Raw genomic sequence first — 56,315 nt, 5'->3', positions numbered from 1 at the left:
TCAATCGCGCCGACACCCTGGCCAAGGCCCGTGGTGCCGCGGCAAAAATCCAGGCCCCGGGCCTGAACGTTGTCTGGGCCAATGCCAAGGGAGATATCGGCTGGTGGGCGGCGGCGCAATTGCCTAAACGCCCGGCGGGTGTACGCCCGTGGTTCATCCTCGACGGCAGCACCGCCGAGGCGGACAAGGATGGCTTCTACCCGTTCAGCGCCAACCCTCAGGAAGAAAACCCGGCCCGGGGCTACATCGTCTCGGCCAACTTCCAGCCGGTGTCGCCAACCGGCATGGAGATTCCCGGCTACTACAACCTTGCCGATCGCGGCCAGCAACTCAATCGCCAGCTCAGCGACAAAGCGATCAAATGGGACCTGGAAAACAGCCAGAAACTGCAACTGGGCACCACTACCGCCTACGGCCCGCGTCTGTTGGCACCGCTGTTGCCGGTGTTGCGCGAAGTGGTGAGCGATCCCGCCGAACTCAAACTGGTGGAGCAACTGGCCCAGTGGAAAGGCGATTACCCGCTCGACTCGACCAACGCCACGCTGTTCAACCAGTTCCTGTTCAACCTGACTGACGCGACGATGCGCGATGAACTGGGTAACGACTTCTTCGAAACGCTGCTCTCGACCCGGGTGATCGACGCCGCGCTCCCCCGCCTGGCTGCCAGCGCCGATTCGCCGTGGTGGGACAACCGCAGCACCCTCGGCAAGGAAACCCGTGCCGACACGGTGAAGGCCGCCTGGCAAGCCAGCCTCGCGCACCTCAAGAGCACCCTCGGCGCAGACGCCTCGCAATGGCAGTGGGGCAGCGCGCACACATTGACCCATGGCCATCCGCTCGGGCAGCAAAAACCGCTGGACCTGTTCTTCAATGTCGGCCCCTTCGCCGCACCTGGCAGTCATGAAGTGCCGAACAACCTCTCGGCGAAGATCGGCCCAGCTCCGTGGCCTGTCACCTACGGCCCTTCGACCCGGCGCCTGATCGACTTCGCCGACCCGGCCCACAGCCTGACCATCAACCCGGTCGGCCAGAGCGGAGTCCTGTTCGACAGCCACTATGATGATCAGGCCGAGGCCTACGTCGAGGGGATGTACTTCCAGGCGCATCTCAATGAAGAAGAGGTCACGGCCAATACCCGCAGTACGTTGAAGCTGTTGCCGGCGCGGGCTGTACCATAGATTTTTGCTGGCCGGGCTGGCCTCATCGCGAGCAAGCTCGCTCCCACAAGGATCTGTGTCGAACACAAATTATGTGAACACCAGAGAAACCTGTGGGAGCGAGCTTGCTCGCGATGGGACCCTGATAGACGCCTACAAATTCAGCTCAAACCATCGCCGCAAAGTTCAGCCGGAACTGCTGCGGCGTCACCCCCAACCTGCGATTGAACACACTGCGCATGTGCTGGGCATCGCGAAAACCGCATTGATAGGCCACGGTCTTGAGCGGCGCACGGGTGCTTTCCAGTAGCGTGCGCGCCGCATCGACCCTCGCTCGCTCGACGAACTCGGCCGGGGTGATTTTCGCTTCCCTGGCAAACACCCGGGAGAAGTTGCGCGCACTCATGTTGGCGGCATTGGCCAGGTCGGCGATGGCCAGGTCGCCCGTCAGGTTGGCCAGCACGTAATGCTGCACCATCGCTACCGCCGAATCCGCTTCGGCGTGGGGTGTGAGGAACGGGCTGAATTGCGACTGCCCGCCCGAACGCTGGGTGAACACCACCAGCCGCTTGGCGACGCTCAGTGCAACTTCCGGCCCGTGATCCCGGCCCAATAGATACAACGACAGATCGATCCCCGCTGTGACCCCGGCCGAGGTGAACAGCTCGCCGTCCTCAACATACAGTCGATCCGCTTCCACCCGGGACGAGGGGCACAGCGCCGCCAGATCCGATGCGTCCTGCCAATGCGTAGTGACCGTGCGCCCCTCCAGCAATCCGGCCCGGGCGAGCATGAACGCGCCGTTGCAGATCGAGCCGAAGCGCTTGGCCCGCACGCAAGCATCGCGCAACCAGCCGTCGAATGCCATGCCGAAATCCATGAACGGCAACTGCGGCCCGCCCGCCACCAGCAACAGGTCATACGGCTCCAGCGCTTCGCTGAAATGCCGATGGGCATTGAGGGCCAAACCGTTGGAGCACGCCATCATCCCGCGCTCGACGCCGATCACCTCCAGCCGATAGTGATCCTGCGGGGCAAGGAAGCGATTGGCCTCGGAAAACACATCCATGGGGCCGGTGACATCCAGCGACTGAACGCCGGCGAATACCACGATGGCTACGGTTTTACTCATGACGTGAATCGCCTCCCTTGGATCTGATTGCACCGTCCCTTTGTAGGAGCGAGCTTGCTCGCGATGCACGTGAGGGCACCGCGTTCATCCAGGCAGCCGGCGTCATCGTTGACCTCCATCGCGAGCAGGCTCGCTCCTACAGGGTCTGCATGCACCCTAGCCAATCCACGCCCAACAAGCGAGGTTGGCGCGATATGCACGCTCATTGGCCGGGATCGCAGCCATGGATCGATTGTCCGGTTTCCGGGGCCGTAACAGACTGAAACCCTCAGCGCCGCCAAGGCGTTCACGACGAGGAAAACTCCATGAGCACCACCATCGCCGGCATCAAGATCCCCGACAGCGCACTGGCAAAGGCCACCACCGAATACATCCGCGACATCGAGTCCGACCTGCTCTACCACCACTCGCGTCGGGTCTTCCTGTTTGGTGCTCTGAGCGGCGAGCGCAAGCAACTGGCCTACAACCCGGAGTTGCTGTACGTCGGCGCGATGTTCCATGACCTGGGACTGGTGCAAGGTCATCGCAGCGACAACGAGCGCTTCGAAGTCGACGGTGCCAACGCGGCAGCGGCGTTCCTCAAGCCTTACGGATTGAGCGATGACGACATCGAACAGGTCTGGCTATCGATTGCCCTGCACACCACGCCGGGCGTGCCTCAGCATTTACGGCCCACCGTGGCACTGGTCACGGCTGGCGTCGAGATGGACGTGCTGGGCATGGACTACGCGGCGTTTTCCAGCGTGCAGCGCGAAGCGGTGGTGCATGCGCATCCACGGGGCGAGGGATTCAAGGAGTGCATCATCTGCGCGTTTGCCGACGGCTTGCGCCATCGTCCGCAGACAACGTTCGGCAATGTGAAGACTGATGTGCTGGTGGATCAGGAGCCGGGGTTCAAGCCGATGAACTTCGTCGAGGTCATTCGCAAATCTCCCTGGGTCGCATAAGCAAATGTGGGAGCGGGCTTGCTCGCGAAGGGGTCGTGTCAGTCTACATCCACATTGACTGACACAACGCTTTCGCGAGCAAGCCCGCTCCCACATTTTGAATCGGGGCGACCACAAAACCGTGGTCAACCCGACGTCAGGCTCAAGCCGCTTCCGGCGCCTGCGCGCGACGCACGTCCGGTTGCTTCCACGAGTCGGCTGCCGCTTCTTCGATCGCCTGCTGGATCGCACGACGACGGCTTTCTTCGGCGCGACGGCTGAAGAACCAGACCAGGAAGGTCACGATGGACACCGCCAGCAGGATCAGGCTGGCCACGGCGTTGATCTCGGGCTTGACCCCCAGACGGACCGCCGAGAACACTTCCATCGGCAGGGTCGTGGAGCCCGGGCCGGACACGAAGCTCGCAAGCACCAGGTCATCCAGCGACAGGGCGAACGACATCATGCCGCCCGCTGCCAGCGATGGCGCGATCATCGGGATGGTGATCAGGAAGAACACCTTCCACGGCCGTGCACCGAGGTCCATGGCCGCTTCTTCGATGGACAGGTCCAGCTCACGCAAGCGTGCCGAGACCACCACCGCCACATAGGCCGCACAGAACGTGGTGTGGGCGATCCAGATGGTGACGATGCCGCGTTCCTGCGGCCAGCCGATCATCTGCGCCATGGCCACGAACAGCAGCAACAGCGACAGACCGGTGATCACCTCAGGCATGACCAGCGGCGCGGTGACCAGGCCACCGAACAGGGTACGGCCCTTGAAGCGCGTAATGCGCGTCAGGACGAACGCCGCCAATGTACCCAGTGCCACCGCCGCGATGGCGGTGTAGCAGGCGATTTCCAGCGAGCGCACCACCGAGCCCATCAGTTGGCTGTTGTCGAGCAGGCCGACGTACCACTTGATCGACCAGCCGCCCCACACCGTTACCAGTTTGGAGGCGTTGAACGAGTAGATGACCAGGATCAGCATCGGCAGGTAGATGAACAACAGACCCAGTACCAGCATCAGGCTGGAGAAACGGAAGCGCTTCATTCTTTACCCTCCATTTCCTTGGCCTGACTGCGGTTGAACAGGATGATCGGCACAATCAGGATCGCCAGCATCACTACCGCCAGGGCAGACGCCACCGGCCAGTCACGGTTGTTGAAGAACTCTTGCCAGAGCACTTTACCGATCATCAGGGTTTCCGGACCACCGAGCAGTTCCGGGATCACGAACTCACCCACCACCGGGATGAACACCAGCATGCAGCCGGCGATGATGCCGTTTTTCGACAGCGGCACGGTGATTTTCCAGAAGCTGTTGAACGTGCTCGAACCCAGGTCCGACGCAGCTTCCAGCAGGCTCTGGTCGTGCTTCACCAGGTTGGCGTACAGCGGCAGGATCATGAACGGCAGATAGGAATAAACCACGCCGATGTAGACCGCCAGGTTGGTGTTGAGGATCTGCAGCGGCTCGTCGATCCAGCCCATGCTCATCAGGAACCCGTTGAGCAGGCCGTTATTGCTGAGGATGCCCATCCACGCGTAAACGCGGATCAGGATCGCGGTCCAGGTCGGCATCATGATCAGCAGCACCAGCACCGTTTGCACTTCCTTGCGGGCAACGGAGATGCCGTAGGCCATCGGGTAGCCGATCAGCAGGCAGAGGATGGTGCTGAAAAGCGCCATCTTCAACGAGCCGAGGTAAGCGGCGATGTACAGCTCGTCACCGGCCAGCATCGCGTAGTTGCCCAGGTTAAGCAGCAACTGCAGCTTCTGCTCGGCGTAGCTGTAGATCTCGGTGTATGGCGGAATGGCCACGTCCGCTTCGGCGAAGCTGATCTTCAGTACGATGAAGAACGGCAGCATGAAGAACAGGAACAGCCAGATGAAGGGAACCCCGATGACCATCTGACGGCCACCGGGAATTATTCGATTGAGTCGACGCTTGAATTTGCGCATGTTCATGAGCGCAGTACCACGCCGCTGTCGTCTTCCCAGTACACGTAGACCTGATCACCCCAGGTCGGACGCTGCCCGCGACGCTCGGCGTTGGCCACGAACGACTGCACCAGCTTGCCGCTTGGCAATTCGACGTAGAACACCGAGTGCCCACCCAGGTAGGCGATGTCGTGCACCTTGCCGCTGGACCAGTTGTACTGGCAGGTCGGCATGTCGGCGGTGACCAGCAGTTTTTCCGGACGGATCGCGTAGGTGACCGACTTGTCCTGCACCGAAGTGCTGATGCCGTGGCCGACGTAGATCTGACGATCCAGGTCTTTGCAGGTAATGATCGCGTGACCTTCGGCGTCGTCGATCACTTCGCCTTCGAAGATGTTCACGTTACCGATGAATTCGCAGACCAGGCGACTGGTCGGGGTTTCGTAGATGTCGATCGGGCTGCCGATCTGGGCGATCCAGCCCAGGTGCATGATCGCGATACGCTCGGCCATGGTCATGGCCTCTTCCTGATCGTGGGTCACCATGACGCAGGTTACGCCGACGCGCTCGATAATCTCCACCAGCTCCAGCTGCATTTGCGAACGCAGCTTCTTGTCCAGTGCGCCCATCGGTTCGTCGAGCAACAGCAGCTTCGGACGCTTGGCCAGGGAACGAGCCAGTGCCACGCGCTGACGCTGGCCGCCGGACAGTTGGTGTGGCTTGCGCTTGGCATACTGGCTCATCTGTACCAGCTTGAGCATTTCGGCCACGCGGGCGTCAACTTCAGCAGCCGGGATCTTGTCCTGCTTGAGGCCGAAGGCGATGTTCTGCGCCACGGTCATGTGCGGGAACAAGGCGTAGGACTGGAACATCATGTTGATCGGCCGCTCGTATGGCGGCATATCAGTGATGTCTACGCCATCGAGGAAAATGCGCCCCTCCGTGGGCCGTTCGAAACCTGCGAGCATGCGCAGCAAAGTGGATTTGCCCGATCCCGAACCGCCGAGCAGGGCGAAAATCTCGCCTTTCTTGATTTCCAGGGACACATCGTCCACGGCAATCGTCTCGTCGAACTTCTTCGTGACCCGGTCGATTTTGACCAGCACCTGTTTAGGTGACTGGTCGCCCTCGAGGGCTTTCTTATAGGCGCCGGAGGCAACTGCCATTTACGAAACTCCCGAAAAAAAGAGTGCAGTTCGCTCAAGGTGAGCCAACCTTGGATAGTTTGAGCCTTGAAACTATTTACCCGACTTGACCTTGGTCCAGCTGCGGGTCATCAAACGTTGAATATTCGGCGGTAACTCGACCGACACGTAGGTCTTGTCGAGCACCTCTTGCGGTGGATAAACCGCTTCGTCGGTGCGAATGGACTGCTCCATCAGTTTGTCCGACCCCGGGTTAGGGTTGGCATAGCCGACGTAATCGCTGACCTGGGCAATCACCTCAGGCTTGAGCAAATAGTTGATGAAGGCGTGGGCCTGCTTGACGTTGGCCGAGTCCTTCGGAATCGCCAGCATGTCGAACCAGAGCGCACCGCCCTCTTTCGGAATCGAGTAGGCGATGTTCACGCCTTTCTTGGCTTCTTCGGCGCGGTTCTTGGCCTGGAAGATGTCGCCGGAGAAACCGATCGCCACGCAGATATCGCCGTTGGCCAGATCCGCGATGTACTTGGAGGAATGGAAGTAGGTCACGTAAGGCCGCACTGCAAGCAACTTGGCGGTGGCCTTTTCGTAGTCCTTGGGGTCAGTGCTGTTAGCGTTCAGGCCCATGTAATTGAGCACTGTCGGCATCATTTCATCGGCGGAGTCGAGGAACGCGACGCCACAGCTTTGCAGCTTCTTGATGTTCTGCGGCTCGAACAGCACGCCCCACGAATCAATCGTATCGACGCCCAGCACAGCCTTGACCTTGTCGACGTTGTAACCGATGCCGTTGGTGCCCCACAGGTACGGCACGGCGTACAGGTTGCCCGGATCGTTCTGTTCCAGGCGCTTGAGCAGCACTGGATCGAGGTTCGAATAGTTCGGCAACTGCGACTTGTCGAGCTTCTGGAATGCCCCGGCCTTGATCTGCTTGCCGAGGAAGTGGTTCGATGGCACGACCACGTCGTAGCCGGTACGCCCGGCCAGCAATTTACCTTCCAGGGTTTCGTTGGAATCGAAGACGTCATAAACCGGCTTGATACCGGTCTCTTTCTGGAAATCGGCCAGGGTGGTCTCGCCGATGTAGTCGGACCAGTTATAAATATGCACGGTACCGGCGGCCTGGACACTGACAGCAACTGTCAGCCCGGCACTCACCAGCATGGCATTGCGCAACATAGAAAAAATAGGCAAGTGGAGGTCCTCTGAAATTAGTTGGGCCCAAGTTGCCCCGCGCTACATGACAACCGTGGTTGCCCGGCAACAAAACCGGCGCGCAACTTACCCTCGAAAAACCGTTCCAGCAAAACTTTCTGTCATTTAATTACACCTGCTGCCGCCACCGCGCGGGCGGCGACAACAGGTTGTTGCATCAAACCGGCTTATTTACCGGATTTGATCTTGGTCCAGCTGCGGGTCATGATCCGCTGGGTCGCGGCCGGCAAGTCGGCAATCGCGTACAGCTTGGCCAGCACGTCCGCCGGCGGGTAAACGCCCGGGTCGCTGGTGATGTCTTTATCGACCAACGCAGTTGCAGCCGCGTTACCGTTCGGGAAACGCACGGCGTTGGTGATTTCAGCCATGATTTCCGGCTTCTGCAGGAAGGTCATGAACTTGTAGGCGCCTTCGACGTTTTCGGCATCTTTAGGGATGGCGACCATGTCGTAGAAGCTGCCTGCACCTTCTTTGGGAATGTTGTAGCTGACTTTCACCTTGCCACCGGCTTCTTCCGCGCGGGACTTGGCCTGGTAAATGTCACCCGAGTAACCCACGGCCACGCAGATGTTGCCGTTGGCCAGGTCGGAGATGTACTTGGACGAGTGGAAGTAACCTACCGAAGGACGAATTTTCAGGAACAGCGCTTCGGCTTCGGCCAGTTGTTTCTTGTCCTGGCTGTCGGTTGGATAGCCCAGGTAGTGCAATGCCACCGGAATCATCTCGGTTGGCGAATCGAGGAAACTGATACCGCACGCCTTCAACTTCGCGGCGTTTTCAGGTTTGAACAGCAGGTCCCAGGAGTTGGTCGGCGCGTCGGCACCCAGTACAGCCTTGACCTTCTCGGGGTTGAAGCCGATACCGATCGAACCCCACATGTACGGGAAGGCATGCTCGTTACCCGGGTCGCTCACGGAAACGGCCTTGAGCAGGTCGGTGTTCAGGTTCTTCCAGTTAGGCAGCTTGGACTTGTCCAGCTTCTGGTAGACGCCAGCCTTGATCTGCTTGGCCAGGAAGTTGTTCGACGGTACAACGATGTCGTAACCGGACTTGCCTGCCAGCAACTTGGCTTCAAGGGTTTCGTTGCTGTCGAAGACGTCATAGACAACCTTGATACCCGACTCGTCTTCAAACTTCTTGACGGTGTCCGGTGCGATGTAGTCGGACCAGTTGTACACGTGCAGTACTTTGTCATCGGCCTGAACCGCGCCGGCCATCAAACCCATTACGGACATGGCAAGTAGAGTCTTGCCAGCGAGCTTTTTACCTAGTGCCTTCATGCGTAATGCTCCAAATTTTTCTTTTTTGAACCACTTGTTCAGCGACCGAACCCTGGCAACTGGAACCGCGGCTAGTCTGGCAAGATCCACATCGGTCTTTCAAGGAAACGGCCACGCTTTCTGACAGTTCTGAGCGAAAGTTCCTACTTCATATGTAGAACTTTGAACCTCCGCTCAGAGCCTAGCACTTAGCCCTGCAATGCACTCAGGGTCAGGTCAAGACACTTGCGAGCCTTGGTCACCAGTTCATCGATTTCCGCCGGTGTAATCACCAGTGGCGGAGCGATGATCATGGTGTCGCCGACGGCGCGCATGATCAGGCCGTTATCGAAGCAGAACTGACGGCAGATCATGCCGACGCCCTTGCCTTCGAAACGCTTGCGTGTGGCCTTGTCCTGGACCAGTTCGATGGCCCCCAACAGACCCACCCCACGAACTTCACCCACCAGCGGGTGATCGTTCAGTTCCCGCAGACGCTTTTGCAAATACGGTGCCGTTTCGGACTTCACGCGCTCGACAATTTTTTCGTCGCGCAGGATGCGGATGTTTTCCAGCCCCACAGCCGCCGCCACCGGGTGCCCGGAGTAGGTGAAACCGTGGTTGAAGTCGCCGCCCTCATTGAGCACGTCCACCACTTCGTCACGCACGATCAGACCGCCCATCGGGATGTAGCCCGAGGTCAAACCCTTGGCGATGGTCATCATGTCTGGCTTGAGGTCGTAGAAATCGCTGCCGAACCACTCGCCGGTACGACCGAAACCGCAAATCACTTCGTCAGCCACGAACAGAATGTCGTACTTGGCGAGGATTTCCTTGATGCGCGGCCAGTAAGTCTCTGGCGGAATGATCACGCCACCGGCACCCTGGATCGGCTCGGCAATAAAGGCACCGACGTTGTCGACGCCGACTTCCAGAATTTTTTCTTCCAGCTGATTGGCCGCCCACACGCCGAACTCTTCCGGGGTCATTTCGCCGCCTTCGGCGAACCAGTACGGCTGGGCAATGTGGACGATGCCCGGGATCGGCAAGTCGCCCTGTTCGTGCATGTACGTCATACCGCCCAGGCTCGCGCCGGCCACGGTGGAACCGTGATAGCCGTTCTTGCGGCTGATGATGACTTTCTTGTTCGGCTGGCCCTTGATCGCCCAGTAGTGACGAACCATACGCAGCATGGTGTCGTTGCCTTCGGAGCCGGAACCGGTGAAGAACACGTGGTTCATGCCTTCAGGCGCGATGTCGGCGATAGCCTTGGCCAGTTCCAGTACCGGCGGATGCGCAGTCTGGAAGAACAGGTTGTAGTAAGGCAGTTCGCGCATCTGTTTGCTGGCGGCATCGGCCAGTTCATCGCGACCATAACCAATTGCGACACACCACAGGCCGGCCATGCCATCGAGGATCTTGTTGCCTTCGCTGTCCCAGAGGTAAACGCCCTTGGCGTTGGTGATGATCCGCGGGCCTTTCTCTTTCAGCTGCTTGAAATCGCTGAACGGAGCCAGGTGGTGATCATTGCTCAGGGTTTGCCATTCACGGGTTTGCGGATTGTTGCTGGTCATACGAATCTCCTAAAAAAATCACGTGAAGGCGCCGCCAGGCAGCGGCGGCGCCCGGCGTATCAGACGGCAAAGAGCAGGAATTCCCTTTCCCACGAACTGATCACGCGCTTGAAGTTTTCATGCTCGGCCCGCTTGACCGCAACGTAGCCAGTGATGAAATTTTTGCCCAGGTAACGCTCGATGGTCGCGCTGTTTTCCATGCGTTCCAGCGCGTCTTCGATGGTCAGCGGCAGGCGCAGGTTGCGGCGTTCATAGCCACGCCCCACTACCGGCGCACTCGGGTTCAGGCCTTCGACCATGCCGATGTAACCGCAGAGCAGGCTCGCGGCAATCGCCAGGTACGGGTTGGCATCGGCGCCCGGCAGGCGGTTTTCCACCCGACGGTTTTGCGGCCCCGCATCCGGCACCCGCAGGCCCACGGTGCGGTTCTCTTCGCCCCACTCCACGTTCACCGGCGCCGAGGTATCCGGCAGGAAGCGGCGGAACGAGTTGACGTTGGGTGCGAACAGCGGCAACAGCTCGGGAATGAGTTTCTGCAAGCCACCGATGTGGTGCAGGAACAACTGGCTCATGGTCCCGTCGTCATTGGAGAAGATGTTCTTGCCGGTCTCGATGTCGATGACGCTCTGGTGCAAGTGCATGGCACTGCCCGGCTCGCCGGTCATCGGCTTGGCCATGAAGGTCGCGGCGACGTTGTGCTTGAGCGCGGCCTCGCGCATGGTGCGCTTGAACACCAGGATCTGGTCGGCCAGGGACAGGGCATCGCCGTGACGGAAGTTGATTTCCATCTGCGCGGTGCCGTCCTCGTGGATCAGCGTATCGAGGTCCAGGTCCTGCAATTCGCACCAGTCGTAGACGTCTTCGAACAACGGATCGAATTCGTTCGCCGCTTCAATGGAGAACGACTGGCGACCGATTTCCGGGCGACCGGAGCGGCCGACCGGCGGCTGCAACGGATAGTCCGGGTCGTCACTGCGTTTGGTCAGGTAAAACTCCATTTCCGGCGCCACGATCGGCTGCCAGCCTTTGTCGGTATAGAGTTTCAGGACTTTCTTGAGCACGTTGCGCGGCGACAGCTCGATCGGGTTGCCTTGCTTGTCGTAGGTATCGTGGATGACGATGGCGGTCGGCTCGATGGCCCACGGCACCAGGTACACCGCGCTCTGGTCGGGGCGGCAGATCATGTCGATGTCGGCCGGGTCGAGCAGTTCGTAATAGATGTCGTCTTCGACGTAGTCGCCGGTCACTGTCTGCAACAGAACGCTTTCTGGCAGGCGCATGCCTTTTTCGGCGATGAATTTGTTGGTCGGCGAAATCTTGCCCCGGGTAATCCCGGTCAAGTCGGCGATCATGCATTCGACTTCTGTGATCTTGTGGTTTTTCAACCAATCGGTGAGCTGGTCGAGGTTGTTACTCATAAATGCCTCTAGGCTTGAGTTGTCTGACCCTTTTGAGGTCAGGCGTTGTTTGACGCATCGGCGTCGCGTTGTAGAGCGTTTGCGCGGCAGATTATCGTGCTTGGCAACACGGCTGCAGAGGCCGGGCGTGCAGAATCGCGAGCGGTGCCCTGAACAATGGTCAGGCCGCTATTGTGAATCGGTTCTATATTGAATGGAGTAACCGTAATGGGGGTGCCATCGCGACCGTCCAGAATATCGGACGGGGACGGTTGAACCGTCACGGATGGGAGGATCACCAGAACCGCCGGGGCCACGGAACGGACGGACGTGTCATCACTGATGTGACAAGCATGCCGACCGACCTGTCTTGAGCAGTCGGTGACGCCGATTATCGGCAGGCGAGACATGAAGCACCCCGGTATTATTGCTGTTATGGGTTTGATTCGAGCTTAGCCTTGTTCATTTTTTTACACAACACCCCCGTAAAAAATACAACACGGCCCGCTCAAGCCTGCGGGCGCCATAGAGGCCAAGGGCATAAAAACGCCCCAAAGTGCCTCAAAAAAGCCACACGGGCGCTTTTTTAGGGCAAAAAAGGCCTCGCTTGACTTCGGCATGCCGTTCGGGTTGACTGGAATCTGAAAAGATCAATGATTGATATTTTTAACAACAAAGGTGTTGCATCATGTCGGTACCCCCGCGTGCCGTTCAGCTTAACGAAGCGAACGCGTTCCTTAAGGAACATCCTGAGGTTCTGTACGTTGACCTTCTGATTGCGGATATGAATGGTGTGGTGCGCGGCAAGCGCATCGAGCGCACCAGCCTCCACAAGGTTTACGAGAAAGGCATCAACCTGCCGGCCTCTCTATTTGCTCTGGATATCAATGGCTCGACGGTGGAAAGCACCGGCCTGGGCCTGGACATCGGCGATGCTGACCGAATCTGCTATCCAATCCCCGATACCCTATGCAACGAGCCATGGCAGAAGCGCCCGACCGCGCAACTGTTGATGACCATGCACGAACTCGAAGGCGAACCATTCTTCGCCGACCCGCGTGAAGTGCTGGCCAATGTGGTGCGCAAGTTCGACGAAATGGGCCTGACCATCTGCGCCGCGTTCGAACTGGAGTTCTACCTGATCGACCAGGAGAACGTGAACGGTCGTCCGCAACCGCCGCGCTCGCCGGTTTCCGGCAAACGTCCGCACTCGACTCAGGTCTACCTGATCGACGACCTCGACGAATACGTCGACTGCCTCCAGGACATTCTGGAGGGTGCCAAAGAGCAAGGCATTCCGGCCGACGCCATCGTCAAGGAAAGTGCCCCGGCGCAGTTCGAAGTCAACCTGCACCACGTGGCTGACCCGATCAAGGCCTGCGACTACGCGGTCCTGCTCAAGCGCCTGATCAAGAACATCGCCTACGACCATGAAATGGACACCACCTTCATGGCCAAGCCTTACCCAGGCCAGGCGGGTAATGGTCTGCACGTCCACATCTCGATTCTCGACAAAGACGGCAAGAACATTTTTGCCAGTGAGGATCCCGAGCAGAACGCCGCACTGCGTCACGCGATCGGCGGTGTGCTCGAGACCCTACCGGCGCAGATGGCTTTCCTCTGCCCGAACGTCAACTCCTACCGTCGTTTCGGCGCACAGTTCTACGTGCCGAACTCGCCGTGCTGGGGTCTGGATAACCGCACCGTGGCGATTCGCGTACCGACCGGCTCCGCCGACGCCGTGCGCATCGAACATCGTGTAGCCGGCGCCGATGCCAACCCGTACCTGCTGATGGCTTCGGTCCTGGCAGGCGTGCACCACGGCCTGACCAACAAAATCGAGCCTGGCGCCCCGGTCGAAGGCAACAGCTACGAGCAGAACGAGCAGAGCCTGCCGAACAACCTGCGCGATGCACTGCGCGAGCTGGACGACAGCGAAGTCATGGCCAAGTACATCGATCCGAAATACATCGATATCTTCGTGGCCTGTAAAGAGAGCGAGCTGGAGGAGTTCGAACACTCCATCTCCGACCTCGAGTACAACTGGTACCTGCATACCGTGTAAGCGGTTGCAGTAGTGAAGAAACGCCGCCGGCCTCACAGCCTGCGGCGTTTTTTTATGGCCAACACCGCCTCCTGTGGCGAGGGGGCTTGTCGGGACGCCGCACCGCCCCGTTGGGCTGCACAGCAGCCCCAAAAAATGCACCCTCATGTGTATCAGACATACCACGATTACCGGGTTTGGGAGTGCTTCGCCCTCAAACGGGGGCAAGCCCCCTCGCCACAGGGTATGGATCATCCTCGCGCTCTGCGTACAATGCCCGCAGCCCCGCAGGAGACTCCCATGACACGCGTAGCCACCCCCCGCAAACCCCGCGCACGCAGCCAGGCCCGGATCGATTCGATACTCGATGCGGCCCGCACGCTGCTGGCTGCCGAGGGCGTGGCCAGCCTGTCGATCTACAGCGTCGCCGAGCGCGCGGAGATTCCGCCCTCCTCGGTCTACCACTTCTTCGCCAGCGTGCCGGCGTTGCTCGAAGCCTTGACCGCCGACGTCCATGCGGCCTTCCGCGCCTGCCTGCAAGCCCCTATCGACCACCACGCCTTGAATGGCTGGCGCGATCTGTCGCGACTGGTGGAACAACGCATGCTCGACATCTATGCAGAGGATGCCGCCGCCCGCCAACTCATTCTGGCCCAGCACGGCCTGACCGAAGTCACCCAGGCCGACCGCCAGCACGACATCGAACTGGGCGACCTGATGCACAAGCTGTTCGACCATCACTTCGAGCTGCCGACCTTGCCGAGTGATGTCGATGTGTTCGCCCTGGCCATGGAGCTGGGCGACCGGGTGTATGCGCGCTCGGTGCAGCAGCACGGGCAGATTACGCCGCGCATGGCCGAGGAAGGGATGCGGGTGTTTGATGCTTATGTGGGGTTGTATTTGCCGCCGTATCTGCCCAAGCGCAGCGTTCCAGCCTGAGATATTTATTGGTCACACCGGCCTCTTCGCGAGCAAGCCCGCTCCCACAGGGAAACGCATTCCAAATGTGGGAGCGGGCTTGCTCGCGAAGGCCACACCACCGAGCCGACTGATTCACGCGCATAAAAAACCCCGAAGGGCTCAAACCCTTCGGGGTTGTTGTTTACGCATGTGGCTTACAACTTGGCGATCGACACCTCGGTGGATTTCACAAACGCGATCACTTCGCTGCCGACCGCCAGTTCCAGCTCTTTCACCGAGCGTGTGGTGATCACCGAAGTGACAATGCCGGACGCGGTCTGCACGTCGATTTCCGACAGCACGTCGCCGAGGACGATTTCCTTGATGGAGCCTTTGAACTGGTTGCGAACGTTGATGGCCTTGATAGTCATGATGTTGATTCCTGTCGTTGGGTAAGACTTGAGTTATTGAGCCCAGCGCAATTGCGTAGGCAAGGGTGAAACGGGTTCCGGTTCCGGCGGTTGGCCGGGCAGCGCCAGCACGCGATTGAGGACTTCGGTTTCCAGTGCCGCCAGCCGATGGGAGCCACGAACCCGAGGGCGCGGCAGTTCCACATGCAGGTCGAGGCCGACTTCGCCGTCTTCGATCAGGATCACCCGATCGGCAATCGCCACGGCTTCACTGACGTCATGGGTCACCAGCAACACCGTGAAACCGTGCTGCTGCCAGAGCCGTTCAATCAGTTGCTGCATTTCAATTCGGGTCAGGGCATCCAGCGCACCCAAGGGCTCGTCGAGCAGCAGCAGGCGCGGCTGATGAATCAACGCACGGGCCAACGCCACGCGTTGCTTCTGTCCACCGGACAGCGCTGCCGGCCACTCATGGGCGCGATCGGCCAGGCCCACCGCTTCCAAAGCTGCAAGCGCTTGCGGCCGCCAGTTGCCCTTGAGGCCCAGACCGACGTTGTCGATGATCTTTTTCCAGGGCAGCAAACGCGCTTCCTGGAACATCAGCCGCGTGTCTTCCCGCGCGTCGCTCAATGGCGCGGCACCGGCGAGCAACTCACCGCCGGTTGGTTGATCAAGACCGGCGAGCAAGCGCAGCAAGGTACTTTTGCCGCAGCCGCTGCGACCGACCACGGCAACAAACTGGCCCGCCGGAATGTGCAGGTCGATCTCGCGCAGCACCTGCCGCGAGCCGAAGGTTTTTTGCAGCTTGCGCACCGCCAGCGGAATGCCGCGCAGCAGGCGTGGAGGTTGCTCCGCAATCATGCCGCACCTCCCTTGGCAACCTGATAGGCCGGGTGCCAGCGCAGCCAGACACGCTCAAGTCCACGGGCCGCGAGGTCGGCCAGTTTGCCGAGCACCGCGTACATCAGGATCGCCAGCACCACCACGTCGGTCTGCAAGAACTCCCGGGCGTTCATGGCCAGATAGCCGATGCCGGAACTCGCGGAAATGGTTTCCGCCACGATCAAGGTCAGCCACATGAAGCCCAGGGCGAAGCGCACGCCGACCAGAATCGAAGGCAGCGCCCCCGGCAGAATCACCTGCCAGAACAGGCTGAAACCGCTCAGGCCATAGCTACGCGCCATCTCCACCAACGCCGGGTCGACGTTGCGGATGCCGTGATAGGTGTTGAGGTAGATCGGGAACAACGTGCCCAGCGCCACCAGGAAAATCTTCGCCGACTCGTCGATGCCGAACCACAGGATCACCAGTGGAATCAGCGCCAGGTGCGGCACATTGCGGATCATCTGCACCGAACTGTCGAGCAGGCGTTCGCCCCACTTCGACAGGCCGGTGATGAAGCCGAGCGTCAGACCGATACCACCACCGATGGTGAAGCCCAGCGCGGCACGCCAGCCACTGATCGCCAGGTGTGTCCAGATTTCGCCACTGCGCACCAGACTTACACCGGCCTCGATGACGGCGATGGGTGCCGGCAGGATCCGTGTCGACAACCAACCCGCCGACACACTCAATTGCCATACCGCCAGCAGCAACACCGGCAACGCCCAGGGCGCCAGGCTGTGGATGATTTTCTTCATGACCGCGCCTCAGCTCTGGGACGCGGCTTTGGGAAGAATGTCGTTGGCGACCATCTCGCCGAACGGGCTGACGTAACCGGCGCTCTTCGGCAGTTCAGGACGTTCGACATCGAGGTGCGGGAACAGCAACTCGGCCACCCGGTACGACTCTTCCAGGTGTGGATAACCGGAGAAGATGAAGGTATCGATGCCGAGGTCCGCGTACTCCTTCACGCGGGCGGCCACGGTCGGACCATCGCCCACCAGCGCCGTACCGGCACCGCCGCGCACCAGACCGACGCCGGCCCACAGGTTAGGGCTGACCTCCAGGTTGTCGCGGTTGCCACCGTGCAATGCGGCCATGCGTTGCTGACCGACCGAATCGAAACGCGCCAGCGAAGCCTGGGCACGAGCGATGGTCTCGTCGTCGAGATGGGAGATCAGCCGATCCGCGGCTTTCCAGGCTTCATCGTTGGTTTCGCGCACGATCACATGCAGACGAATGCCGAAGCGCACGGTGCGTCCGAGCTTGGCGGCCTTGGCTCGGACCTGTTCGATTTTTTCCGCGACGGCGGCCGGTGGCTCGCCCCAGGTCAGGACCATTTCCACCTGTTCGGCGGCCAGGTCTTGCGCGGCTTCCGAGGAACCGCCGAAGTACAGCGGCGGTCGCGGCTGCTGGATCGGCGGATACAGCAACTTCGCGCCCTTCACGCTGATGTGCTGGCCGTCGTAATCGACGGTTTCACCTTCCAGTACCCGGCGCCAGATGCGGGTGAATTCCACCGAGGCCTGATAGCGTTCTTCGTGGCTGAGGAACAGACCATCGCCCGCCAACTCTTCCGGATCACCGCCCGTCACCAGGTTGAACAGCGCACGACCGCCGGACAGTCGATCCAGGGTCGCGGCCTGACGCGCCGCCACCGTCGGGGAAATGATCCCGGGGCGCAGGGCGACAAGAAACTTCAAACGCTGGGTCACAGGAATCAGCGATGCCGCCACCAACCAAGAGTCTTCGCAGGAGCGTCCGGTCGGAATCAGTACCCCGCCAAAACCCAGGCGGTCAGCGGCTTGCGCGACTTGTTGCAGGTAACCGTGATCAACGGCGCGGGCGCCTTCGGCGGTGCCAAGGTAATGGCCGTCGCCGTGGGTAGGCAGGAACCAGAAAATATTGAGGCTCATGGAGTGGTCTCCTTGGGGAATCGATTTATTGGGCTTTGGCAACGGCGGCCGGCGGCGTCCAGATCACGTCTTTGATGCTCAACGGCTTGGGAATCAGCTTGAGCTGGTAGAAGCTGTCGGCAATTTTCTGCTGCGCCGCGACCACTTCCGGAGTCAGGAACAACGCGCCATAGCCCTGGCGTTTCACCGAGGTCAGGGTGATGTCGGCTGGCAGGCCGAGCAGCGGTGAAACCTGTTGGGTCACCTCTTGCGGGTTAGCCTTGGACCACTCGCCCACCGCGCGCACTTCTTCCACCAGGGTCTTGATCACCTCGGGATTTTTCTGCGCATAAGGTTTGGTCGCCAGGTAGAACTGATGGTTGTCGACAATGCCCTGGCCATCGCGCAGGGTGCGCGCTTGCAGCTGTTGTTCGGCGGCGGCCTGGTAGGGGTCCCAGATCACCCAGGCGTCGACACTGCCACGCTCGAACGCGGCGCGGGCATCGGCCGGCGGCAGGAATACGGTCTGGATGTCGGTGTATTTGAGGCCGGCGTCTTCCAGAGCACGCACCAGCAGGTAATGCACGTTGGAGCCTTTGTTGAGGACGACTTTCTTGCCCTTGAGGTCCGCCACCGATTTGATCGCCGAGTCCTTCGGCACCAGGATCGCCTCACTGTGCGGCGCTGGCGGTTCGTAGGCGACGTAGAGCAAATCAGCACCGGCCGCCTGGGCGAACACTGGCGGAGTTTCACCGGTGACACCGAAGTCAATGGAACCGACGTTCAGGCCTTCAAGCAGTTGCGGGCCACCGGGGAATTCAGTCCATTGCACGTCCACGCCTTGGGCAGCGAGGCGTTTTTCCAGGGTGCCCTTGGCTTTGAGCAGCACCAGGGTGCCGTATTTCTGATAGCCGATTCGTAAAGTCTCGGCCTGAGCTTGAGTAATGGCGCCGAAGGTGACAGCCGCAGCAAACAGAGCGACCAGACCACGACGCAAAATGACAGGGCGCATGGCGCTCTCCTTTTTGCAGTTGGGTTTTGGCTGCACCTGCTTGCCCGTTGGCGGGCGAGTAAGGCCAGTACTTCAATTTTCGGTGAGGCTTAAATGCTCCAGCGAGCACTCAACAAACGATCATTCAACAGGTTCGGATCGAGCGGCTTGGGCCGTCGCGCCATGGCGCTGAAAAACAGCTCAAGCGATTCATTCAGTCGTTGTTCCAGCTCCGGCGCCAACTGCGCCAGGGCGCTGCCTTCGCCGTAGGCGATCTGGCTGTCGACGGCGAAAATCCCCTGCAGCATTTCCTGAGCCTTCAATGCCGACAGCACCGGTTTGAGCGCGTAATCCACCGCCAGCATGTGGGCGATGCTGCCGCCAGTGGCCATCGGCAGAACCACCTTGTGGCTCAAGGCGCGTTCGGGCAGCAAATCCAGCACGACCTTCAGTGCTCCGGAAAACGATGCCTTGTAAACCGGTGTGGCGATCAGCAGGCCATCGGCGTTTTCAATTTGTTGCAACAAGTCGATCACCTTGGGGCTGTCGAAGCGTGCGTGCAGCAAGTCCTCGGCCGGGAAGTCCCGTACCTGATAACTCACCACTTCCACGCCCTGCCCCTGTAACCAACGCTGGGAGCGATCCAGCAGCACCCCGGATCGAGAGCGCTGACTGGGACTGCCACCGAGTGAGACAACCAACATTCAGACGATTCCTTGCACGGTGTTGGCGATTCGCGGTTTGCGATCTCGCTTCGATGGAGTGACCTTAACAGTTGATTTATATATCCATAAATCATATTTATTCATTTGGTTATACCTTAAAGAAATATAGAAAGCTGTTTCTTCCAGGCAAAAAAACAGGCCGTCGAAACGGCCTGAAATCCCCTGCTTTGTGGATGCTGTTAACTGTGAAACCTGTGGTGTCTGACCCGACGCCTTCGCGAGCAAGCCCGCTCCCACAGGGGTACGCGGACAAATGTGGGAGCGGGCTTGCTCGCGATGGCGGCATCAGTTGCGCCAAAAATGCTGAAGACTTACCGGTTCGGCTGCGGCGTCAGGCGCAAGTAAGGCTTAACCGCTCGATAGCCCTTGGGAAAACGCTGTTTGATTTCATCCTCATCTTTAAGCGACGGCACGATCACCACCTCATCACCGTCCTGCCAGTTGGCCGGTGTGGCCACCTTGTAGTTGTCGGTGAGTTGCAGCGAGTCGATCACCCGCAGGATTTCATTGAAATTGCGGCCGGTGCTCGCCGGGTAGGTAATCGTCAGCCGGACCTTTTTCTTCGGGTCGATCACGAACAGACTGCGCACGGTCAGGGTGTCGTTGGCGTTGGGGTGGATCAGGTCGTAGAGGTCCGAGACTTTGCGGTCGGCGTCATCCAGGATCGGAAAGTTGACCACGGTGTCCTGGGTTTCGTTGATGTCCTCGATCCACCTGTGGTGCGACTCCACCGGGTCCACCGACAAAGCGATGGCCTTGACGCCGCGCGCTGCGAACTCATCCTTGAGCTTGGCGGTGAAGCCCAATTCAGTCGTGCACACCGGCGTGAAGTCCGCTGGATGGGAAAACAGCACGCCCCAACTATCGCCCAGCCACTGATGGAAACGAATGGTGCCGGCGCTGGAGTTCTGTTCGAAATCGGGGGCGATATCGCCAAGTCTGAGACCCATGGTGCTGCTCCTTGTGAGTGCTTGATGGGTTCAACTGTGCCTGTGTTTTTTATCTGTTAAAAAGAATAAATATCGATTTATTTAGATCATAAAGAAATATTAAATATCTATTCACTGGACGTACCCCGCACAACCGGCCGAACATCGCCCCCAAGGTTCGAGAAGGCCTTGAGTTGCTGCAAAGAGGGAAGTTCAAGGCGGGATTACGGGGGTGAACCCGTCTTGAAAATGTAAAAGCCCCGCCCGGTGCAATACCGGGCGGGGCTTTTTTTGTCTCGGTTACGCGAGCGCTATTACAACAGCGGGATCGAGTAGCTGACGATCAGGCGGTTTTCGTCCTGCGAACGCGTGTTCGGCAGGTCGGTACGCCAGGTCGCGTTTTTCCACGCCAGGCCCAGGTTTTTCAGCGGACCTTCCTGAACGACGTAAGCCACGCTCAGATCGCGCTCCCACTCGGAAGCACCATTGGCCGCCTCGCCACCCTTGGCGTTAACGGTATCAATGTTGTCGCCGTGCAGGTAAACCAGACCCGCCGTCAGGCCAGGTACGCCGACCTTGGCGAAGTCATAGGAGTAGCGTGCTTGCCAGGTTCGCTCGCCGGCACGGCCGAACTTCTGGATTTGCGCATCGGTGATGGTGTAGTTCGACGAACCGTCGCCCTGGTTCAGCCAAGGGAAATCGCTGCTGCCGTTGCTGACCTGATAACCGCCACCGAAGGTGTGACCGGCAACGGTGTACAGGAACAGGCCGCTGTACAGGTTGTTGTCGACCTTGCCTTTACCGTTTGGCGCGTTGTAGTTGCCAGTGGTGAAGTACAGCGGGTCGTGACCGTTGGCGCCATCATCAGAGCTGTTGAAATAACGGAAATCCGACTTCAACACGCCAGGGCCGATTGCCCAGTTGTGCACCAGACCCAGGAAGTGTTGCTTGTAGAACTCTTCCAGATTGCCGTAGTAGTACTGGGCCGTCAGGTCCTTGGTGATCTTGTAGTCGCCACCGGCATAGATGAACTTGTTGCTGTCGCGGAATTTGGTGCCGCGAGTGTTCGCGCCCGAAATCGACATCTGCTCATTGTTGCTGGAGTTACGGCCTTTAACGGCTTCGATCTGGCCACCAACCAGGGTCAGATCCTTGATGTCGCCGGACGTGATCTGGCCACCCTGCCAGGTTTGCGGCAGCAGACGACCATCGTTGGTCACGATCACCGGGTTTTTCGGCTGCAGGGTGCCCAGTTTCAATTCGGTCTGGGAAACCTTGGCTTTGGCCGTCAGGCCCAGGCTGGAGAAATCATCAACTGCCTCGCCGTTGGATTTGCTCGGGAAAACCGTGCCGCCGTAAGAGGTCGCCGTGGCGCCGTTGGTACCGCCGCCCGAATCCAGTTTCACGCCCAACAGGCCAATCGCATCGATGCCGAAGCCGACGGTGCCCTGGGTGTAACCGGAGATGAAACGCAGATCGAAGCCTTGGCCCCACTCTTCGTTTTTGTTGGCACCGGCTCCGTCACGGTAGTCGGTGTTGATGTAGAAGTTACGCAGCCCCAATGTTGCCTTGCTGTCTTCGATAAAACCCGCGGCGCTTGCCTGCTGGGTCAAAACCCCGACGGCCACAGCCATGGCCAAGGTGGACTTGTTCATGTTTCGCTCCTCTCGTTTCTAGTTCTGATGTTCCTGGTCCCGAATCGATTGCCCGGGATCCTGAATGCATAAATTCGCGGCAAACCGTCTAGGCCGGTCATTTGGCGGGCCGCAGGATACATGGCCTTAAAGCCAAAAAGAATTTTTTGATATTTTTTAATATCGCTTAGGAATATGACTTCCCACGACAGATCCGAGGTATCGGCGGCAAGGCCGATTCCTGCACCTGACCTATTATCGAGGGACGAAATCGCCAAATCCGGGCTCAGGGATGAGTGCCGGACAGGCGCACTTTAAGCGGGATATTTAAAAACTAAAAAGAATAATAAATAATCAGCAAAGATCTTTATGGAATATTAAAAAACAGACAAAAAAAACCTCGCCAGCAGGCGAGGCTTTTTTACAAGGCTTGTTACAGGAAGCTGTAGGTGTAGTTGAAGATCAGACGAGTCTGGTCAACATCAGGGTTGTTGGAGACTTCACTGCCGCGGTAGACACCATTCCGCAGCGTTACGCCGAAGCCTTTGAGAGCGCCCTGCTGGATGGTGTAGTCGATCCGCATGTCGCGTTCCCACTCGGAGCCATCAGGGCCGCTGCCGTTGGTAGCCTTGATGTTGTCGCCATGCAGGTAGGCGATCGAAGTTTTCAGGCCCGGCACGCCCAGTCCTGCGAAGTCATAGGAGTACTGACCGAAGGTGGTGTTTTCACCGGCACGAACAAATCCGTTGATCATGGAGTCGGTGAACAGGTAGAAGCTGGCGCCGCCGTTGCCTTCCGGACGGCCATTGCCATCAACCACGTTGCCCTGGTTCAGGTAGACAAAACCACCGTCATCGCTGACGCGCTGATGACCGAGCAGGAAGGCGTTGCCACCCAGGGTGTAGGTGAACATGGCGCTCCAGGTCTTGTTATCGACCTCGCCCGGGTTCCTGGCGAAACCGTTGTTGTTGTTGAAACGGAAACCCGGATCACCGTTCTTGCCATCGGAGCTGCTGTCGAAGTAGCGAATATCAGTCTTGAAGGACTGTTTGGCGTCGATCGGAAACACGTGGATCAGGCCAAGGAAGTCCTGCTTGTAGTAGTCCTTCAGATTCGAGTGGTAGTACTGCAGGGTCAGGTCCTTGGTGACCTTCCAGTCAGCACCACCGTAGTAGAACTTGTTGCTGTCCTCTGTGCCGCCAGCCACGGCCAGGCCGGTGGAGTTCGAAGAGGCGCGACCCGCCGAATGCTCCAACTGACCTGCGTTGAAGGTCACGTTGTCGATTTCTTTCGAAGTGATGGTGCCACCGTCAAAGGTCTGTGGCAGCAGACGGCTGTCGTTCGCGACCAGGATCGGCAAGTTGGGTGCCAGGGCGCCCCCCAGGTGGGCTTCGGTCTTCGAGAAGCGCGCCTTGACGTTAGCGGCTGCACGGCTCCATTCGGACACGGCCGAACCATCGCTGTCGCTTGGGAAGAAGGTGTTGTTGTCCGGGTGGTGACCCTTGCCGCCGTCCAGGTGGATACCCAGCAGTGCCTGGGCGTCGATACCGAAACCGACAGTGCCTTGGGTGAAACCGGACATATAATCGAATTTCAGGCCTTCTGCGGACTCTTTCTGATCCGCACCGCCTTCACGGTTATCGTTGTTGTAATACATGGTCCGGGAACTGATGGACGCCTTGCTGTCTTCCAGGAAACCTGCGGCGCCTGCCTGCTGCGCCAAAACCCCTACGGCCACGGCCAAAGCCAAGGTGGACTTGTTCATTGTGTAGCTCCTCTCGATTCTAATTCTTGTATTCCTGGTCTCGAGTCGTCGCCCGAAATCCTAAGATGCGCGATTAGCGCCAGACCGTGACCCACAAGTCAATCGTAACCATGTATGTCTACGACCTTTGTCTAACCCCCGATTTTTTGGTCCCTGCCGGGTCATGAATTCGTCATGAACCTGAAAAGAATTACCCGATTCTTTTCTAATACCGTTTAGGAATTTAGCGCTCAATTTCCAGCCCCCCCCAGAACAAAGGGTTCGGCTCATAAGCTAATTCCTAAAAGGTATTTATTTTTGCTTTTTTAGATCTATTAGTTTCTTACGCAATCCGGAAACAAATCCTTACCGAAAGGCAGCCCCATGACGATCAAGCGCGCACTATCCAGACCAATTGTTACAGTTTGTGTATCTCTCGCATTTTCTTTCACCGCCCAAGCGGCGAACCTCACCGTCGGTTATCAAACCGGAATCGACCCCAGCAAAGTCCCCCAGGCCGATGGCCTTTATGAAAAAACCATCGGCCAGCCCATCGACTGGCGACGCTTCAACAGCGGCCCGGAAGTGGTCACGGCGATTGCCTCCGGCGATGTACAAATCGGCAATCTCGGCTCCAGTCCGCTGGCCGCTGCCGCTTCGCGCAAGCTGCCGATTGTCGCGTTCATCGTCTCGGCCCAGATCAATGCCGCCGAAGCGCTGGTGGTGCGCAATGGCAGCGGCATCGAAAAACCACAAGATCTGATCGGAAAGACCATCGCCACGCCTTTCGTTTCAACCTCCCACTACAGCCTGCTCGGTGCGTTGAAGCACTGGGGCCTGGACAGTTCGAAAGTCAAAGTGGTGAACCTGCAGCCGGCGGAAATCGCGGCAGCCTGGAAGCGGGGAGATATTGATGGCGCGTTTGTCTGGTCGCCCGCTCTGGGGGAAATCCGCAAGAGTGGCAAGACCCTGACCGACGCTGCACAGGTAGGCCAATGGGGAGCACCCACCTTCGAGGTCTGGGTGGCACGCAAGGATTACGCCGAGAAGCACCCGGAGGTGGTGGCCAGATTCGCCAAGGTCACCCTCGATGCCTTTGCTGATTACGCGGCGCATAAAGCCAGCTGGACTGCCGACTCGGTACCGGTGCAGAAAATCGCCAAACTGACCGGTGCCAATGCCGCCGATGTGCCGGAGTTATTGGCCGGTTCCGCATTCCCGGATGCCAAGGCGCAACAGAGCGCCGCGCTGCTGGACGGCGGCACGGCCAAGGCCATTGGCGAGACGGCGAAATTCTTGAAGGAACAAGGGAAGGTGGAGACGGTGCTGCCGGATTACTCGCCGTATGTCAGCGCGAAGTTTGTCGCCGAGTAACATCACCGACCTCTGTAGGAGCGAGCCTGCTCGCGAAAAACCCAAGGACGCCAAGGGGCATCTGGTTTTACGCGTTATCGTTCACGATTTTCGCGAGCGAGCTCGCTCCTACAAGGACCGTATCCTGATCAAAGGGCTTTTTCGAAGATCTTCGAATTACGCTGATAGTTGTACAGCGACGCCCGCGCCGACGGCAGACGATCAACGCTGCTCGGCACAAAACCACGCTCGCGGAACCAGTGAGCGGTGCGGGTAGTAAGGACGAATAATGTCTTCAAACCCTGAGCCCGGGCGCGGGTCTCGATGCGCTCCAGCAATTCATCACCGCGACCGCCATGGCGATACTCTGGATTCACCGCCAGGCACGCCAGTTCACCGGCATCCGAATCGGCAATCTGATACAGCGCCGCACAGGCGATGATCATGCCTTCGCGCTCGACCACACTGAACTGTTCGATCTCGCGCTCCAGCACCTCGCGGGAACGGCGCACCAGGATGCCCTGCTCTTCCAGCGGGCTGATCAAATCCAGCAAACCACCGACGTCTTCAATGGCCGCTTCGCGTACGACTTCGAACTGCTCCTGGGCCACCAGCGTACCGCCACCGTCGCGGGTGAACAGCTCGGTCAGCAGTGCACCGTCTTCGGCATAACTGACGATATGGCTGCGGGCCACGCCGCCACGGCAAGCTTCGGCCGCTGCATCGAGCAATTCTGCCTGGTAGTTACTGCCCAACCGTTGCAGATGCGCCGGCACCTGCTGCGGACGCAGTTCACGCACCAGGCGCCCGTGTTCGTCGATCAGGCCCAGGTCGGCGCCGAACAGCAGCAGTTTGTCCGCGCCCAGGTCGATGGCAGCGCGGGTGGCGACGTCTTCGCAGGCCAGGTTGAAAATCTCCCCGGTCGGCGAATAGCCCAGCGGCGACAACAGCACGATGGAACGCTCGTCCAGCAGACGGTTGATGCCCTTGCGGTCGACCCGGCGCACTTCGCCAGTGTGGTGATAGTCGACGCCTTCAAGCACGCCGATCGGCCGTGCCGTCACCAGGTTGCCGCTGGCCACCCGCAGGCGCGAACCCTGCATCGGCGACGAAGCCATGTCCATCGACAGGCGAGCCTCAATGGCAATGCGCAACTGGCCAACCGCGTCGATCACGCACTCCAGGGTCGCGGCATCGGTGATGCGCATCCCATGGTGGTAATGCGGGGTCAGGCCACGGGCCGCGAGGCGCGCTTCGATTTGCGGGCGGGAACCGTGAACCAGCACCAGACGCACGCCCAGGCTGTGCAACAGCACCAGGTCGTGGACGATATTGCCGAAATTCGGGTGTTCAACGCCGTCGCCGGGCAGCATGACGACAAAGGTGCAATCGCGGTGGGCGTTGATGTAAGGCGAAGCGTGACGAAGCCAATTGACGTATTCGGGCATGAACCTGGGCCTGTAATAAATAGCAGCCGAAAAAAGGGCGAAACTGAAAACGCACAGCGGGCTGATGGTTATCGTCGGAACAGGCTTGGCGACACGCGCGCTCTCCTCATGAATACGGGTTGGGACATCGGCAATTTAACTGCAAAACCCTGTAGGAGCGAGCTTGCTCGCGATGGATATGAGGACGCCGCGTTCATCCAGGCAGCCCTCGTCATCGTTAACGTCCATCGCGAGCAGGCTCGCTCCTACACGGGTGTCAGGCAATAGTGTTCGATCAGTTGCCTTAATAGATGCACCGTAGGCTGCAAACGTGACATTTCGAGGTATTCCCCCGGCTGATGGGCGCAGGCGATATCACCCGGGCCAAGCACCAGCGTTTCACAGCCAAGACGCTGAAGATAAGGTGCTTCGGTGCCGAACGCCACCGCTTCGGCGCTGTGACCGGTGAGCTTTTCGGCAATGCGCACCAACTCTGCGTCCTCGGCCTGCTCGAACGGCGGCACTTCGGGGAACAACGGCGCGTAATCGATCTTGACCTGATGCCGCTCGGCAACCGGCTTGAGCTTCTGCAGGATCTCGGCGCGCAGGACCTTGGGGTCCATGCCGGGCAGCGGCCGCAAATCGAATTCCAGCGAACACTGGCCGCAGATGCGGTTGGGGTTGTCGCCGCCATGGATGCAGCCGAAATTCATCGTTGGCGTCGGCACGCCAAACTGTGGATTGCGGAATTCGCGTTGCCATAACAAGCGCAAGCCACGCAGTTCACCGATGGCATCGTGCATGGCTTCCAGGGCGCTGTGGCCCAGGCGCGGGTCGGAGGAATGACCGCTCTGACCGAGAATGTCGATGCGCTCCATCATGATGCCCTTGTGCATGCGGATCGGCTTGAGCCCTGTCGGCTCGCCGATCACCGCCGCCCGCCCCAGCGGTCGCCCCGCTTCGGCCAGCGCGCGGGCACCGGACATCGAACTTTCTTCATCGCAAGTGGCGAGAATCAGCAACGGCTGTTTGAACGGCTGATCGAGCAGCGGTATGACCGCCTCGATGGCCAGGGCGAAAAAGCCCTTCATGTCGCAACTGCCCAGGCCGACCCAACGACCGTCGACTTCAGTGAGCTTCAGCGGATCGGTTTGCCACAGCGCACCGTCGAACGGCACGGTGTCGCTGTGCCCGGCCAGGACCAGGCCGCCGGGGCCGGAGCCGAAACTGGCCAGCAGGTTGAACTTGCCGGGGCTGACTTGCTGGATATCGCAGGTAAAACCCAGCTCACCGAGCCACGTCGCCAGCAGATCGATGACCGGGCGGTTGGTTTGATCGAGACTGGGTTGGGTGCAACTGACGGACGGTGCAGCGATCAACGCAGCGAATTGTTCTTTCATCGACGGCAATGGCATCGCTGACTCCCGGCACCTGAATTGAAGTCCATCATAGAACCAACCGATGACAGGAATAAACCGTCTCGGCGCGTACTAACCTTGAGTCCTGTACACTGCACGACCTTGGCAGCCACACATTCCCCCGGCTGCGCTCCCGATCCTGGATTTTCCGGCCATGCAGAAAGAAACCGAAATCAAACTCCGCGTCAGCCGCGAAACCCTCGCCGCACTGCGCGAGCACCCGTTACTGAAAAAACGCAACAAAAGTGGCTGGGAACGCCGTGAGTTGATGAATCAGTACTTCGACACGCCCGAGCGTGACCTGGCGCAGGCCAAAGTCGCCCTGCGCCTGCGCAAGGATGGCGAAGAAGTGATTCAGACCCTCAAGACCCGCGGCCAGAGCGTCGCCGGTCTGTCCGTTCGTAACGAATACGACTGGAACCTGCCCAAGGCCAAGCTCGACCTGAAGAAACTCGACGGCGAATGTTGGCCCGAGGAACTGGCCGAACTGGACAAGAAGACCCTGAAGCCAATCTTCACCACCGACTTCGTCCGCGAACGCGCGGAAATCGCCTGGGGTCGCGGCAAGACCAAAGTGGTTATCGAAGCCGCGCTGGACCTGGGTCACGTCGTGGTCGGCAAGCAGAAAGAAGAAATCTGCGAGCTGGAACTGGAACTGCGCGAAGGCGAACCGGCAGCCCTGCTGGAACTGGCCGCCGAGCTGGCCGAGAAACTGGCCCTGATGCCATGCGATATCAGCAAGGCCGAGCGCGGTTATCGCCTGTACGACGCCCACAGCTATTCGTTGAGCCTGCCGGCACCGCAGATCACCGCTGAAACGCCGCTGGACGACGCGTTCGCCGCGCTGAGCTGGCATTTGCTGGGCAGCAGCCAGCGTCTGGCCGAGCAGTATCGCTTCAACGGTCACTGGCGCCTGTTGCAGGACTGGGTCGAGTGCCTCGCGGAAATGCGCGCGCTGATCAGCAGCCTGGGCCAGGCCGCTCCGCGTCAGTCGACCCACGATCTGCGTATCGCCCTCGATGCCTTGCTGGAAGACTGGCGCCCGCTGGTCCAGGCCGGCCTGGACGATGAAGACGTGCGCAAAGCCGCGCCCGAGCAGTTCCTCGAAGAACTCGAAGACCCGCGTTGGGGCCTGTTCTCCCTGACCACCTCGCGCTGGCTGCTGGCCCGCACCTGGGCCGCCGACCGCAACACCCGTGGCAATCGCCAGGGCGCTGCGCAACTGGGCAGCTGGTTGCCGCGCCTGCTGGGCGAAGAAGCCACTTCGTTGCAACTGCAACGTTACCAGCAACAACCGGAAGACCTGGCCGAGCAACTGCCGCGCATCGAACGCATCCAGGTCTGGCTGCACCATGCGCGCAACGTGCTGGAGATCCCGGAAATGGATCGCCTGTACGGCGAGTTGAACAAGCTGGCGCAACTGGCCAACGAGTCGATCACCGACGAAGTCCTGGATGCACGTAAGCAGCAGGCGATTGCGGTGTATCAGAACCGCGCCTGGAAAATGTTGCTGCGTCTGTAATACCTTTGTGGCGAGGGGGCTTGCCCCCGTTGGACTGCGCAGCAGGCCCATTTTTGGGGTCGCTGCGCAACCCAACGGGGGCAAGCCCCCTCGCCACAAAGTCCCTCAAACATCATCAGCGCAACACCGGCAAACTGGTAGTCGACTTGATCTCCGACAACGCCACGATCGAATTGACCTCCTGAATCCCCGGCACCATCGACAGCTTCTCGAAGAAGAAGCGCTCGTACGCTTCGATGTCCGCCGTGACAATCCGCAGCAAGAAATCCACCGCCCCCATCAGCACGTAACACTCCAGCACCTCCGGAAAGCCGCGAATCGCCTCGGTGAATTCGGTGAAGTTCGAACGCCCGTGGGCATTGAGTTTCACCTCCGCGAAGATCTGCGTGTTCAGGCCGATTTTCTTGCGGTCGAGCAAGGTCACCTGGCCGCGAATGATGCCCTCCTCTTTCATCCGCTGAATCCGCCGCCAGCACGGCGATTGCGAGAGCCCCACCTGCTCGGCGATCTGTGCGCTGGAAAGCGAAGCGTCCTCTTGCAGCAAGGCGAGGATCTTGCGGTCGTAGCTGTCCAGTTCGCTATGCATAAAAAAACCCTTAGCCGCGTAATAAGTGAATTGATTTATTCTTCATTCCTGCAATACAGCCAATCATAGAGAAGAAATACCCGGCACAGGATGTAAACATTTCTCCAATGATTCTGGAGCCTGACCATGCCGTATCTCGAAGCCGCGAACACCCCACCTGCCCGCGCCGATGTCTGGAACGTCGGCAACGCCCATTGCCGGGTTCGCTATCAAATGACGGCCGAGGCTGAACCGGACCTGCTGTGTCGCGCCCTCAATCTGTTCGCCCTGCAATTGCTCACGCCGGAGCAGGTCAGCGCGCAGCGCCAGGACGACTGGTTGACCATCGAAGTTGTCATCGACGGTTTGAGCTGGCACCGCGCGCAAGTGATTGCGGAAAAACTTCGCAACCTGATCAGCGTCTGCTCGGTGGAGCTGCAAGAAGCTGATGCCCCATGGACCGAAGCGGTTCAAGCGGCGGGCTGAAAAACTCCGAAACGGCTTTGTCGGGTAGTGGCCCAGCGGTCAGCCGGGCCACGGCTATCCTTTGCGCACTGTCGTTCAAAAGGAGCCCGCATGTCCGTACAAATCGCCCTTCAGGACCGCTGGCTGGATCTCAATGATCTACTGCGCGAACTCGTCGCCCAGGGCTTTATCAGCCAGGATTCGGCCGAACACGCACTCAATGCCCGCCGCCGCAACGCCTCCCTTGGGCAGATGCATCCGCTGGAGTTCATTGCCAGCCAACAGCTGGACGATCTCAGCCGCCCCGGCAAACCGCTGGACCTCGAGAGCCTGACCCTGTGGCTGTCCCGTCAGGCCGGCCAGCCTTACCTGCGCATCGACCCACTGAAAATCAATGTCGCGGCCGTGACCCCGCTGATGTCCTATGCCTTCGCCCAGCGCCACAAGATCCTCGCGGTAGCCATCGACCGCGAGGCGGTAACCGTGGCCAGCGCCCAGCCTTATGTCAGCGGCTGGGAGGCTGACCTGACCCACGTGCTCAAATTGCCGATCAAGCGTGTAGTGGCCAACCCCGTGGACATCCAGCGCTTGAGCGTCGAATTCTTCCGCCTGGCCAAATCGGTCACCGGGGCGAACAGCGCCGACCCGCAAGTCAGTACCCTCGGCAATTTCGAACAGCTGCTCAACCTCGGCGCCAGCGACCAGGAGCCGGACGCCAACGACGCACACATCGTCAATATCGTCGATTGGCTGTTCCAGTACGCGTTCCAGCAACGCGCCAGCGACATCCATATCGAGCCCCGGCGCGAGCAAGGCACGGTGCGCTTTCGCATCGACGGCGTGCTGCACAACGTCTATCAATTCCCGCCCCAGGTCACCATGGCCATCGTCAGTCGCCTGAAAACCCTGGGACGCATGAACGTCGCGGAGAAACGCAAACCCCAGGACGGCCGGGTGAAAACCAAGACTCCGGACGGCGGTGAAGTCGAATTGCGTTTGTCGACACTGCCCACGGCCTTCGGCGAAAAAATGGTCATGCGGATCTTCGATCCGGAAGTATTGCTCAAGGACTTCGACCAGCTTGGTTTCTCCGCCGACGACCTGCGCCGCTGGCAAGACATGACCCGCCAGCCCCACGGCATCATCCTCGTTACCGGGCCGACGGGTTCGGGCAAGACCACCACCCTCTACACCACCCTGAAAAAACTGGCGACGCCGGAGGTCAACCTCTGCACCATCGAAGACCCGATTGAAATGGTCGAGCCGGCGTTCAACCAGATGCAGGTCCAGCACAACATCGACCTGACCTTCGCCACCGGCGTGCGCGCGTTGATGCGGCAAGACCCGGACATCATCATGATCGGCGAGATCCGCGACCTCGAAACCGCGGAAATGGCGATCCAGGCGGCGCTCACCGGGCACCTGGTGCTGTCGACCCTGCACACCAACGACGCGCCCAGCGCCATCAGCCGTCTTCTGGAGCTCGGCGTGCCGCATTACCTGATCAAGGCCACAGTGCTTGGCGTCATGGCCCAGCGACTGGTGCGAACCCTGTGCCCGCACTGCAAGGCGCCGCTGACGCTGGGCGAAGACGACTGGCAAACCCTGACCCGTCCCTGGCAAGCACCGTTGCCGGCCAATGCCCAGCGTGCCATCGGTTGCGTGGAATGCCGCGACACCGGTTATCGCGGTCGCGCCGGGGTCTACGAAATCATGCAACTGAGCGATGGCATCAAGGCGTTGATCAGTCCCGACACCGATCTGCTGGCCGTGCGGCGCCAGGCATTCAAGGAGGGCATGCGCAGCCTGCGGTTGTCAGGAGCGCAAAAGGTCGCCGCCGGGCTGACGACTATCGAGGAGATTCTGCGCGTGACTCCCCAGAGCGAGCAGAACTGAGCCCGGCTGTACTGATCCGGCATCGGCACAGCTACACTTCAGCCATTGCAACTCCACAGATCCACACATCAACAAGGAATCGTTATGCAGATCGGTAGTGTGCTTTTGCTTTTTGTCGGCCTGGTGGTCGCCATTCTGTTCATGGGTTTCAAGGTCGTGCCCCAAGGCTTTGAATGGACCGTCGAGCGTTTCGGTCGCTACACCAACACGCTCAAGCCGGGGCTGAACGTCATCATTCCGGTCATGGACCGCATCGGCCGCAAGATGAATGTGATGGAAAGCGTGCTGGATATTCCGCCACAGGAAGTCATCACCGCCGACAACGCCACGGTGCAAATCGACGCCGTGTGCTTCTTCCAGGTGGTCAACACCGCCCAGGCGGCCTACGAGGTCAACAACCTCGAACACGCCATCCGCAATCTGCTGCAAACCAACATCCGCACCGTGCTCGGCTCGATGGAGCTCGACGCCATGCTCAGCCAGCGTGACGGGATCAACGAAAAACTGCTGCGCACTGTCGACGAAGCGACCGCGCCTTGGGGCATCAAGATCACCCGGATCGAGATCAAGGATATCAGCCCGCCCGCCGACCTGATGGCGGCGATGTCGGGGCAGATGAAAGCCGAGCGAATCAAGCGTGCGCAGATCCTCGAGGCCGAGGGCCTGCGCGCCGCAGCGATCCTGACCGCCGAAGGCAAGAAGCAGGCGCAGATCCTCGAAGCCGAAGGCAGTCGCCAGGCCGCCTTCCTGGAAGCCGAAGCCCGCGAGCGGCAAGCCGCGGCAGAAGCCCAGGCGACCAAAGTGGTGTCCGAAGCCATCGCCAGCGGCAACGTGCAGGCGGTGAACTACTTCGTGGCGCAGAAGTACATCGATGCGCTGGGCAAGTTGTCCTCGGCCAACAACAGCAAGGTGATCCTGATGCCGCTGGAAGCCAGTTCGATGATCGGTGCGGTGGGCGGCATTGGCGAAATCGTCAAGGCCACTTTCGATAACAAGAAAGCCTGAGGCACGCCATGTGGGCATTTTTGCAGCACCTTTCATTCTGGGACTGGTTGGCGCTGGGCACGGTGCTGTTGATTCTCGAAGTGTTCGGCGCCGGCGGTTATCTGCTGTGGATCGGCATGGCCGCGGCAACCGTGGGCGTCTTGACCTTCCTGATGCCGGACCTGTCCTGGGAATGGCAGTTTCTGTTGTTCGGCCTGCTGTCGATCACCACCGCGTTGTACTGGTGGCGGCGTCAGCGCACGGCAATGCGTCCGAGTGATCAGCCGCACCTGAATCTGCGCGGCCAGGAACTGATCGGCAAAACCTTCGTGGTGCATGAAGCGATTGTCGACGGTCGCGGCAAGATCAAGGTGGCTGACGGCGTGTGGATGGCCCGCGGGCCGGACACAGCCACTGGCAGCCGCGTGCGGGTGGTCGGCCAGCAAGGCGCCATCCTGCTGGTCGAAGCGGCGGATTAAGCGACCACGGAACTCGATTGGGGGTTGGCAATCCAACCGCGTACTCAACCCAGTGGAGTCACCTTGTCATGCGTTTCAAACTTGCTGTCGCTACCGTCGCGCTGTTGTCCCTGCCTGTCGGTTCGGCGATGGCCGATACTTTTTGGCGTAACGTTCTTACGTCCGGTGCAACCACCGGTTCGAGCTATCTGACATCCAAGGATAACAAGCTGGTCGTCGCGGCCCAGGACGATGCCAGCAGCTTCGTCGCGAGTGACGGCGGTATCCGCGGTCCGTACCTGGAAGCGGCCATGCAGAAGGTCCGCGCCGAAAACCCGGGCCTGCAAGCCACGGACATGGAACTGGCGAACGCGATCCTGGCGAAGAATGCCGTGGCTTCGGAATAAGCGTTGCGAATAAAAAATGCCGCTCAATTGAGCGGCATTTTTTTGCCTGGCGAACGCAAATCTCATGTTCACCGAGCCCCCCTGTGGGAGCGAGCTTGCTCGCGATAGCGGTGGATCAGTAAAAACTTCATTGACTGTCACACCGCAATCGCGAGCAAGCTCGCTCCCACAGGGGTTATGTACAACCTGGGAAGTCAGCGGTAATCATCCACCGGCACACACGCACAAAACAGGTTCCGGTCCCCATACACATTGTCTACCCGGTTCACCACCGGCCAGTATTTGTGAGCCTTGGTGTGTGCGTCCGGCGTGACCGCTTGCACGATGCTGTACGGTCGTTCCCACACGCCGGTGATATCGGCCAACGTATGCGGCGCACCTTTCAACGGGTTTTCTTCAGCCGGCCAATTACCGTTCTGCACCTCATTGATTTCCGCGCGGATGCTCAGCATCGCCCCGATGAACCGGTCCAGCTCCGCCTTCGATTCACTTTCGGTCGGTTCGACCATCAGCGTCCCCGGCACGGGAAACGACATGGTCGGGGCATGGAAGCCGTAATCCATCAGACGCTTGGCCACGTCCTCCTCGGTAATGCCGGTCAACGCCTTGAGCGGTCGCAGGTCGAGGATGCATTCGTGGGCCACCCGCTCGTTGCGCCCGGTATAGAGCACCGGGAAAGCACCGGACAAATGCCGCGCCAGGTAATTCGCGGCCAGGATCGCCACTTCGCTGGCGTCCGCCAGTTGCGGGCCCATCATGGCGATGTACATCCAGCTGATCGGCAAAATGCTTGCGCTGCCCCAGGGCGCTGCGCTGACAGCACCATTTTGCGGGTGCGGCCCTTCGATCGGCACCACCGGATGGTTGGCCACGAACGGCGCCAGATGTGCCCGAACACCAATCGGCCCCATGCCCGGCCCACCGCCACCATGGGGAATGCAGAAGGTCTTGTGCAGGTTCATGTGCGAGACATCGGCACCAATATCGGCCGGCCGCGCCAACCCCACCTGAGCGTTGAGGTTGGCGCCATCCATGTACACCTGCCCCCCGTGCTGGTGGATCACCTCACAGATTTCGCTGATGCCTTCCTCATACACCCCATGGGTCGAAGGGTAGGTCGCCATCAGGCAGGCGAGTTTTTCGGCGGCCTGCGCGGCTTTTTCCTTGAGGTCATCCAGGTCGACGTTGCCCGCCTCGTCGCACTCGACGATCACCACGCGCATCCCGGCCATTTGCGCCGACGCGGGATTGGTGCCGTGAGCCGACGAAGGAATCAGGCAGATATCGCGGCCGCCCTGTTGCCGGCTCTCATGGTATTTGCGGATCGCCAGCAGCCCGGCGTATTCGCCCTGGGCACCGGAGTTGGGTTGCATGCAAATCGCGTCGAAACCGGTGATCGCGCACAACCAGCGCTCCAGTTCCTCGATCATCAGCCCATAACCGGCGGCCTGTTCCTTGGGCACGAACGGGTGCAGGTTGGCAAACTGCGGCCAGGTAATCGGGATCATCTCGCTGGTGGCGTTGAGCTTCATGGTGCAGGAGCCCAACGGGATCATCGATTGATTGAGCGCCAGGTCCTTGTTTTCCAGCTGCTTGAGGTAGCGCAGCATCTCGGTTTCGCTGTGATGGGCGCTGAACACGGGGTGACGCAGATAAGGTGAGGTTCGCGCCAGCCCCTGGGGAATTCCGCCAGGCAAGACTTCGGCATCCAGGTCGTCGATGCTGAGCCCGTGATCGGCCCCCAGGAACACGTCGAACAGCTTCGCCACGGTGCCTTCGTCGCAGCTCTCGTCGAGGCTCAAGCCCAGCTGGCCGCGCCCGAGAATGCGCAGGTTGATCTGCGCGGCCCGGGCACTTTCGATGATGGCGGTCTGGGTTCCGCCGACTTCCAGCGTCAGGGTGTCGAAGAAGTGCCGGTTGACCCGGACGATACCGTTGCGCTCAAGCCCGGCGGCAAGGATGCAGGTCAGCCGATGAACCCGCTGGGCAATTCGCTTGAGCCCTTCGGGGCCGTGGTAGACCGCATAGAAACTGGCGATATTGGCTAGCAGCACCTGGGCCGTGCAGATGTTGGAGTTGGCCTTCTCCCGGCGAATGTGTTGCTCGCGGGTTTGCAGGGCCATGCGCAGGGCGGTGTTGCCCCGCGCATCTTTCGAAACACCGATGATCCTCCCGGGAATCGCGCGCTTGTATTCATCGCGGCTGGCAAAAAATGCCGCATGAGGCCCGCCGTAGCCCATGGGCACGCCAAATCGCTGGGACGAGCCGAACACCACATCGGCACCCAGTTCACCCGGCGGAGTCAACAACAACAGGCTCAGCAAATCCGTGGCGACACAGGCCAGGGCCTGTTGCGCGTGCAGGTGATCAATCAGCGGTCGCAGGTCGTGGATTTCACCGTGGGTGTCAGGGTATTGCAGCAACGCGCCGAACACCTGGTGCCGCTTCAAGTTATCCACAGTGTCGACGATCAGATCGAAGCCGAAACCTTCAGCGCGGGTCTGCACCACGGAAATGGTTTGCGGGTGGCAGTTTTCGTCGACAAAGAACAGGTTGCTTTTGGACTTGGCGACCCGCTTGGCCAGGGCCATGGCCTCCGCCGCGGCGGTGGCTTCATCGAGCAGCGAGGCATTGGCCAGTTCCAGGCCGGTCAGGTCGATGGTCAGTTGCTGGAAGTTCAGCAGCGCTTCAAGTCGCCCTTGGGCGATCTCTGGCTGATAGGGGGTGTATGCGGTGTACCAGCCGGGATTTTCCAGCACATTACGCAGAATGACCGCCGGTGTGAGGGTGCCGTGATAGCCCATGCCGATCAGGCTGGTCCAGACCTGGTTCTGCTCGGCATAACCGCGCAGCTTGGCCAGCGCGGCCTCTTCATCGAGTGCCGGGGGCAGGTCCAACGGTCGGTTGAGGCGGATGCCCGGCGGCACCGTCTGCTCGATCAAATCGACCCGACTGCCCAGGCCGAGGCTGTCAAGCATCGCCTGTTGCTCGGCGGCATCGGGCCCGAGGTGGCGGCGCAGAAAGGCATTGGGGTCGCGTAACTGGCTCAGGGACGGCAATTGGGACATGACGGGCTCTCTCTTGACTGGCGCTCAGCGTCGATGCAACACGGTCAAACCAGCATAGCAGCCACTCTGTAGGAGCGAGCTTGCTCGCGATGACCCCGAGCGCGCCGCGGGGTCTCAGGTTACAGCGTTATCGTTAACGACCATCGCGAGCAAGCTCGCTCCTACAAGGGAAATTCGCCAGACAACAAAAAGCCCCGACGAGTCGGGGCTTTGGATGACGCTGAAGGCTTACTCGCCGATGGCGGCCTTGTAGCCGGCGGCATCCAGCAGTTTTTCCAGGTCTGCAGCGTTGCTTGGCTTGATCTTGAAGATCCACGCGCCGTACGGGTCGCTGTTGAGCAGTTCCGGCGAAGCGCTCAAGTCTTCATTGACCGCGATCACTTCACCGGCAATCGGGGAGTAAATGTCGGAAGCGGCTTTGACCGATTCAACGACACCCGACTGATCACCGGCAGCAAACACGTTGCCGACTTCAGTCAGCTCGACGAACACCACATCACCCAGCGCTTCCTGCGCGTGATCGCTGATGCCCACGGTGACGGTGCCATCGGCTTCCAGACGTGCCCATTCGTGACTTTCGGCAAAACGCAGGTCGGCAGGGATATCGCTCATGTTCTGTGTCCTCAGGAAATGGTCGGCGGTCATGTCCGCCAGAAAAGATTAGATCAAGGTTTTGCCGTGGCGTACGAAGGTCGGTTTGACCACCCGGACCGGGTACCACTTGCCACGGATTTCCACTTCAGCGCGGTCGGCTGTTGCCATCGGCACGCGCGCCAGTGCAATCGACTTGCTTAGCGTAGGAGAGAAACTACCACTGGTGATCTCCCCTTCGCCAACATCGGCGATGCGGACCACCTGATGAGCACGCAAAACACCACGCTCCTCAAGGACCAGACCGACCAGTTTGTGCTGTACGCCGGCGGCCTGCTCGGTTTCCAGCGCCTTGCGCCCGATGAACTGCCGGGCGGCAGGTTCCCAGGCAATGCTCCAGGCCATATTGGAGGCCAAGGGTGAAATATCCTGCTGGATGTCCTGACCGTAAAGGTTCATGCCGGCTTCGACCCGCAAGGTATCCCGCGCGCCGAGGCCGATGGGAGAAATCCCGGCGCCGACCAGATCGTTGAAAAAGCCTGGCGCCTGATCGGCCGGCAGAATGATTTCCAGGCCGTCTTCGCCGGTATAACCGGTGCGTGCGATGAACCAGTCACCATCGGACAGGCCTTCGAAAGGCTTGAGGAGCTGGATCAGGTTGCCGCGGGACTGACTGACCAGTTCGGCAATTTTCTGCCGGGCGTGGGGGCCCTGGATGGCCAGCATCGCCAACTCGGTACGCTCGCGAAGTTGCACATCGAAACCGTCGAGATGCGCTTGCATCCAGGCCATGTCCTGATCGCGGGTGGAGGCGTTGACCACCAGGCGATAACCCTCATCGAGACGGTAGACGATCATGTCGTCGACAATCCCGCCCTGCTCGTTGAGCATGGTGCTGTACAACGCACGGCCGGGGCTGTGCAGGCGTTCGACATCATTGGCCAGCAAATGCCGGAGCCAGGCTTTGGCCTGGGCGCCACCGACATCGATTACGGTCATGTGGGATACATCGAAGACACCGCAATCGCGGCGCACCTGATGGTGTTCCTCGACCTGCGATCCATAATGCAGAGGCATGTCCCAACCGCCAAAATCGACCATCTTCGCGCCGAGTGCGAGATGAAGGTCATACAGAGGCGTACGCTGTCCCATGGGTTTCTCCTTCCGGGCGTGGCGAAGGTGCGGGCTGGTGCTGCACGGACTGAATGCCTTGAAATAAAGGGCCTTCAACCGATTTCAGCTACCTGGTCTGTCAGACGGACCGCACCGAATGCCGCGCATTGTAGCCGCAAGGTGTAGGACTGACACCTAGCTGTTTCGATGTGCTGAGCGTCGGATCAATCCGATGACCGGTAACAGCCCGACCAGTACCAGTGTCAATGCCGGCAAAGACGCCCGCGCCCATTCGCCTTCGCTGGTCATTTCGAAGATTCGCACCGCCAGCGTGTCCCAGCCAAACGGGCGCATCAGCAAGGTTGCGGGCATTTCCTTGAGCACATCGACGAACACCAGCAGCGCTGCGCTCAACGTGCCGGGAAGCAATAGTGGCAGATACACTTTGAAAAACAGTCGTGGCCCACTGACGCCAAGGCTACGTGCCGCTTCGGGCAAAGATGGCCGTATACGCGCCAGGCTGCTTTCCAGCGGTCCGTAAGCCACCGCAATGAAGCGCACCAGATAGGCCAGCAACAATGCCGACAGGCTGCCCAACAGCAGCGGCTTGCCCGCACCACCGAGCCAACTCGAGAGCGGGATCACCAGTTCGCGGTCCAGGTAACTGAACGCGAGCATGATCGACACCGCCAGCACCGAACCGGGCAAGGCGTAGCCCAGGTTGGCCAGACTGACCCCGGAACGAATGACCCGGGTGGGCGCCAGTCGTCGGGCAAACGCCAGTAACAAGGCGACGCTGACGGTGATCAACGCCGCCATACCCCCCAGGTACAAGGTATGGACGATCAACCCGGTGTAGCGCTCGTCGAGATCGAAGCGCCCACGCAGCCAGAACCACACCACCAATTGCAGCATCGGGATAACGAAAGCACAGGCGAACACCAGGCAGCACCACGTCGTGGCCGCCAGCGCCTTGACGCCTCGCAGGTGATACAGCGCCTTGACCCGTGGTCGCTCGTTACTTGCCCGGTTCGCCCCACGGGCACGCCGTTCGCCGTAGAGCACGAGCATTACCACCAGCAGTAACAGGCTGGCCAGTTGCGCGGCCGACGACAGGCTGAAAAAACCGTACCAGGTCTTGTAGATGGCCGTGGTGAAGGTATCGAAGTTGAATACCGACACTGCGCCGAAGTCCGCCAGGGTTTCCATCAGTGCCAATGCCACGCCCGCACCGATGGCTGGCCGCGCCATGGGCAATGCCACCCGCCAGAACGCTTGCCAGGGCGATTGACCAAGGACCCGCGCGGCTTCCATCAGGCCTTTGCCCTGGGCGAGGAAGGCGGTGCGCGCCAGCAGGTAAACATAGGGATAAAAGACCAGCACGAGCACGACGATCACGCCACCCGTGGAGCGCACGCGCGGCAGCCGCAGGCCACTGCCAAACCACTCGCGCAGCAGGGTTTGCACGGGCCCGGCAAAATCCAGCAGGCCGACGAAGACGAAGGCCAGCACATAGGCAGGGATCGCGAAGGGCAGCATCAATGCCCAGTCCAGCCAGCGCCGACCGGGGAATTCGCAAAGGCTGGTAAGCCAGGCCAGGCTGACACCCAGGACTGTCACGCCGACACCGACGCCTAGCACCAGGGTCAGGGTATTGCCCAGCAAACGCGGCATCTGCGTGTCCCAGAGATGAGACCAGATCTGTTGATCGATGGTTTGCCAGGACAGCAGCAACACGCTCAGGGGCAACAGGACCAGCGCAGCAATGGCGAAGACGACTGGATACCAGCGGCGTTGGGCGGGATGGGCCACAGGCTTGGTTCTCTACTATCTAATGGACGAGATCGACACTGGCAGGAGCGAGCTCGCTCGCGAAAAACGTCAACGATAACGCGGGAAGCCTGACGGTCCGCGGTGCCCTGACGTTCATCGCGAGCAAGCTCGCTCCTACAGCGTCAGGGGTGCGTAACGCAAAAACAAACGCCCCGCCTAGGCGGGGCGCAGCATAACAGCTGGCTCAGTTCCAGCCAGCCTTGTCCATCATGCGAATCGCCTCAGCCTGGCGCTTGCCGGCGATTTCCACAGGCAAGGTATCAGCAATGAACTTGCCCCATGCGGCGACTTCAGCCGATGGCTGCACGGCCGGATTCGCCGGGAACTCCTGGTTCACGTCGGCAAAGATTTTCTGCGCTTCAGGGGTGGTCATCCACTCCACCAGAGCCTTGGCCGCTTCCGGGTGTGGCGCGTGTTGTGTCAGGCCGATACCCGACAGGTTGATGTGTACGCCACGGTCAGCCTGGTTCGGCCAGAACAGTTTCACCGGCAGGTCTGGCTTCTGCTTGTGCAGGCGACCGTAGTAGTAGGTGTTGACGATACCGACGTCGCACTGACCGGCGTTGATCGCTTCCAGCACGGCGGTGTCGTCGGAGAACACGTCAGTGGACAGGTTCCTGACCCAGCCCTTGAGGATTTCCTCGGTCTTCCCGGCGCCGTGCACTTCGATCATGGTCGCGGTCAGGGACTGGTTGTAGACCTTCTTCGCCGTGCGCAGGCACAGGCGGCCTTCCCATTGTTTGTCGGCCAGCGCTTCGTAGGTGGTCAGTTCACCCGGCTTCACCCGATCTGTGGAGTAGGCAATGGTCCGCGCCCGCAGGCTCAGGCCGGTCCAGGCGTGGGAGGCTGCCCGGTATTGCAGCGGAATATTGGTGTCGATGGTTTTCGAGGTGAACGGCTGGAGGATGCCCATCTGCTCGGCTTGCCAGAGGTTGCCGGCATCGACGGTGAGCAGCAGGTCGGCCGGCGTATTCGCGCCCTCGGCCTTGAGCCGCTGCATCAGCGGCGCTTCCTTGTCGGTGATGAACTTCACCTTCACGCCGGTCTTGGCGGTGTAGGCATCGAATACTGGCTTGATCAGCTCGTCGATTCGCGAGGAGTAGACCACCACTTCGTCAGCGGCCTGGGCGGCGGTGCTGCCGATCAGGGTCAAGGCCAGTGCAGTCAGTAGACGCTTCGGTGCCAACATGGGAGCGGTCTCTCGATTGAAAAATGAGGACAAATGATAAGGACTCACATTTAGCTTCTCAATCGAACCCGCTTGCGGAGGAGTTACCAGATGTTGCACAAGCAGATTAACTGACAAATGTGGCGAGGGGGCTCGCCCCCGTTGGACTGCAAAGCAGTCCTGGCATTTTTCCAGAAAAATCCTGCCATCCGGTCTACGACCGCTTCGCGCTCGAACGGGGGCAAGCCCCCTCGCCACAAGGCCATGCTCACTTCAGGCCTTGGCAAGTGCCGGCAAATCCCCGATCAACCCCAGCGCTTCACGCACGAACAACGCCTTGGCTTCCGGCATTTTCTCCACCATTTTCAACCCGGTATTACGCAACCAGCGCACCGGCAACGGATCGGCCTGGAACAACCGCTCGAAGCCTTCCATCGCCGCCATCAGCGCCAGGTTGTGGGGCATGCGTCGACGCTCGTAACGGCTGAGGACTTTCACATCCGCCAGGCGTTCGCCACGTGTTGCCGCTTGCAGCAACACTTCGGCCAGCACGGCGGCATCGAGGAATCCGAGATTCACCCCCTGCCCGGCCAACGGGTGAATGGTGTGGGCCGCGTCGCCGATCAATGCCAGGCCTTCAGCCACATACCGCTTGGCATGCCGCTGACGCAGGGGCACACACAGGCGCGGATCGGCGCTCAGTACTTCGCCGAGCCGACCTTCAAAGGCCCGCTCCAATGCCTTGCAGAAACCTTGCTCGTCCATCGCCATCAGACGTTCGGCTTCGCCGGGTGTGGTCGACCAGACGATCGAACACCAATCCTGTTGGCCGTCCCGCTCAAGGGGCAGAAACGCCAACGGACCGTTATCGGTGAAGCGCTGCCACGCCGTCATCTGATGCGGTTTGGCGCAACGCACGCTGGTGACGATGGCATGGTGCATATAATCCCATTCGCGGGTCGCCACTCCGGCCAGGCGTCGCACCGCCGAGTTGGCGCCATCTGCCGCGATCACCAGCGGCGCGCGCAGGGTGCGGCCATCGGCCAGGGTCAGCAGCCAGTCATCGCCGGAGCGGCGCATCTGCTCCAGGCGAGCATTGGCCAGCAACCCCAGGTCGCAATCGTGCAGGCGCTCGAGCAAGGCATCCTGGACCACGCGGTTCTCGACGATATGCCCCAGCACCTCGGCATGCACGCTGGGCGCCGAGAAGTGGATTTGCCCGGTGCCGCTGCCATCCCAGACCTGCATGTCGGTGTAGGGGCTGCTGCGCCGCCCGGCGATGCCGTCCCACACGCCCAGGCGCTCGAGAATCCGCTGGCTGGCGGCCGACAAGGCGCTCACCCGCGGCTCAAACGCTGCCTGAGCGTTGAACGGTTTGACGCTCATGGGGCTGCCGTCCAGCAGCAGGACTTCCAGCCCGCTGTCCTGCAACGCCAGCGCCAGGGCGCTGCCGACCATTCCGGCCCCGACAATCAGCAGATCTGCGCGCATTTCCATGCTTTAAGCCTGTCTCTCTTGCGGCTTGAGCCGCACGTAAAGGGTTTTCCCGACCCGCGCCACCAAGTGGCCGGCGCTGTCATGAATGTCGAACCTGCAAGGCAGGTATTTTATCAATCGCGCCTTGCCGAATCGGCGGATCAGCCAGTTACGCATCTGGACGCGTACCCAGCCCCATCGCCTGCCGGGCAAACCAGCGTTTGGCCGGTGGCAGAAGATCGAGGCCGAGCAAGCCGATGTTGCGCCCCAGGGACACCAGCGGCTGGGTACTGCCGAACAGGCGCGTAACCTGATCGGAGAAACCCACGGTGAGGTCCTGATCGAGACGCTGGTGTTCGCGATAGGCCTGCAACGTGGCGAAGTCGCCCAATGGTTTTTCACTGGCGAGCAAGGCATTGGCCAGGGCCTGGGCATCGCGCAGGGACAGGTTGAATCCCTGGCCGGCAATCGGATGCAGGCTGTGCGCCGCGTTGCCGAGGACCGCCAGATGCGGGCGCACCTGTTCTTCGGCCTCGACCAGTGTCAGCGGATACAGATGCCGCGCACCCACCTGCTTCAATGTGCCAAGGCGATAACCGAACACACCCTGCAACTCGCTGAGGAAGCTGCGCTCGTCGAGGGCTGCCAGACGTTGCGCGTCCATGCCCAGGCGGGTCCAGACCAATGCGCAGCGATTATCCGGTAGCGGCAGCAACGCCATCGGGCCTTCGTCGGTGAAGCGCTCGAAAGCCATGCCGTTGTGGGCTTCGCTCGGGGTGATGTTGGCGATCAGCGCGCTCTGGTTGTACGGACGCTTGCGGATGCCGATCCCAAGTTGCTCGCGCAGGCCGGAGCGGCCACCATCGGCGAGCACCGCGAGGTCGCATTCCAGGGTGGTTTCATCATTGAGGGTCAGGCGGTAGCCGTCGGTCAGCGGCTCCATGCGGGTGACTTCCGCCGGGCAGTGCCATCTGATCACGTCCTTGTCCAGGCCTTGCCACAGGCATTGGCCGAGCCAGGCGTTTTCAACGACATAACCCAGCGCTGGAACACCCTCTTCCATCGCCGACAACCGCGCCGTCGAGAATCGACCGCGGTCGGAAACATGAATCTGCTTGATCGGCTCGGCGCGGCGCGAGACTTCCTGCCAGACACCCAACCGTTGATAGATTTGCCGCGAGCCGAAGGACAACGCCGAGGAACGGGCATCGTAACTCGGTTGCCAGGTGTCGCCAGGAGCGAACGGTTCGATCAACACGATCTTCCAGCCTCGGGCCTTGGCCCCGGCCTGAAGCGCCAGTGCCAGGCTTGCACCGACCAGCCCGCCACCGATGATTGCCAGATTGACTCGGCTCATGCTGCCTGTGTCCGCGCGGCGGCCATCAGGGCCTCTATCTCGGCGACGGTTTTCGGCACGCCGCTCGTCAATATTTCACAGCCGGTTTTGGTGACCACTACGTCGTCCTCGATGCGCACGCCGATGCCGCGCCATTTCTTCGCAACATTCTGGTTGTCCGGGGCGATATAGATCCCCGGTTCCACGGTCAGCGCCATGCCGACTTCCAGCACGCGCCACTCGCCGCCGACCTTGTATTCGCCGACGTCATGCACATCCATGCCCAGCCAATGGCCGGCGCGGTGCATGTAAAACGCCTTGTAGGCTTCGCTGGCGATCAGTTCGTCAACGTCACCACGCAGCAGACCCAGCTCGACCAGCCCGGCCGTGATGACCCGGACCGTGGCCTCGTGCGCCTGATTCCAGTGCTTATTCGGGGCGATTTCGGCAAAGGCGGCTTCCTGGGAGGCCAGCACCAATTCGTAGATCGCTTTCTGTTCCGCTGAATATTTGCCGCTGACCGGAAAGGTCCGGGTGATGTCGCTGGCGTAGCAGTCAATCTCGCAACCGGCATCGATCAGCACCAGATCCCCGTCCTTGAGCAGCGCGTCATTCTGCTGGTAATGCAGGATGCAGCTGTTGCGCCCCGCCGCGACAATCGACCCGTAGGCCGGCATCTTCGCCCCGCCCTTGCGGAATTCGTAATCGAGCTCGGCTTCCAGGCTGAATTCGTGCAATCCGGCGCGACAGGCCTGCATTGCCCGCACGTGCGCCTGGGCGGAAATCCGCGCTGCCTCGCGCATCACTTTCACTTCTGCCGCCGATTTATACAGGCGCATGTCGTGCAGCAGATGATCCAGGGCAACGAATTCGTTCGGCGGCTGGGCACCGAGGTTGGCCTTGGAGCGGATCACGTTGATCCACTCCATCAGGTGGCGATCGAATTCGGGGTTGCTGCCCATGGCCGAATATACCCGGTCACGGCCTTCGATCAGGCCCGGCAGGATGTCGTCGATATCAGTGATCGGAAAGGCGTCGTCGGCGCCGAAGTCGCGAATCGCGCCTTCCTGCCCGGCACGCAGGCCATCCCACAGCTCGCGCTCGGCATTGCGTTCGCGGCAGAACAGGATGTATTCGCCATGCACGCGCCCCGGCATCAATACCAGTACGGCCTGGGGCTCGGGAAAGCCGCTGAGGTACTGGAAGTCGCTGTCCTGGCGGTAAACGTGCTCGACGTCGCGGTTACGAATGGCCACCGCGGCGGCGGGCAGGATGGCGATGCTGTTGGGTTCCATCTGCGCCATCAGGGCCTTGCGGCGACGGCTGTATTCCGATTTCGGGATATGGATCATGGGCAGATGGCGTTCCCTGGCAAACGATTAGTGCAGCGACGGTTTGGCGGCGGCCGGTACGTCTTTTTTGGTCTCGGAGAACAGCAGCAGCGGTGCGACGCGCAGGTACTCCATGACTTCCATGTAGTCGTTTTCGCCGTCGTCGGACTCTTCCAGGGCATCCTGCACCTGGGAAATGGCCGCCAGATCCTGCAGCACCTCGGTGGCCTCGGTACTCAGGGCGCTGCTGTCACGGCAGTTCAGGCCGAAGCCGCTGAGGAAACCCTGGCACCACTGGCCCAGTGCGACGGCACGGTCGGTGAGGGGGGCGTCATCGGTCGGCAACAGCAGAACGACGGTCACGTCATCGCCCGTTAGCTCGCCCTTGACCATCTCTTGCAAGCCGATCAAGGCGTTGCGAACGTTGTCCTGCGGCTCGCTTTCGAGCAGTTCGGCGGCATCGATCAACCACTCTTCGGCATTGAAACCGGCGCCGGCACAGCTGCGGCCGAGCAGCAGGCCATGCAGTTCGGCAGGCGAGACGTTATGACCGCTGGAAGTCAGCAGGGTGGCGAAGGCTTGGTACGGGGAATTCTGAATGGTCATGGGCAGCTAGGCGCCAGACGGCGCTATGTCTAGAATGAAGGCCTTGTATCCTACATCGACTACCCCTGTAGGAGCGAGCTTGCTCGCGATGGTCGTCAATGATAACGCTGGGTACCTGACACCCTGCGGCGTTCTCGGGTTCATCGCGAGCAAGCTCGCTCCTACAGTCCGTCACCCATCAGACAGTGAAGACAATGGAAGACACCGACCTGCAAGCGCTGATGGCCAGACTCGAACTGCTGATTACCCGAGTCGAGCAACTTAAGAGTCAAAACGGACTCTTACTAGCTCAGGAAAAGACCTGGCGCGAGGAACGCGCGCACCTCATTGAAAAAAACGAAATCGCCCGGCGTAAGGTCGAATCGATGATTTCGCGCCTCAAGGCCCTGGAGCAAGACTCATGAGTTCAAGCAATAGCGTCACCGTGCAGATCCTCGACAAAGAGTATTCGATCATCTGCCCACAGGAAGAGCGCAGTAATCTGATCAGCGCCGCCCGTTATCTGGACGGCAAGATGCGCGAGATCCGCAGCAGCGGCAAAGTCATCGGCGCCGACCGTATCGCCGTGATGGCCGCGCTGAACATCACCCACGACCTGTTGCACAAGGAAGAACGGCCGGATATCCAGGCCAGCGGCTCGACCCGCGAACAAGTGCGTGACCTGCTCGATCGCGTCGATCTGGCGCTCGCCACCGATCCGGATGTCACCAAAGGCTGATTCGCGCCGCCGCTTGCGGTATAATCCCCTCACTCCCTGGGGTGCTTGCCAGTTGGCGATGTCCCTGAGCCGATTTGCTATACCCTGGAGGTTGCACGTTGGGCTGGTGTGCATGTCCGCTAGACGGAAAGCCTTAAAGCCTACTGCATCTTCCACCTTGAACTTTCGGGTTCAAGGGCTAAGTCGACAGCGGCACATTCGGGGAGCCTGATTTCAGTCCAATGCCGGTTTTGATACCGGCATTGGCGTTTTTACGGGTACGCTTCACGTATCCGCATTGTTGAAGCCCGAATACATGACCGAACCTGCGCTGCTCCCCCGCCCGCAACTTCGACGCATGCTGCGCAAGGCCCGCCGCGCACTGACACCCAGTCAGCAACGCCAGGCCGCTCGCGGGCTGTACAAGCAATTGGCCCAGCAACCGCTGTTCCGCCGCGCCCGGCACATCTCCCTCTACCTGCCCACCGACGGTGAAATCGATCCGCGTCTGTTGCTGCGCGCCGCGCAACGCCGGGGCAAAGCCACCTATCTACCGGTGCTGAGCGCCTGGCCGCGAACCAAAATGGTGTTCCAGCGCATCCGTCCCGGGGAAAAACTCAAACCCAACCGCTTTCGTATTCTCGAACCACGGGCCAACCTCGCCCGGCAGCGCAAGATCTGGGCGCTGGATCTGGTGCTGTTGCCATTGGTGGGTTTTGACGATGTCGGCGGACGCCTGGGAATGGGCGGTGGTTTCTACGACCGGAGCCTGGCCTACCTGGCGCGACGAAATGACTGGCGCAAGCCGACGCTGTTGGGGCTGGCCCATGAATGTCAGAAAGTGGCGCGATTGGCTCAGGCGAGCTGGGATGTGCCGCTGCAAGGAACGGTGACGGACAAGGCCTGGTATTACGCAGGCTAGGCGCCACTTCGATCAGTGGCGCCGAGGCAACAGGATCAGCGCTTGAAGGCTGTCGACTGTTGCTGCAATTGGGCCAGTTCGACCGGCGCATCGGTCTTGTTGGCCCATAGGCTTTGGGCATAGCCAGTGGTCACGACGCCAAGGCCAAACAAAATGACCAAAATCCATAGTAAATCCGGTTTGCGTTTCATCGATTGCCCCCCAAAGGCACATCAACACGATGACAGCAGCGGTTTCCGTTTGTAGGCCGTGCAGCAGCGTCAAGCTTTAAAGGCCGGCATTTTGCGACAACGTGAACCGCTGCGCAAATGCTGACGTCAACCGACTGTCGGTTTGTCATAAAATCGCCAACAAGCTGCTCAATCACCACGCAAGGAGCAAAAGACATGGCCTATTGGCTGATGAAATCCGAGCCCGACGAACTCTCGATCAAAGGGCTGGAAAAGCTCGGCAAAGCGCGCTGGGACGGGGTTCGCAACTATCAGGCACGCAATTTCCTGCGGGCCATGGCGGTGGGGGATGAGTTCTTTTTCTATCATTCCAGCTGCCCCGAGCCGGGGATTGCCGGAATCGGCAAGATTGTCGAAGCCGCGTATCCGGACCCGACGGCGCTGGAGCCAGAGAGCCATTATTTTGACCCGAAGGCCACTCCGGAGAAAAACGCCTGGAGTGCGATCGATGTCGCGCATGTCGAGACGTTTGCCCGAGTGCTGAAACTGGATTATCTGAAACAACAGACGGCGCTGGCCGAGTTGCCGTTGGTGCAGAAAGGCTCGCGGTTATCGGTGATGCCGGTGACGGCGGAGCAATGGGCAGCGGTGATTGCCTTAAAGTCTTGAGTCATTTGTCGCCTGGACTGGCCTCATCGCGAGCAAGCTCGCTCCCACAGGGGGCTGTGGTGGACATGTGATTGTGCTTCAACACCAATCCACTGTGGGAGCTTGCTCGCGATGACGCCAGCTCAAGCAATAGAAGTCTTACTGAATGATCAGGTTGTTGAACAACAAATCCTCAACCACCGGCTTACCGGTTTCGTCGTTCATCACCTGTTGGGTCTGTTTCAGGGCCTCCTGACGCAGCTTTTCCTTGGCCTCGACGTTGTTCATCGTCTCGGTGGTCTGCTGGGCGAACAGTGCGACCAATTGATTGCGGATCAAGGGCTCATTGGCCTTCACCGCCTTGGCGGCCTCGTCACCGGTCACCCGCAACGCCACATCGGCCTTGTAGACCTTGAGTTTCGGCGTCCCGTCCAGCCCGTAGTTACCCACGAACGGCGGGCTCAGGGTGATGTAACTGACCTTCGGAGCTGCATCTTCTTTGGCTTCTTCGGCCACCGCTGCCACAGGCAGAGACAGGGCCAGCATCAACATGATCCACGCTTTCAAAATTCGCTCCTTATCCGGTTTGCGGCCTAGCATAACGACCCGCCGCGCAAGCACAAGCTTATGGCTGACTATCAGGGCCGGGCATGCTCGTTGACCCATCGACCCACACACCTACACTTATCGGCCATCACTCCCAAAGGAATAGCCCTGATGAAAGCCGTGCTGTGCAAAGCCTTCGGCCCTGCCGAATCGCTGGTGCTGGAAGACGTCGCCAGTCCTGTCGCGAAGAAGAATGAAATCCTGCTGGACGTGCACGCCGCCGGGGTGAACTTCCCCGATACGTTGATCATCGAGGGCAAATACCAGTTCAAGCCGCCCTTCCCGTTTTCGCCGGGTGGTGAAGCGGCTGGCGTGGTCAGCGCAGTGGGTGAAAAAGTCAGCCACTTGAAAGTCGGTGACCGGGTCATGGCCCTGACCGGCTGGGGCAGCTTTGCCGAGCAGGTCGCCGTGCCGGGCTACAACGCACTGCCGATCCCGCCATCGATGGACTTCAACACCGCCGCCGCCTTCAGCATGACCTACGGCACCTCGATGCATGCCCTCAAGCAGCGCGGCAACCTGCAACCGGGCGAAACCCTGCTGGTACTGGGTGCTTCCGGCGGCGTCGGCCTCGCGGCGGTGGAAATCGGCAAAGCCATGGGCGCCCGGGTGATCGCGGCGGCCAGCAGCGCAGAGAAACTCGCCGTGGCCAAGGCCGCCGGCGCCGACGAACTGATCAACTACAGCGAAACCAGCCTGAAGGACGAAATCAAGCGTCTGACCGACGGCCAGGGTGCCGACGTGATCTACGACCCGGTCGGCGGCGACCTGTTCGACCAGGCCATCCGCGCCATCGCCTGGAACGGCCGCTTGCTGGTGGTCGGCTTCGCCAGCGGTCGCATTCCCGAATTGCCGGTCAACCTGGCCTTGCTTAAAGGTGCGGCAGTGCTCGGCGTGTTCTGGGGCTCGTTCGCCCAACGCCAGCCGCAGGACAACGCGGCGAACTTCCAGCAGTTGTTTGGCTGGTTTGCCGAAGGCAAGCTCAAGCCTCTGGTGTCCCAGGTGTATCCGCTGAGCAATGCGGCGCAGGCGATCAATGACCTTGGCCAGCGTAAAGCGGTGGGGAAAGTGGTGGTGCAGGTTCGCTGAATCCCTCTGCTAAAAAGCGCGGCCATGTAGCCGCGCTTTTATTGCCGTCAAAGCAACACCCGAATCTCCTCCGGCAAAAACCGCACATACCGACTCGCCGGATGCGCGCTACACCGCTGCACAATCGAACGGACGCTGGCATTGAGCTTGGCAATCAGAGCCAGACGCTTCTCTTCCGGCAATTGAGTCGGTGAAAGCGAGTGGGTCAGGTAACTGCGGGTCCAGCTGAAAACCGGCAGGTCCACCCACGAGGAAGTGGCGATGTTCAACGATGCCCGTGCGATAGCACTGCATTTCAGCCGCTCCAGCTCCTTGTTGACGTGGAAGGGATGTTCGCTGTCCAGCCTGTATTCCATGGGTGCGACCACGAGGATTTGCGCAGGTTGATCCTTGGTAATTGTCCACGGCTTGAATCGCCATTGGTTGACTGCGGCCAATGACGCCTCTTCGAGTTCGGGATGTGCACTTTGCGCAATCACGGCATTACTGACTGATCCATCGGCCTTCACAGTCATGCTGACACGCACCATGCCGGTGACACCCGCCCGATGCAGCGCCTTCGGATAAATCGGCTTTGGGTTGTTCTCGGGTATCAGAAATACCTCCCCGGCCCTGATATCCGCAGAGACCAGCAACAAAATTCCAACCAACCACCACCGCATGTCCCTCTCCCTTCGTCTGCAACGCCAGACTTGGCAACAGCACAAAGGTTAAAGCGCCGGGCCATTCGGCATAACGCCATGACTTCTGCTTTAAACGAAGGATCTTTCCTAAAGTCCTGCCCCATTCCGGGCAGATCAAATGCCCCAAACGAAAACAGGTAACGCTTCCTACACCGCCCTTCACTTACATCTGAGCGACATGTTCATAAAGGAACGCGCGACTTCCAACATTTCCGCTGTTTTGTCGATGAGAACCGGTGCTATTTTCGGTAACGAAACTGTAACATTCGTATCCGCAGTCAAAACAAGAAATCTGGAGCTCTTGAATGTTTGCTTTCTTTCGTCCTGCCGCACATCAGGCTCCATTGCCTGAAGAAAAAATAGACAGCACCTACCGACGCCTTCGCTGGCAGATTTTCGCCGGCATTTTCATTGGCTATGCCGGTTACTACCTGCTGCGCAAGAACTTCTCCCTGGCCATGCCGTACCTGATCGATGAAGGCTACTCCCGTGGCCAGCTGGGTCTGGCGATGTCCGCCATCGCGATTGCCTACGGTCTGTCGAAGTTTCTCATGGGCCTGGTGTCCGACCGTTCCAACCCGCGCTTCTTCCTGCCATTCGGTCTTCTGGTATCGGCTGGGGTGATGTTCATTTTCGGTTTCGCGCCCTGGGCGACGTCCAGCGTGACCATGATGTTCATTTTGCTGTTCATCAACGGCTGGGCGCAGGGCATGGGTTGGCCGCCGAGTGGCCGGACCATGGTGCACTGGTGGTCGCAGAAGGAACGTGGCGGCGTGGTGTCCGTCTGGAACGTGGCGCACAACGTCGGCGGTGGCCTGATCGGCCCGTTGTTCCTGATCGGCATGGGGCTGTTCAATGACTGGCACGCCGCGTTCTACGTACCGGCAGCCGTGGCGCTGGCAGTAGCGGTGTTTGCCTTTGTGACCATGCGCGACACCCCGCAATCGGTTGGCCTGCCACCGATCGAGCAATACAAGAACGACTACCCGGAAGGCTACGACGCCAGCCACGAAGAGGAATTCAGCGCCAAGGAAATCTTCGTCAAATACGTGCTGCGCAACAAAATGCTCTGGTACATCGCCTTGGCCAACGTCTTTGTCTATCTGCTGCGCTACGGCGTGCTGGACTGGGCACCGACCTACCTCAAGGAAGCCAAGGGTTTCACTGTGGATAAAACCTCCTGGGCGTACTTCTTCTACGAGTGGGCAGGTATCCCGGGCACGCTGCTGTGCGGCTGGATGTCGGACAAGATCTTCCGTGGCAACCGTGGCCTGACCGGCATGGTGTTCATGGCGTTGGTGACGGTCGCGACGCTGGTTTACTGGCTCAACCCGGCCGGCAATCCGATGGTCGACATGATCGCGCTGCTTTCCATTGGCTTCCTGATCTACGGCCCGGTGATGCTGATCGGCCTGCAGGCGCTGGAACTGGCACCGAAGAAAGCTGCCGGTACGGCGGCGGGCTTTACCGGTCTGTTCGGTTACTTGGGCGGGTCGGTCGCGGCCAGTGCAGCGATGGGCTACACCGTGGACCATTTCGGTTGGGACGGCGGTTTCGTGCTGCTGGTCGGTGCCTGCCTGTTGGCGATGGCCTTCCTGGCCCCGACACTACGGCACAAACAAATCGCCAGTCAGGGCCGCGAAGCACTCGCTTGATCGGCCTTTGATTTACAGCGCTTGAGCCGCGCCTCCAGATTCCGGTCTGGCATGGCGTGGCTGCGCAGGGCGTGCGCGGTCTGCTCGACATAATCGCGAGTGGTGCCGTAGCGCCCGCAGGCGTTTTCGAACACATGGCTCAGCACATGGTCCGGCAAGTTGCCGGCATAGCTGGGCAGGTGTCGTTCCAGCACAAAACCCAATGCCTGAACCTGGCTGCCATCGTCGAGGCGGCAGTTGAGCCAGTGCGGGCGGTAGGAAGGGAAAGGCATCTCGCGCTGCCAAAGTGCGTAGAGCGAGGCTTCGAGTTGCTCTTCGGGCAAGCGATAGGCGAAACCGCTGCAAGAACCGCCGCGATCCAGGCCAAACACCAGGCCGGGCATTTCCGGGGTGCCGCGATGTTCGTGGGACCACAGGTACAACCCGCGATGGTAGCCATGCACCCGGCCGCGAACCCGCTCAACCGCCGTGCATTCAGGGCGCCAGATCAGCGAGCCATACGCAAACAGCCACACCGGCCCGCCTTTGTGGCGCGCCATGGTCGATTGCATCGAGCTGAGCAGTTGTTCGTGAGTAAGCTGCGGCCCCAGATCGAGCCGCGGAGGGTAAGCCAGATTCAAAAAAGCAGATTCAATGGCGCTCATGGCGAATAGCGTTCAGCTCCCCGCGGGTGAAGAATTACTTAATAGAACGCACGGCTGTAACAATAAGGCACATAAGTTTTAAGGTAATTTAAATGCCATGGCACAGTTCTTAATGAATTGCCTGGACAACATATAACCTACCGATATTTATAAAAATTTATAAATGCCGATTGGCTATATGTGGAGTTATATACCTGTAGGAGCGAGCCTGCTCGCGTTGGAATCAAGAACGCTGCGGGTAGCCTGACTGCCCGAGTAATCGTTAACGACCATCGCGAGCAGGCTCGCTCCTACAAGGTGGTCGGGGCAGATCAAGACCGCGGCGCGTACGCAAACACATCGGCGCGCATTTGATGAGCATCCATTCCCGCTTCCACCAGAGCATCCAGCGTGCCGTAGACCATGGCCGGAGAGCCGCTGGCGTACACGTGTAGCGGCTTGAGGTCAGGGAAGTCTTCACAGACCGCTTCATGCAACATGCCGCACCGCCCTTCCCAACCGCATTGATCGCTGACGACCTTGTGCAGGAACAGGTTGGGCAACTTCAGCCATTCGTCCCAATGCTCGATCTGATAAAAATCTTCAGGACGACGCACGCCCCAATACAGATGCACCGGGTGCTTGAAACCCGAGGCCCGGCAATGCTCGATCAGACTGTGGATCTGGCCCATGCCGGTACCCGCGGCGATCAGCACGAGAGAACCTTCCGGCAACTCCTCCAGGTGGGTATCGCCGAACGGCAATTCGACCCGCACCATACTGTTGCGCTGGAGCTGTTCGATCAGGCTCAGCGCACTGGATTCGCGCGCCAGTACGTGGATTTCCAGGTCGCGCCCCGCATGCGGTGCCGAGGCGAGGGAGAATGCGGACTTTTCGCCGCTCTCCCGTTCGATCATCAGGTACTGGCCAGCGTGGTAGCGCGGCGGTTTGCCGGCCGGAGCCCGCAGACGCACGCGCCAGGTGTCGCCGCCCACCTCCTTGCACTCAATGACCTGACACGACACGCTGCGCACCGGCAGTTCTCCCAGCGCGAGCACGCCATCCCACAGCACGATGCAGTCTTCCAGCGGCTCCGCTATGCAAGTGTAGAACTCGCCATGGTCACGCACATTGCCAGCCTGCTCGACCCGGCCTTCCACCAGCAGCGCCGCGCAGACGTGGCAATTGCCGTTGCGGCAGCTTTGCGGGCATTCGTAGCCCAGACGTCGTGCGCCATCGAGAATCCGCTCGCCGGGCAATATCTCAAGTACTGCTCCGGAGGGCTGCAAGGTTACACGCATCAATCTATTCCTAACTGATTCCAGATGGCATCGATCCGCTGGGTCACGGCATCGTCCTTGACGATGACCCGGCCCCATTCGCGAGTAGTTTCGCCCGGCCATTTATGCGTGGCATCGAGGCCCATTTTCGACCCCAGGCCGGAAACCGGCGAGGCGAAGTCGAGGTAGTCGATCGGCGTGTTGTCGATCATCACGGTGTCGCGCTTGGGGTCCATGCGCGTGGTGATGGCCCAGATCACGTCGTTCCAGTCCCGGGCGTTGATATCGTCGTCGGTGACGATAACGAACTTGGTGTACATGAACTGTCGCAAAAACGACCAGACACCCAGCATTACCCGCTTGGCGTGGCCCGGATACGACTTTTTCATGGTCACGATGGCCATGCGGTACGAGCAACCTTCGGGCGGCAGGTAGAAATCGGTGATCTCCGGGAACTGCTTCTGCAGGATCGGCACGAACACTTCGTTCAATGCCACGCCGAGGATCGCCGGCTCATCCGGCGGGCGGCCGGTGTAGGTACTGTGGTAGATCGGCTTGATCCGATGGGTAATGCGCTCGACGGTGAACACCGGGAAGCTGTCGACTTCGTTGTAGTAACCGGTGTGGTCGCCGTATGGGCCTTCATCGGCCATCTCGCCCGGATGGATCACGCCTTCGAGGATGATTTCGGCGGTGGCCGGCACTTGCAGGTCGTTGCCGCGACACTTCACCAACTCAGTGCGGTTACCGCGCAAGAGGCCTGCGAAGGCGTATTCGGAAAGGCTGTCGGGCACCGGGGTCACGGCACCGAGGATAGTCGCCGGGTCAGCGCCCAGGGCCACGGAAACCGGGAACGGCTGGCCCGGATGCTTTTCGCACCACTCGCGGTAATCCAGCGCGCCGCCACGGTGGCTCAGCCAGCGCATGATGACCTTGTTGCGACCGATCACTTGCTGACGGTAGATACCGAGGTTCTGGCGATCCTTGTTCGGGCCTTTGGTGACGGTCAGACCCCAGGTGATCAG

52 protein-coding genes, 1 other RNA gene and 1 pseudogene (2 of these 54 running past the window's edge) are annotated in these 56,315 nt (G+C 60.1%); 18 read left to right on the top strand and 36 right to left on the bottom strand.

The genetic code is table 11. The features are described from left to right. On the top strand, positions 1 to 1,178 hold the 3' end of the coding sequence (locus ABIE16_RS19565) for a penicillin acylase family protein (protein ID WP_429521752.1). Its footprint begins 1,222 nt before the window's first position; the window shows 1,178 of its 2,400 coding nt (coding positions 1,223-2,400); its start codon lies off the left edge, out of view; its stop codon occupies positions 1,176 to 1,178. A gap of 145 nt (positions 1,179 to 1,323) precedes the next feature. On the opposite strand, the gene ABIE16_RS19560 is transcribed toward ABIE16_RS19565, so the two are convergent. Continuing rightward, positions 1,324 to 2,289 (bottom strand): GlxA family transcriptional regulator, encoded by a 966-nt coding sequence (locus ABIE16_RS19560; protein ID WP_090452021.1) that lies wholly within the window; start codon positions 2,287 to 2,289, stop codon positions 1,324 to 1,326. Between the two features lie 305 nt (positions 2,290 to 2,594). On the opposite strand from ABIE16_RS19560, the gene ABIE16_RS19555 reads away from it, so the two are divergent. Continuing rightward, positions 2,595 to 3,236, top strand: a complete 642-nt coding sequence (locus ABIE16_RS19555; protein ID WP_154860931.1) for an HD domain-containing protein — start codon at positions 2,595 to 2,597, stop codon at positions 3,234 to 3,236. Positions 3,237 to 3,378: 142 nt separating this feature from the next. Here ABIE16_RS19555 and ABIE16_RS19550 read toward each other — a convergent pair whose 3' ends face one another. The 7 genes from ABIE16_RS19550 to ABIE16_RS19520 all read right to left on the bottom strand — a co-directional run bounded on the left by ABIE16_RS19550 (position 3,379) and on the right by ABIE16_RS19520 (position 11,767). Further along, entirely contained in the window at positions 3,379 to 4,269 is an 891-nt protein-coding gene (locus ABIE16_RS19550) for an ABC transporter permease subunit (RefSeq protein WP_057712854.1), read from the bottom strand. After that, a complete protein-coding gene (locus tag ABIE16_RS19545) occupies positions 4,266 to 5,147 on the bottom strand; it encodes an ABC transporter permease subunit (RefSeq protein ID WP_191622238.1) in 882 nt (293 codons plus the stop codon). The genes ABIE16_RS19550 and ABIE16_RS19545 overlap by 4 nt, the downstream gene beginning before the upstream one ends. A 35-nt stretch (positions 5,148 to 5,182) precedes the next feature. Further along, positions 5,183 to 6,325, bottom strand: coding sequence for an ABC transporter ATP-binding protein (locus ABIE16_RS19540; protein ID WP_057712853.1), 1,143 nt, complete (start codon positions 6,323 to 6,325; stop codon positions 5,183 to 5,185). 72 nt (positions 6,326 to 6,397) lie between these two features. Next, positions 6,398 to 7,495 (bottom strand): polyamine ABC transporter substrate-binding protein, encoded by a 1,098-nt coding sequence (locus ABIE16_RS19535; RefSeq protein ID WP_090452029.1) that lies wholly within the window; start codon positions 7,493 to 7,495, stop codon positions 6,398 to 6,400. A 188-nt stretch (positions 7,496 to 7,683) separates the two neighbouring features. After that, positions 7,684 to 8,796 (bottom strand): polyamine ABC transporter substrate-binding protein, encoded by a 1,113-nt coding sequence (locus ABIE16_RS19530; RefSeq protein WP_057712851.1) that lies wholly within the window; start codon positions 8,794 to 8,796, stop codon positions 7,684 to 7,686. Positions 8,797 to 8,984: 188 nt separating this feature from the next. After that, the gene (locus tag ABIE16_RS19525) at positions 8,985 to 10,349 is read right to left on the bottom strand and encodes an aspartate aminotransferase family protein (RefSeq protein ID WP_102670568.1); all 1,365 of its coding nucleotides are present in this window, start codon (positions 10,347 to 10,349) and stop codon (positions 8,985 to 8,987) included. Between the two features lie 59 nt (positions 10,350 to 10,408). Further along, entirely contained in the window at positions 10,409 to 11,767 is a 1,359-nt protein-coding gene (locus ABIE16_RS19520; protein ID WP_090452034.1) for a glutamine synthetase family protein, read from the bottom strand. A gap of 667 nt (positions 11,768 to 12,434) precedes the next feature. Between ABIE16_RS19520 and ABIE16_RS19515 the strand changes: the two genes are divergently transcribed. Both ABIE16_RS19515 and ABIE16_RS19510 read left to right on the top strand, forming a co-directional pair. After that, positions 12,435 to 13,811, top strand: a complete 1,377-nt coding sequence (locus ABIE16_RS19515) for a glutamine synthetase family protein (RefSeq protein ID WP_053163627.1) — start codon at positions 12,435 to 12,437, stop codon at positions 13,809 to 13,811. A gap of 279 nt (positions 13,812 to 14,090) precedes the next feature. Further along, positions 14,091 to 14,729 carry a TetR/AcrR family transcriptional regulator gene (locus ABIE16_RS19510; RefSeq protein WP_429521751.1) on the top strand — a complete coding sequence of 213 codons (639 nt, stop codon included), beginning with the start codon at positions 14,091 to 14,093 and terminating at the stop codon, positions 14,727 to 14,729. A gap of 176 nt (positions 14,730 to 14,905) precedes the next feature. Here the strand turns inward: ABIE16_RS19510 and ABIE16_RS19505 are convergent, their stop codons facing one another. The 9 genes from ABIE16_RS19505 to ABIE16_RS19465 all read right to left on the bottom strand — a co-directional run bounded on the left by ABIE16_RS19505 (position 14,906) and on the right by ABIE16_RS19465 (position 23,921). After that, the gene (locus tag ABIE16_RS19505; protein ID WP_007967989.1) at positions 14,906 to 15,121 is read right to left on the bottom strand and encodes a TOBE domain-containing protein; all 216 of its coding nucleotides are present in this window, start codon (positions 15,119 to 15,121) and stop codon (positions 14,906 to 14,908) included. Positions 15,122 to 15,154: 33 nt separating this feature from the next. Then, positions 15,155 to 15,961: an aliphatic sulfonates ABC transporter ATP-binding protein gene (gene ssuB, locus ABIE16_RS19500; protein WP_090452038.1), complete on the bottom strand. Its 807-nt coding sequence runs from the start codon at positions 15,959 to 15,961 to the stop codon at positions 15,155 to 15,157. Further along, entirely contained in the window at positions 15,958 to 16,740 is a 783-nt protein-coding gene (gene ssuC, locus ABIE16_RS19495) for an aliphatic sulfonate ABC transporter permease SsuC (protein ID WP_090452039.1), read from the bottom strand. Before ssuC ends, ssuB begins: the two co-directional genes overlap by 4 nt. Before the next feature lie 9 nt (positions 16,741 to 16,749). Beyond that, complete coding sequence (gene ssuD / locus ABIE16_RS19490; RefSeq protein ID WP_090452041.1) at positions 16,750 to 17,898, bottom strand: FMNH2-dependent alkanesulfonate monooxygenase; 1,149 nt, start codon at positions 17,896 to 17,898, stop codon at positions 16,750 to 16,752. A gap of 25 nt (positions 17,899 to 17,923) precedes the next feature. Next, positions 17,924 to 18,889 (bottom strand): sulfonate ABC transporter substrate-binding protein, encoded by a 966-nt coding sequence (locus ABIE16_RS19485; protein ID WP_057712844.1) that lies wholly within the window; start codon positions 18,887 to 18,889, stop codon positions 17,924 to 17,926. Between the two features lie 89 nt (positions 18,890 to 18,978). Next, positions 18,979 to 19,572 carry an NADPH-dependent FMN reductase gene (gene ssuE, locus ABIE16_RS19480; protein WP_007993145.1) on the bottom strand — a complete coding sequence of 198 codons (594 nt, stop codon included), beginning with the start codon at positions 19,570 to 19,572 and terminating at the stop codon, positions 18,979 to 18,981. Positions 19,573 to 19,904: 332 nt separating this feature from the next. Next, complete coding sequence (locus ABIE16_RS19475; protein WP_057712843.1) at positions 19,905 to 20,543, bottom strand: peroxiredoxin; 639 nt, start codon at positions 20,541 to 20,543, stop codon at positions 19,905 to 19,907. Between the two features lie 293 nt (positions 20,544 to 20,836). After that, positions 20,837 to 22,177, bottom strand: a complete 1,341-nt coding sequence (locus ABIE16_RS19470) for an OprD family porin (protein WP_154860928.1) — start codon at positions 22,175 to 22,177, stop codon at positions 20,837 to 20,839. 412 nt (positions 22,178 to 22,589) lie between these two features. Next, the gene (locus ABIE16_RS19465; protein WP_429521750.1) at positions 22,590 to 23,921 is read right to left on the bottom strand and encodes an OprD family porin; all 1,332 of its coding nucleotides are present in this window, start codon (positions 23,919 to 23,921) and stop codon (positions 22,590 to 22,592) included. A gap of 363 nt (positions 23,922 to 24,284) precedes the next feature. On the opposite strand from ABIE16_RS19465, the gene tauA reads away from it, so the two are divergent. After that, entirely contained in the window at positions 24,285 to 25,274 is a 990-nt protein-coding gene (gene tauA / locus ABIE16_RS19460) for a taurine ABC transporter substrate-binding protein (protein ID WP_057712839.1), read from the top strand. Between the two features lie 128 nt (positions 25,275 to 25,402). Here the strand turns inward: tauA and argA are convergent, their stop codons facing one another. After that, positions 25,403 to 26,701, bottom strand: coding sequence for an amino-acid N-acetyltransferase (argA, locus tag ABIE16_RS19455; RefSeq protein ID WP_057712838.1), 1,299 nt, complete (start codon positions 26,699 to 26,701; stop codon positions 25,403 to 25,405). Between the two features lie 245 nt (positions 26,702 to 26,946). Continuing rightward, on the bottom strand, positions 26,947 to 28,095 hold the full coding sequence (gene argE, locus ABIE16_RS19450; RefSeq protein ID WP_057712837.1) for an acetylornithine deacetylase: 1,149 nt from the start codon (positions 28,093 to 28,095) through the stop codon (positions 26,947 to 26,949). A 157-nt stretch (positions 28,096 to 28,252) separates the two neighbouring features. On the opposite strand from argE, the gene ABIE16_RS19445 reads away from it, so the two are divergent. Beyond that, the gene (locus ABIE16_RS19445; protein WP_090452052.1) at positions 28,253 to 29,620 is read left to right on the top strand and encodes an inorganic triphosphatase; all 1,368 of its coding nucleotides are present in this window, start codon (positions 28,253 to 28,255) and stop codon (positions 29,618 to 29,620) included. A gap of 115 nt (positions 29,621 to 29,735) precedes the next feature. Here the strand turns inward: ABIE16_RS19445 and ABIE16_RS19440 are convergent, their stop codons facing one another. Then, complete coding sequence (locus tag ABIE16_RS19440; RefSeq protein WP_090452054.1) at positions 29,736 to 30,206, bottom strand: Lrp/AsnC family transcriptional regulator; 471 nt, start codon at positions 30,204 to 30,206, stop codon at positions 29,736 to 29,738. 126 nt (positions 30,207 to 30,332) lie between these two features. Between ABIE16_RS19440 and ABIE16_RS19435 the strand changes: the two genes are divergently transcribed. The 5 genes from ABIE16_RS19435 to ABIE16_RS19415 all read left to right on the top strand — a co-directional run bounded on the left by ABIE16_RS19435 (position 30,333) and on the right by ABIE16_RS19415 (position 34,395). After that, positions 30,333 to 30,671 (top strand): hypothetical protein, encoded by a 339-nt coding sequence (locus ABIE16_RS19435; RefSeq protein ID WP_429521749.1) that lies wholly within the window; start codon positions 30,333 to 30,335, stop codon positions 30,669 to 30,671. Between the two features lie 90 nt (positions 30,672 to 30,761). Beyond that, the gene (locus ABIE16_RS19430; protein WP_429521748.1) at positions 30,762 to 32,546 is read left to right on the top strand and encodes a GspE/PulE family protein; all 1,785 of its coding nucleotides are present in this window, start codon (positions 30,762 to 30,764) and stop codon (positions 32,544 to 32,546) included. An 84-nt stretch (positions 32,547 to 32,630) separates the two neighbouring features. Then, positions 32,631 to 33,551, top strand: coding sequence for an SPFH domain-containing protein (locus ABIE16_RS19425; protein WP_057712833.1), 921 nt, complete (start codon positions 32,631 to 32,633; stop codon positions 33,549 to 33,551). 8 nt (positions 33,552 to 33,559) lie between these two features. Next, on the top strand, positions 33,560 to 34,009 hold the full coding sequence (locus ABIE16_RS19420) for an NfeD family protein (RefSeq protein WP_057712832.1): 450 nt from the start codon (positions 33,560 to 33,562) through the stop codon (positions 34,007 to 34,009). 68 nt (positions 34,010 to 34,077) lie between these two features. Further along, positions 34,078 to 34,395 carry a DUF2388 domain-containing protein gene (locus ABIE16_RS19415; RefSeq protein ID WP_057712831.1) on the top strand — a complete coding sequence of 106 codons (318 nt, stop codon included), beginning with the start codon at positions 34,078 to 34,080 and terminating at the stop codon, positions 34,393 to 34,395. A gap of 194 nt (positions 34,396 to 34,589) precedes the next feature. Here the strand turns inward: ABIE16_RS19415 and gcvP are convergent, their stop codons facing one another. The 10 genes and pseudogenes from gcvP to ABIE16_RS19365 all read right to left on the bottom strand — a co-directional run bounded on the left by gcvP (position 34,590) and on the right by ABIE16_RS19365 (position 46,917). Further along, positions 34,590 to 37,463, bottom strand: a complete 2,874-nt coding sequence (gcvP, locus tag ABIE16_RS19410; RefSeq protein WP_429521747.1) for an aminomethyl-transferring glycine dehydrogenase — start codon at positions 37,461 to 37,463, stop codon at positions 34,590 to 34,592. A gap of 228 nt (positions 37,464 to 37,691) precedes the next feature. Next, positions 37,692 to 38,075: a glycine cleavage system protein GcvH gene (gene gcvH, locus ABIE16_RS19405; protein WP_090452062.1), complete on the bottom strand. Its 384-nt coding sequence runs from the start codon at positions 38,073 to 38,075 to the stop codon at positions 37,692 to 37,694. A gap of 48 nt (positions 38,076 to 38,123) precedes the next feature. Then, the gene (gene gcvT, locus ABIE16_RS19400) at positions 38,124 to 39,206 is read right to left on the bottom strand and encodes a glycine cleavage system aminomethyltransferase GcvT (protein WP_057712828.1); all 1,083 of its coding nucleotides are present in this window, start codon (positions 39,204 to 39,206) and stop codon (positions 38,124 to 38,126) included. Between the two features lie 156 nt (positions 39,207 to 39,362). Beyond that, positions 39,363 to 40,979 carry an ABC transporter permease gene (locus ABIE16_RS19395; RefSeq protein WP_223500645.1) on the bottom strand — a complete coding sequence of 539 codons (1,617 nt, stop codon included), beginning with the start codon at positions 40,977 to 40,979 and terminating at the stop codon, positions 39,363 to 39,365. Between the two features lie 205 nt (positions 40,980 to 41,184). Beyond that, positions 41,185 to 42,189, bottom strand: a complete 1,005-nt coding sequence (locus ABIE16_RS19390; RefSeq protein WP_057712826.1) for an extracellular solute-binding protein — start codon at positions 42,187 to 42,189, stop codon at positions 41,185 to 41,187. Between the two features lie 252 nt (positions 42,190 to 42,441). Continuing rightward, positions 42,442 to 43,659, bottom strand: coding sequence for a 2-octaprenyl-3-methyl-6-methoxy-1,4-benzoquinol hydroxylase (locus ABIE16_RS19385; protein ID WP_429521789.1), 1,218 nt, complete (start codon positions 43,657 to 43,659; stop codon positions 42,442 to 42,444). A 9-nt stretch (positions 43,660 to 43,668) separates the two neighbouring features. Beyond that, positions 43,669 to 43,776: pseudogene (locus ABIE16_RS19380) on the bottom strand (tetrameric acyl-CoA thioesterase); the annotation flags it as partial. 37 nt (positions 43,777 to 43,813) lie between these two features. Next, positions 43,814 to 45,001, bottom strand: coding sequence for a 2-octaprenyl-6-methoxyphenyl hydroxylase (ubiH, locus tag ABIE16_RS19375; protein ID WP_150813740.1), 1,188 nt, complete (start codon positions 44,999 to 45,001; stop codon positions 43,814 to 43,816). After that, positions 44,998 to 46,332, bottom strand: a complete 1,335-nt coding sequence (gene pepP, locus ABIE16_RS19370) for a Xaa-Pro aminopeptidase (RefSeq protein ID WP_154860922.1) — start codon at positions 46,330 to 46,332, stop codon at positions 44,998 to 45,000. The genes ubiH and pepP overlap by 4 nt, the downstream gene beginning before the upstream one ends. 27 nt (positions 46,333 to 46,359) lie before the next feature. Further along, positions 46,360 to 46,917 carry a YecA family protein gene (locus ABIE16_RS19365; protein WP_057712822.1) on the bottom strand — a complete coding sequence of 186 codons (558 nt, stop codon included), beginning with the start codon at positions 46,915 to 46,917 and terminating at the stop codon, positions 46,360 to 46,362. A gap of 194 nt (positions 46,918 to 47,111) precedes the next feature. Here ABIE16_RS19365 and ABIE16_RS19360 point away from each other — a divergent pair, with 194 nt between their 5' ends. The 4 genes from ABIE16_RS19360 (at position 47,112) to ABIE16_RS19345 (ending at position 48,536) form a co-directional block, all read left to right on the top strand. Then, entirely contained in the window at positions 47,112 to 47,321 is a 210-nt protein-coding gene (locus tag ABIE16_RS19360) for a TIGR02449 family protein (RefSeq protein ID WP_007982902.1), read from the top strand. Further along, a complete protein-coding gene (locus ABIE16_RS19355) occupies positions 47,318 to 47,635 on the top strand; it encodes a cell division protein ZapA (protein ID WP_057712821.1) in 318 nt (105 codons plus the stop codon). Before ABIE16_RS19360 ends, ABIE16_RS19355 begins: the two co-directional genes overlap by 4 nt. Positions 47,636 to 47,665: 30 nt before the next feature. Beyond that, positions 47,666 to 47,844: non-coding RNA, 6S RNA (ssrS, locus tag ABIE16_RS19350), on the top strand. Between the two features lie 86 nt (positions 47,845 to 47,930). Beyond that, positions 47,931 to 48,536: a 5-formyltetrahydrofolate cyclo-ligase gene (locus tag ABIE16_RS19345; protein WP_008048703.1), complete on the top strand. Its 606-nt coding sequence runs from the start codon at positions 47,931 to 47,933 to the stop codon at positions 48,534 to 48,536. 35 nt (positions 48,537 to 48,571) lie between these two features. Here the strand turns inward: ABIE16_RS19345 and ABIE16_RS19340 are convergent, their stop codons facing one another. Further along, the gene (locus ABIE16_RS19340; RefSeq protein ID WP_007982896.1) at positions 48,572 to 48,727 is read right to left on the bottom strand and encodes a hypothetical protein; all 156 of its coding nucleotides are present in this window, start codon (positions 48,725 to 48,727) and stop codon (positions 48,572 to 48,574) included. Between the two features lie 195 nt (positions 48,728 to 48,922). On the opposite strand from ABIE16_RS19340, the gene ABIE16_RS19335 reads away from it, so the two are divergent. After that, entirely contained in the window at positions 48,923 to 49,375 is a 453-nt protein-coding gene (locus tag ABIE16_RS19335) for an EVE domain-containing protein (protein ID WP_429521746.1), read from the top strand. 138 nt (positions 49,376 to 49,513) lie between these two features. On the opposite strand, the gene ABIE16_RS19330 is transcribed toward ABIE16_RS19335, so the two are convergent. Next, the gene (locus ABIE16_RS19330; protein ID WP_032829534.1) at positions 49,514 to 49,921 is read right to left on the bottom strand and encodes a flagellar basal body-associated protein FliL; all 408 of its coding nucleotides are present in this window, start codon (positions 49,919 to 49,921) and stop codon (positions 49,514 to 49,516) included. A gap of 150 nt (positions 49,922 to 50,071) precedes the next feature. Between ABIE16_RS19330 and ABIE16_RS19325 the strand changes: the two genes are divergently transcribed. After that, complete coding sequence (locus ABIE16_RS19325) at positions 50,072 to 51,049, top strand: NADPH:quinone oxidoreductase family protein (RefSeq protein WP_056726390.1); 978 nt, start codon at positions 50,072 to 50,074, stop codon at positions 51,047 to 51,049. A gap of 47 nt (positions 51,050 to 51,096) precedes the next feature. Here ABIE16_RS19325 and ABIE16_RS19320 read toward each other — a convergent pair whose 3' ends face one another. Beyond that, the gene (locus ABIE16_RS19320; RefSeq protein WP_090452074.1) at positions 51,097 to 51,711 is read right to left on the bottom strand and encodes an energy transducer TonB; all 615 of its coding nucleotides are present in this window, start codon (positions 51,709 to 51,711) and stop codon (positions 51,097 to 51,099) included. A 326-nt stretch (positions 51,712 to 52,037) separates the two neighbouring features. Here ABIE16_RS19320 and glpT point away from each other — a divergent pair, with 326 nt between their 5' ends. Next, on the top strand, positions 52,038 to 53,387 hold the full coding sequence (gene glpT, locus ABIE16_RS19315; RefSeq protein ID WP_008048696.1) for a glycerol-3-phosphate transporter: 1,350 nt from the start codon (positions 52,038 to 52,040) through the stop codon (positions 53,385 to 53,387). On the opposite strand, the gene ABIE16_RS19310 is transcribed toward glpT, so the two are convergent. The 3 genes from ABIE16_RS19310 to ubiD form a co-directional block, all read right to left on the bottom strand. Continuing rightward, the gene (locus ABIE16_RS19310; protein WP_090452075.1) at positions 53,363 to 54,031 is read right to left on the bottom strand and encodes a gamma-glutamylcyclotransferase; all 669 of its coding nucleotides are present in this window, start codon (positions 54,029 to 54,031) and stop codon (positions 53,363 to 53,365) included. The genes glpT and ABIE16_RS19310 overlap by 25 nt on opposite strands. Before the next feature lie 311 nt (positions 54,032 to 54,342). After that, a complete protein-coding gene (locus ABIE16_RS19305; RefSeq protein ID WP_223500632.1) occupies positions 54,343 to 55,311 on the bottom strand; it encodes a CDP-6-deoxy-delta-3,4-glucoseen reductase in 969 nt (322 codons plus the stop codon). After that, positions 55,311 to 56,315, bottom strand: partial view of a 4-hydroxy-3-polyprenylbenzoate decarboxylase gene (gene ubiD / locus ABIE16_RS19300; protein ID WP_008048693.1) — the 3' portion only. 462 nt of this gene lie beyond the right edge of the window; only the last 1,005 of its 1,467 coding nucleotides appear in the window; the start codon falls outside the window, past its right edge; the stop codon is at positions 55,311 to 55,313. Before ubiD ends, ABIE16_RS19305 begins: the two co-directional genes overlap by 1 nt.

The sequence above is a fragment of the Pseudomonas sp. 2725 genome, assembly GCF_050434585.1.
Classification (GTDB): domain Bacteria; phylum Pseudomonadota; class Gammaproteobacteria; order Pseudomonadales; family Pseudomonadaceae; genus Aquipseudomonas; species Aquipseudomonas jessenii.
The sequence above is the reverse complement of the archived record's forward strand: the minus strand, read 5'-3'. Positions and strand labels throughout refer to the sequence as shown.

What these genes read in the sequence shown, in the direction of transcription:
- ABIE16_RS19325 (WP_056726390.1), top strand. Translation starts at nt 50,072, where the DNA reads ATGAAAGCCGTGCTGTGCAAAGCCTTCGGCCCTGCCGAATCGCTGGTG.
- argE (WP_057712837.1), bottom strand. Translation starts at nt 28,095, where the DNA reads ATGCCATTGCCGTCGATGAAAGAACAATTCGCTGCGTTGATCGCTGCA.
- ABIE16_RS19440 (WP_090452054.1), bottom strand. Translation starts at nt 30,206, where the DNA reads ATGCATAGCGAACTGGACAGCTACGACCGCAAGATCCTCGCCTTGCTG.
- ABIE16_RS19510 (WP_429521751.1), top strand. Translation starts at nt 14,091, where the DNA reads ATGACACGCGTAGCCACCCCCCGCAAACCCCGCGCACGCAGCCAGGCC.
- ABIE16_RS19305 (WP_223500632.1), bottom strand. Translation starts at nt 55,311, where the DNA reads ATGCGTGTAACCTTGCAGCCCTCCGGAGCAGTACTTGAGATATTGCCC.
- ABIE16_RS19475 (WP_057712843.1), bottom strand. Translation starts at nt 20,543, where the DNA reads ATGGGTCTCAGACTTGGCGATATCGCCCCCGATTTCGAACAGAACTCC.
- ABIE16_RS19505 (WP_007967989.1), bottom strand. Translation starts at nt 15,121, where the DNA reads ATGACTATCAAGGCCATCAACGTTCGCAACCAGTTCAAAGGCTCCATC.
- ABIE16_RS19530 (WP_057712851.1), bottom strand. Translation starts at nt 8,796, where the DNA reads ATGAAGGCACTAGGTAAAAAGCTCGCTGGCAAGACTCTACTTGCCATG.
- ABIE16_RS19425 (WP_057712833.1), top strand. Translation starts at nt 32,631, where the DNA reads ATGCAGATCGGTAGTGTGCTTTTGCTTTTTGTCGGCCTGGTGGTCGCC.
- ssuE (WP_007993145.1), bottom strand. Translation starts at nt 19,572, where the DNA reads ATGTTGGTTGTCTCACTCGGTGGCAGTCCCAGTCAGCGCTCTCGATCC.
- ABIE16_RS19310 (WP_090452075.1), bottom strand. Translation starts at nt 54,031, where the DNA reads ATGAGCGCCATTGAATCTGCTTTTTTGAATCTGGCTTACCCTCCGCGG.
- gcvH (WP_090452062.1), bottom strand. Translation starts at nt 38,075, where the DNA reads ATGAGCGATATCCCTGCCGACCTGCGTTTTGCCGAAAGTCACGAATGG.
- ABIE16_RS19435 (WP_429521749.1), top strand. Translation starts at nt 30,333, where the DNA reads ATGCCGTATCTCGAAGCCGCGAACACCCCACCTGCCCGCGCCGATGTC.
- ssuC (WP_090452039.1), bottom strand. Translation starts at nt 16,740, where the DNA reads ATGAAGAAAATCATCCACAGCCTGGCGCCCTGGGCGTTGCCGGTGTTG.
- ABIE16_RS19345 (WP_008048703.1), top strand. Translation starts at nt 47,931, where the DNA reads ATGACCGAACCTGCGCTGCTCCCCCGCCCGCAACTTCGACGCATGCTG.
- ABIE16_RS19515 (WP_053163627.1), top strand. Translation starts at nt 12,435, where the DNA reads ATGTCGGTACCCCCGCGTGCCGTTCAGCTTAACGAAGCGAACGCGTTC.
- ABIE16_RS19390 (WP_057712826.1), bottom strand. Translation starts at nt 42,189, where the DNA reads ATGTTGGCACCGAAGCGTCTACTGACTGCACTGGCCTTGACCCTGATC.
- ABIE16_RS19340 (WP_007982896.1), bottom strand. Translation starts at nt 48,727, where the DNA reads ATGAAACGCAAACCGGATTTACTATGGATTTTGGTCATTTTGTTTGGC.
- ABIE16_RS19445 (WP_090452052.1), top strand. Translation starts at nt 28,253, where the DNA reads ATGCAGAAAGAAACCGAAATCAAACTCCGCGTCAGCCGCGAAACCCTC.
- ABIE16_RS19560 (WP_090452021.1), bottom strand. Translation starts at nt 2,289, where the DNA reads ATGAGTAAAACCGTAGCCATCGTGGTATTCGCCGGCGTTCAGTCGCTG.
- ABIE16_RS19540 (WP_057712853.1), bottom strand. Translation starts at nt 6,325, where the DNA reads ATGGCAGTTGCCTCCGGCGCCTATAAGAAAGCCCTCGAGGGCGACCAG.
- gcvT (WP_057712828.1), bottom strand. Translation starts at nt 39,206, where the DNA reads ATGGGACAGCGTACGCCTCTGTATGACCTTCATCTCGCACTCGGCGCG.
- ABIE16_RS19335 (WP_429521746.1), top strand. Translation starts at nt 48,923, where the DNA reads ATGGCCTATTGGCTGATGAAATCCGAGCCCGACGAACTCTCGATCAAA.
- ssuD (WP_090452041.1), bottom strand. Translation starts at nt 17,898, where the DNA reads ATGAGCCTCAATATTTTCTGGTTCCTGCCTACCCACGGCGACGGCCAT.
- ABIE16_RS19420 (WP_057712832.1), top strand. Translation starts at nt 33,560, where the DNA reads ATGTGGGCATTTTTGCAGCACCTTTCATTCTGGGACTGGTTGGCGCTG.
- ABIE16_RS19430 (WP_429521748.1), top strand. Translation starts at nt 30,762, where the DNA reads ATGTCCGTACAAATCGCCCTTCAGGACCGCTGGCTGGATCTCAATGAT.
- ssuB (WP_090452038.1), bottom strand. Translation starts at nt 15,961, where the DNA reads ATGATTGCGGAGCAACCTCCACGCCTGCTGCGCGGCATTCCGCTGGCG.
- ABIE16_RS19355 (WP_057712821.1), top strand. Translation starts at nt 47,318, where the DNA reads ATGAGTTCAAGCAATAGCGTCACCGTGCAGATCCTCGACAAAGAGTAT.
- ABIE16_RS19385 (WP_429521789.1), bottom strand. Translation starts at nt 43,659, where the DNA reads ATGCGCGCAGATCTGCTGATTGTCGGGGCCGGAATGGTCGGCAGCGCC.
- glpT (WP_008048696.1), top strand. Translation starts at nt 52,038, where the DNA reads ATGTTTGCTTTCTTTCGTCCTGCCGCACATCAGGCTCCATTGCCTGAA.
- ABIE16_RS19415 (WP_057712831.1), top strand. Translation starts at nt 34,078, where the DNA reads ATGCGTTTCAAACTTGCTGTCGCTACCGTCGCGCTGTTGTCCCTGCCT.
- ABIE16_RS19555 (WP_154860931.1), top strand. Translation starts at nt 2,595, where the DNA reads ATGAGCACCACCATCGCCGGCATCAAGATCCCCGACAGCGCACTGGCA.
- ubiH (WP_150813740.1), bottom strand. Translation starts at nt 45,001, where the DNA reads ATGAGCCGAGTCAATCTGGCAATCATCGGTGGCGGGCTGGTCGGTGCA.
- ABIE16_RS19520 (WP_090452034.1), bottom strand. Translation starts at nt 11,767, where the DNA reads ATGAGTAACAACCTCGACCAGCTCACCGATTGGTTGAAAAACCACAAG.
- ABIE16_RS19365 (WP_057712822.1), bottom strand. Translation starts at nt 46,917, where the DNA reads ATGACCATTCAGAATTCCCCGTACCAAGCCTTCGCCACCCTGCTGACT.
- pepP (WP_154860922.1), bottom strand. Translation starts at nt 46,332, where the DNA reads ATGATCCATATCCCGAAATCGGAATACAGCCGTCGCCGCAAGGCCCTG.
- ABIE16_RS19320 (WP_090452074.1), bottom strand. Translation starts at nt 51,711, where the DNA reads ATGCGGTGGTGGTTGGTTGGAATTTTGTTGCTGGTCTCTGCGGATATC.
- ABIE16_RS19550 (WP_057712854.1), bottom strand. Translation starts at nt 4,269, where the DNA reads ATGAAGCGCTTCCGTTTCTCCAGCCTGATGCTGGTACTGGGTCTGTTG.
- ABIE16_RS19465 (WP_429521750.1), bottom strand. Translation starts at nt 23,921, where the DNA reads ATGAACAAGTCCACCTTGGCTTTGGCCGTGGCCGTAGGGGTTTTGGCG.
- ABIE16_RS19470 (WP_154860928.1), bottom strand. Translation starts at nt 22,177, where the DNA reads ATGAACAAGTCCACCTTGGCCATGGCTGTGGCCGTCGGGGTTTTGACC.
- argA (WP_057712838.1), bottom strand. Translation starts at nt 26,701, where the DNA reads ATGCCCGAATACGTCAATTGGCTTCGTCACGCTTCGCCTTACATCAAC.
- ABIE16_RS19525 (WP_102670568.1), bottom strand. Translation starts at nt 10,349, where the DNA reads ATGACCAGCAACAATCCGCAAACCCGTGAATGGCAAACCCTGAGCAAT.
- ABIE16_RS19360 (WP_007982902.1), top strand. Translation starts at nt 47,112, where the DNA reads ATGGAAGACACCGACCTGCAAGCGCTGATGGCCAGACTCGAACTGCTG.
- ABIE16_RS19485 (WP_057712844.1), bottom strand. Translation starts at nt 18,889, where the DNA reads ATGCGCCCTGTCATTTTGCGTCGTGGTCTGGTCGCTCTGTTTGCTGCG.
- tauA (WP_057712839.1), top strand. Translation starts at nt 24,285, where the DNA reads ATGACGATCAAGCGCGCACTATCCAGACCAATTGTTACAGTTTGTGTA.
- gcvP (WP_429521747.1), bottom strand. Translation starts at nt 37,463, where the DNA reads ATGTCCCAATTGCCGTCCCTGAGCCAGTTACGCGACCCCAATGCCTTT.